This is a genomic window from Acinetobacter sp. XS-4 (assembly GCF_023920705.1).
Lineage (GTDB): Bacteria > Pseudomonadota > Gammaproteobacteria > Pseudomonadales > Moraxellaceae > Acinetobacter.
Genome location: NZ_CP094657.1, coordinates 1,383,683 through 1,441,353, shown reverse-complemented (window position 1 = coordinate 1,441,353; position 57,671 = coordinate 1,383,683). Strand labels below are relative to the sequence as shown.

General features: G+C 38.2%; 51 protein-coding genes and 1 pseudogene (2 of these 52 running past the window's edge). 18 read left to right on the top strand and 34 right to left on the bottom strand.

All coding sequences use genetic code 11. The features are described from left to right. The 3 genes in view from miaA to tsaE are tightly spaced (at most 6 nt apart) and all read right to left on the bottom strand, a layout consistent with a single transcriptional unit that may run on beyond the window. Positions 1-35 carry the beginning of a tRNA (adenosine(37)-N6)-dimethylallyltransferase MiaA gene (gene miaA, locus MMY79_RS06705; protein ID WP_252612627.1) on the bottom strand. It extends 910 nt beyond the left edge of the window, so the window shows 35 of its 945 coding nt (coding positions 1-35); its start codon is at positions 33-35; its stop codon lies beyond the left edge, outside the window. A 6-nt stretch (positions 36-41) separates the two neighbouring features. Next, complete coding sequence (gene mutL / locus MMY79_RS06700) at positions 42-1,991, bottom strand: DNA mismatch repair endonuclease MutL (protein ID WP_252612626.1); 1,950 nt, start codon at positions 1,989-1,991, stop codon at positions 42-44. Beyond that, positions 1,984-2,457, bottom strand: coding sequence for a tRNA (adenosine(37)-N6)-threonylcarbamoyltransferase complex ATPase subunit type 1 TsaE (gene tsaE, locus MMY79_RS06695; protein WP_049836984.1), 474 nt, complete (start codon positions 2,455-2,457; stop codon positions 1,984-1,986). The genes mutL and tsaE overlap by 8 nt, the downstream gene beginning before the upstream one ends. 120 nt (positions 2,458-2,577) lie before the next feature. On the opposite strand from tsaE, the gene MMY79_RS06690 reads away from it, so the two are divergent. The 3 genes from MMY79_RS06690 to MMY79_RS06680 all read left to right on the top strand — a co-directional run bounded on the left by MMY79_RS06690 (position 2,578) and on the right by MMY79_RS06680 (position 4,447). Next, the gene (locus MMY79_RS06690) at positions 2,578-3,486 is read left to right on the top strand and encodes a pseudouridine synthase (protein ID WP_252612625.1); all 909 of its coding nucleotides are present in this window, start codon (positions 2,578-2,580) and stop codon (positions 3,484-3,486) included. 110 nt (positions 3,487-3,596) lie between these two features. Continuing rightward, positions 3,597-3,905 carry a type II toxin-antitoxin system RelB/DinJ family antitoxin gene (locus tag MMY79_RS06685; RefSeq protein ID WP_016137742.1) on the top strand — a complete coding sequence of 103 codons (309 nt, stop codon included), beginning with the start codon at positions 3,597-3,599 and terminating at the stop codon, positions 3,903-3,905. A gap of 98 nt (positions 3,906-4,003) precedes the next feature. Further along, entirely contained in the window at positions 4,004-4,447 is a 444-nt protein-coding gene (locus MMY79_RS06680; protein ID WP_252612624.1) for a GNAT family N-acetyltransferase, read from the top strand. Here MMY79_RS06680 and MMY79_RS06675 read toward each other — a convergent pair. Beyond that, complete coding sequence (locus tag MMY79_RS06675; RefSeq protein ID WP_252612623.1) at positions 4,440-5,144, bottom strand: 16S rRNA pseudouridine(516) synthase; 705 nt, start codon at positions 5,142-5,144, stop codon at positions 4,440-4,442. The two genes, MMY79_RS06680 and MMY79_RS06675, sit on opposite strands and share 8 nt — an antisense overlap. A 103-nt stretch (positions 5,145-5,247) precedes the next feature. Continuing rightward, on the bottom strand, positions 5,248-5,466 hold the full coding sequence (locus tag MMY79_RS06670) for a hypothetical protein (RefSeq protein ID WP_252612622.1): 219 nt from the start codon (positions 5,464-5,466) through the stop codon (positions 5,248-5,250). A gap of 250 nt (positions 5,467-5,716) precedes the next feature. Here MMY79_RS06670 and MMY79_RS06665 point away from each other — a divergent pair, with 250 nt between their 5' ends. Then, positions 5,717-6,169: a DUF441 domain-containing protein gene (locus MMY79_RS06665; protein WP_252612621.1), complete on the top strand. Its 453-nt coding sequence runs from the start codon at positions 5,717-5,719 to the stop codon at positions 6,167-6,169. A 62-nt stretch (positions 6,170-6,231) separates the two neighbouring features. Here the strand turns inward: MMY79_RS06665 and MMY79_RS06660 are convergent, their stop codons facing one another. The 3 genes from MMY79_RS06660 to MMY79_RS06650 all read right to left on the bottom strand — a co-directional run bounded on the left by MMY79_RS06660 (position 6,232) and on the right by MMY79_RS06650 (position 8,810). Beyond that, positions 6,232-7,152 carry a LysR family transcriptional regulator gene (locus tag MMY79_RS06660; protein WP_005306625.1) on the bottom strand — a complete coding sequence of 307 codons (921 nt, stop codon included), beginning with the start codon at positions 7,150-7,152 and terminating at the stop codon, positions 6,232-6,234. Between the two features lie 279 nt (positions 7,153-7,431). Further along, entirely contained in the window at positions 7,432-8,229 is a 798-nt protein-coding gene (locus tag MMY79_RS06655) for a DUF4198 domain-containing protein (RefSeq protein ID WP_252612620.1), read from the bottom strand. A gap of 152 nt (positions 8,230-8,381) precedes the next feature. Then, the gene (locus MMY79_RS06650) at positions 8,382-8,810 is read right to left on the bottom strand and encodes a hypothetical protein (protein ID WP_252612619.1); all 429 of its coding nucleotides are present in this window, start codon (positions 8,808-8,810) and stop codon (positions 8,382-8,384) included. Between the two features lie 226 nt (positions 8,811-9,036). Between MMY79_RS06650 and MMY79_RS06645 the strand changes: the two genes are divergently transcribed. Further along, positions 9,037-10,230, top strand: coding sequence for an MFS transporter (locus tag MMY79_RS06645; protein ID WP_252612618.1), 1,194 nt, complete (start codon positions 9,037-9,039; stop codon positions 10,228-10,230). Positions 10,231-10,262: 32 nt separating this feature from the next. Here the strand turns inward: MMY79_RS06645 and MMY79_RS06640 are convergent, their stop codons facing one another. Both MMY79_RS06640 and MMY79_RS06635 read right to left on the bottom strand, forming a co-directional pair. Further along, positions 10,263-11,246: an ion transporter gene (locus tag MMY79_RS06640; RefSeq protein ID WP_252612617.1), complete on the bottom strand. Its 984-nt coding sequence runs from the start codon at positions 11,244-11,246 to the stop codon at positions 10,263-10,265. A 120-nt stretch (positions 11,247-11,366) separates the two neighbouring features. After that, a complete protein-coding gene (locus MMY79_RS06635; RefSeq protein ID WP_252612616.1) occupies positions 11,367-11,801 on the bottom strand; it encodes a hypothetical protein in 435 nt (144 codons plus the stop codon). Between the two features lie 670 nt (positions 11,802-12,471). Between MMY79_RS06635 and MMY79_RS06630 the strand changes: the two genes are divergently transcribed. After that, the gene (locus MMY79_RS06630; RefSeq protein WP_252612615.1) at positions 12,472-13,929 is read left to right on the top strand and encodes a DASS family sodium-coupled anion symporter; all 1,458 of its coding nucleotides are present in this window, start codon (positions 12,472-12,474) and stop codon (positions 13,927-13,929) included. A gap of 104 nt (positions 13,930-14,033) precedes the next feature. Here the strand turns inward: MMY79_RS06630 and MMY79_RS06625 are convergent, their stop codons facing one another. From MMY79_RS06625 to MMY79_RS06600, 6 genes are all read right to left on the bottom strand, one after another. Further along, positions 14,034-14,255, bottom strand: a complete 222-nt coding sequence (locus MMY79_RS06625; RefSeq protein WP_252612614.1) for a hypothetical protein — start codon at positions 14,253-14,255, stop codon at positions 14,034-14,036. 286 nt (positions 14,256-14,541) lie between these two features. After that, entirely contained in the window at positions 14,542-17,181 is a 2,640-nt protein-coding gene (locus MMY79_RS06620; RefSeq protein WP_252612613.1) for a bifunctional aconitate hydratase 2/2-methylisocitrate dehydratase, read from the bottom strand. 250 nt (positions 17,182-17,431) lie between these two features. Further along, positions 17,432-17,794 (bottom strand): hypothetical protein, encoded by a 363-nt coding sequence (locus tag MMY79_RS06615; protein WP_252612612.1) that lies wholly within the window; start codon positions 17,792-17,794, stop codon positions 17,432-17,434. 134 nt (positions 17,795-17,928) lie between these two features. Further along, positions 17,929-19,164 carry a lactonase family protein gene (locus MMY79_RS06610; protein ID WP_252612611.1) on the bottom strand — a complete coding sequence of 412 codons (1,236 nt, stop codon included), beginning with the start codon at positions 19,162-19,164 and terminating at the stop codon, positions 17,929-17,931. Positions 19,165-19,483: 319 nt separating this feature from the next. Next, positions 19,484-23,989 carry a translocation/assembly module TamB domain-containing protein gene (locus MMY79_RS06605; RefSeq protein ID WP_252612610.1) on the bottom strand — a complete coding sequence of 1,502 codons (4,506 nt, stop codon included), beginning with the start codon at positions 23,987-23,989 and terminating at the stop codon, positions 19,484-19,486. A gap of 26 nt (positions 23,990-24,015) precedes the next feature. Next, positions 24,016-26,748 (bottom strand): autotransporter assembly complex family protein, encoded by a 2,733-nt coding sequence (locus MMY79_RS06600; protein ID WP_252612609.1) that lies wholly within the window; start codon positions 26,746-26,748, stop codon positions 24,016-24,018. 166 nt (positions 26,749-26,914) lie between these two features. Here MMY79_RS06600 and MMY79_RS06595 point away from each other — a divergent pair, with 166 nt between their 5' ends. Together MMY79_RS06595 and coq7 are read left to right on the top strand one after the other, a co-directional pair. Next, entirely contained in the window at positions 26,915-28,237 is a 1,323-nt protein-coding gene (locus MMY79_RS06595; RefSeq protein WP_252612608.1) for an MFS transporter, read from the top strand. A gap of 3 nt (positions 28,238-28,240) precedes the next feature. After that, positions 28,241-28,876, top strand: coding sequence for a 2-polyprenyl-3-methyl-6-methoxy-1,4-benzoquinone monooxygenase (gene coq7 / locus MMY79_RS06590; protein WP_252612607.1), 636 nt, complete (start codon positions 28,241-28,243; stop codon positions 28,874-28,876). A gap of 45 nt (positions 28,877-28,921) precedes the next feature. On the opposite strand, the gene MMY79_RS06585 is transcribed toward coq7, so the two are convergent. Beyond that, positions 28,922-29,470 (bottom strand): DUF2799 domain-containing protein, encoded by a 549-nt coding sequence (locus MMY79_RS06585; protein WP_132069234.1) that lies wholly within the window; start codon positions 29,468-29,470, stop codon positions 28,922-28,924. A 405-nt stretch (positions 29,471-29,875) separates the two neighbouring features. Here MMY79_RS06585 and MMY79_RS06580 point away from each other — a divergent pair, with 405 nt between their 5' ends. After that, positions 29,876-31,300 carry a glutamine synthetase family protein gene (locus MMY79_RS06580; RefSeq protein ID WP_252612606.1) on the top strand — a complete coding sequence of 475 codons (1,425 nt, stop codon included), beginning with the start codon at positions 29,876-29,878 and terminating at the stop codon, positions 31,298-31,300. Positions 31,301-31,375: 75 nt separating this feature from the next. On the opposite strand, the gene MMY79_RS06575 is transcribed toward MMY79_RS06580, so the two are convergent. From MMY79_RS06575 to MMY79_RS06535, 9 genes are all read right to left on the bottom strand, one after another. Continuing rightward, positions 31,376-32,092, bottom strand: coding sequence for a response regulator transcription factor (locus MMY79_RS06575; protein WP_192454074.1), 717 nt, complete (start codon positions 32,090-32,092; stop codon positions 31,376-31,378). Between the two features lie 11 nt (positions 32,093-32,103). Further along, positions 32,104-34,758, bottom strand: a complete 2,655-nt coding sequence (locus MMY79_RS06570) for a sensor histidine kinase KdpD (RefSeq protein WP_252612605.1) — start codon at positions 34,756-34,758, stop codon at positions 32,104-32,106. A gap of 38 nt (positions 34,759-34,796) precedes the next feature. After that, positions 34,797-35,402 (bottom strand): potassium-transporting ATPase subunit KdpC, encoded by a 606-nt coding sequence (gene kdpC / locus MMY79_RS06565; RefSeq protein WP_252612604.1) that lies wholly within the window; start codon positions 35,400-35,402, stop codon positions 34,797-34,799. Positions 35,403-35,415: 13 nt separating this feature from the next. Next, positions 35,416-37,455 carry a potassium-transporting ATPase subunit KdpB gene (kdpB, locus tag MMY79_RS06560; RefSeq protein WP_252612603.1) on the bottom strand — a complete coding sequence of 680 codons (2,040 nt, stop codon included), beginning with the start codon at positions 37,453-37,455 and terminating at the stop codon, positions 35,416-35,418. A gap of 8 nt (positions 37,456-37,463) precedes the next feature. Further along, positions 37,464-39,173 carry a potassium-transporting ATPase subunit KdpA gene (gene kdpA, locus MMY79_RS06555; protein WP_252612602.1) on the bottom strand — a complete coding sequence of 570 codons (1,710 nt, stop codon included), beginning with the start codon at positions 39,171-39,173 and terminating at the stop codon, positions 37,464-37,466. 258 nt (positions 39,174-39,431) lie between these two features. After that, entirely contained in the window at positions 39,432-39,869 is a 438-nt protein-coding gene (locus tag MMY79_RS06550) for a 2-amino-4-hydroxy-6-hydroxymethyldihydropteridine diphosphokinase (RefSeq protein WP_252612601.1), read from the bottom strand. Continuing rightward, entirely contained in the window at positions 39,826-40,206 is a 381-nt protein-coding gene (folB, locus tag MMY79_RS06545) for a dihydroneopterin aldolase (protein WP_252612600.1), read from the bottom strand. Before folB ends, MMY79_RS06550 begins: the two co-directional genes overlap by 44 nt. Before the next feature lie 15 nt (positions 40,207-40,221). Further along, positions 40,222-41,520 (bottom strand): AarF/UbiB family protein, encoded by a 1,299-nt coding sequence (locus tag MMY79_RS06540; protein WP_005306693.1) that lies wholly within the window; start codon positions 41,518-41,520, stop codon positions 40,222-40,224. Positions 41,521-41,578: 58 nt separating this feature from the next. Beyond that, positions 41,579-42,355, bottom strand: coding sequence for a HesA/MoeB/ThiF family protein (locus MMY79_RS06535; RefSeq protein ID WP_252612599.1), 777 nt, complete (start codon positions 42,353-42,355; stop codon positions 41,579-41,581). 173 nt (positions 42,356-42,528) lie between these two features. On the opposite strand from MMY79_RS06535, the gene MMY79_RS06530 reads away from it, so the two are divergent. Further along, positions 42,529-43,107, top strand: coding sequence for a flavin reductase family protein (locus MMY79_RS06530; protein ID WP_252612598.1), 579 nt, complete (start codon positions 42,529-42,531; stop codon positions 43,105-43,107). A gap of 138 nt (positions 43,108-43,245) precedes the next feature. Here MMY79_RS06530 and MMY79_RS06525 read toward each other — a convergent pair whose 3' ends face one another. Together MMY79_RS06525 and MMY79_RS06520 are read right to left on the bottom strand one after the other, a co-directional pair. Further along, on the bottom strand, positions 43,246-44,382 hold the full coding sequence (locus MMY79_RS06525; protein ID WP_252612597.1) for an acyl-CoA dehydrogenase family protein: 1,137 nt from the start codon (positions 44,380-44,382) through the stop codon (positions 43,246-43,248). A 19-nt stretch (positions 44,383-44,401) separates the two neighbouring features. Then, on the bottom strand, positions 44,402-45,172 hold the full coding sequence (locus MMY79_RS06520) for a 3-hydroxyacyl-CoA dehydrogenase (protein ID WP_252612596.1): 771 nt from the start codon (positions 45,170-45,172) through the stop codon (positions 44,402-44,404). A 169-nt stretch (positions 45,173-45,341) separates the two neighbouring features. On the opposite strand from MMY79_RS06520, the gene MMY79_RS06515 reads away from it, so the two are divergent. The 3 genes from MMY79_RS06515 to MMY79_RS06505 all read left to right on the top strand — a co-directional run bounded on the left by MMY79_RS06515 (position 45,342) and on the right by MMY79_RS06505 (position 48,429). After that, the gene (locus MMY79_RS06515) at positions 45,342-46,370 is read left to right on the top strand and encodes an AraC family transcriptional regulator (RefSeq protein ID WP_252612595.1); all 1,029 of its coding nucleotides are present in this window, start codon (positions 45,342-45,344) and stop codon (positions 46,368-46,370) included. Between the two features lie 241 nt (positions 46,371-46,611). Further along, the gene (locus MMY79_RS06510) at positions 46,612-47,586 is read left to right on the top strand and encodes an aliphatic sulfonate ABC transporter substrate-binding protein (protein ID WP_252612594.1); all 975 of its coding nucleotides are present in this window, start codon (positions 46,612-46,614) and stop codon (positions 47,584-47,586) included. Positions 47,587-47,589: 3 nt separating this feature from the next. Next, entirely contained in the window at positions 47,590-48,429 is an 840-nt protein-coding gene (locus tag MMY79_RS06505) for an ABC transporter permease (protein ID WP_252612593.1), read from the top strand. Positions 48,430-48,431: 2 nt separating this feature from the next. Here the strand turns inward: MMY79_RS06505 and prmC are convergent, their stop codons facing one another. Then, positions 48,432-49,247, bottom strand: coding sequence for a peptide chain release factor N(5)-glutamine methyltransferase (gene prmC, locus MMY79_RS06500; RefSeq protein ID WP_252612592.1), 816 nt, complete (start codon positions 49,245-49,247; stop codon positions 48,432-48,434). Beyond that, positions 49,247-50,335 carry a peptide chain release factor 1 gene (prfA, locus tag MMY79_RS06495; protein WP_005039633.1) on the bottom strand — a complete coding sequence of 363 codons (1,089 nt, stop codon included), beginning with the start codon at positions 50,333-50,335 and terminating at the stop codon, positions 49,247-49,249. Before prfA ends, prmC begins: the two co-directional genes overlap by 1 nt. Before the next feature lie 186 nt (positions 50,336-50,521). Here prfA and MMY79_RS19445 point away from each other — a divergent pair. From MMY79_RS19445 to MMY79_RS06475, 5 genes and pseudogenes are all read left to right on the top strand, one after another. Beyond that, a pseudogene (locus MMY79_RS19445) lies at positions 50,522-50,623 on the top strand (LysR family transcriptional regulator); the annotation flags it as partial. Between the two features lie 196 nt (positions 50,624-50,819). Further along, positions 50,820-51,239 (top strand): hypothetical protein, encoded by a 420-nt coding sequence (locus MMY79_RS06490; RefSeq protein WP_003652459.1) that lies wholly within the window; start codon positions 50,820-50,822, stop codon positions 51,237-51,239. A 238-nt stretch (positions 51,240-51,477) separates the two neighbouring features. Continuing rightward, positions 51,478-51,990, top strand: a complete 513-nt coding sequence (locus MMY79_RS06485) for a hypothetical protein (RefSeq protein WP_252612591.1) — start codon at positions 51,478-51,480, stop codon at positions 51,988-51,990. Positions 51,991-52,123: 133 nt separating this feature from the next. Then, the gene (locus MMY79_RS06480; protein WP_252612590.1) at positions 52,124-53,128 is read left to right on the top strand and encodes an LLM class flavin-dependent oxidoreductase; all 1,005 of its coding nucleotides are present in this window, start codon (positions 52,124-52,126) and stop codon (positions 53,126-53,128) included. 147 nt (positions 53,129-53,275) lie between these two features. Then, positions 53,276-53,839, top strand: a complete 564-nt coding sequence (locus MMY79_RS06475) for a flavoprotein (protein WP_252612589.1) — start codon at positions 53,276-53,278, stop codon at positions 53,837-53,839. Positions 53,840-53,878: 39 nt separating this feature from the next. On the opposite strand, the gene pgaD is transcribed toward MMY79_RS06475, so the two are convergent. The 4 genes in view from pgaD to pgaA are tightly spaced (each overlapping or abutting the next) and all read right to left on the bottom strand, a layout consistent with a single transcriptional unit that may run on beyond the window. Further along, on the bottom strand, positions 53,879-54,337 hold the full coding sequence (gene pgaD, locus MMY79_RS06470) for a poly-beta-1,6-N-acetyl-D-glucosamine biosynthesis protein PgaD (RefSeq protein ID WP_252612588.1): 459 nt from the start codon (positions 54,335-54,337) through the stop codon (positions 53,879-53,881). Next, a complete protein-coding gene (gene pgaC, locus MMY79_RS06465; RefSeq protein WP_005306734.1) occupies positions 54,334-55,581 on the bottom strand; it encodes a poly-beta-1,6-N-acetyl-D-glucosamine synthase in 1,248 nt (415 codons plus the stop codon). Before pgaC ends, pgaD begins: the two co-directional genes overlap by 4 nt. Beyond that, positions 55,581-57,407: a poly-beta-1,6-N-acetyl-D-glucosamine N-deacetylase PgaB gene (gene pgaB / locus MMY79_RS06460; protein WP_252612587.1), complete on the bottom strand. Its 1,827-nt coding sequence runs from the start codon at positions 57,405-57,407 to the stop codon at positions 55,581-55,583. Before pgaB ends, pgaC begins: the two co-directional genes overlap by 1 nt. Beyond that, on the bottom strand, positions 57,407-57,671 hold the final stretch of the coding sequence (pgaA, locus tag MMY79_RS06455) for a poly-beta-1,6 N-acetyl-D-glucosamine export porin PgaA (RefSeq protein ID WP_252612586.1). The gene runs 2,174 nt beyond the window's last position; only the last 265 of its 2,439 coding nucleotides appear in the window; the start codon falls outside the window, past its right edge — the gene reads right to left on this strand; its stop codon occupies positions 57,407-57,409. The genes pgaB and pgaA overlap by 1 nt, the downstream gene beginning before the upstream one ends.

Here is a 57,671-nt window from a genome sequence, read left to right as displayed (position 1 = left end):
CCCATTAAATTGATGACGGGCAATTGATTTGACATGTAAAACTACTCTCCTCGAGCAAATAATTTATCTAATTGAGATAATGGAAATGCGCGCCAAGTTGGCCTTCCATGGTTACATTGGCTCGCAAATTCGGTTTGTTCCATTTGACGAAGTAAAGCATTCATTTCAGAAAGACTGAGTTGTCGATGCGCACGCACTGCCCCATGACACGCCATTCCAGCTAATAACTCATCTCTTTTTTGAAGTAGCCCTTGTGCTTCATCATTTGGATCTAAATCATTTAAAAGTTCAGGAATAAGATTTTCAAAGTCAGCTTTTTGTAATATGGCTGGCACTCCCCGAATAATAATTTGTTCATCACCATACAAATCAATTTCAAGTCCTAAACGCTCCAGTTGAAGTTTTAATTCTTCTACCCTCACAGCTTGCATTCGACTAATAGAAATAACTTTAGGTATAAGCAACTGCTGAGATGTCCAAAATTCTGGCTTATCCCAAGCATTTTTCATTTGCTGTAATAAAATACGCTCATGCGCTGCATGCATATCAACAATAATTAGACCTTCAGTATTTTGCGATAAAATATAAATTCCATGAAGTTGAGCAATTGCGATACCTAATGGAAATTCATCGACTTTTGTTACTGGTTCAATATCTTCATTTACTGAAAAACTAGCAGTCTGGTCACGCAGTGGTGCTAAATATGTCTTTAACGCATTATTTAACTGAGGTGAACCATTATATTTTGGTGTTTGATCTGCATAGTGAATAGCTTGCGGACGACTAGCGTTAAAATCAGTTAATAATTCTGTTGGTGCGTGCTGAGACTGTACTTCACTGTCTGGATTTAAAGCTTCATTTGTCCGATGCAGCGTAAATTGTTCCTGATATTTAGGCTGTGGCTGTACTGAATAATCAGAATGTTCATCCACTTTCATCGCTTGAGCTAAATCAGCGCTCGCTGTCTGAAATTGTGCCAGAGTTTCTTTTGCATAATGTCTTACAAACTCATGCACTTCTCTCTGATTTAAAAAACGGATTTCATGTTTTGTAGGGTGAACATTGACATCAATATTTTCAGGATCGACTTCTAAGAAAAGTAGATAAGATGAATGTTGATGGCCATGTAAAATACCGTCATATGCCATGCGTAATGCATGCGAAATTGTTTTATCTTTGACAATACGCCCATTTACATAGACATATTGCATATCAGCCTGCGCACGTGCATCTGAAGGATGACCAAGCCAACCCGATAAACGCATGCTAATACTTTCGGCATCCATCCAATATGCATTTTGTACAAATTGCGAACCTAATAATTGCTGTACTCGCTGAAAACGGAGCTCTCCGCTATCAGCTATAGGTAAATTAATTCTAATATTATCATTATGCTCAAGCACAAAACGTATATCAAAATGTGTTAAAGCCAGACGACGAACAATCTCTTCGATATGACCAAATTCAGTGGTTGGCTTTTTTAAAAATTTACGGCGGGCAGGAACATTAAAAAATAAGTCCTGAACACGGATATGTGTTCCCTTTTGAGCAGCAACAGCTTGTACTTCTTGATGGTCAAAGGCCGTACCATTAACTTCAACCTGATGGCCGATCCCACTTTCATCTTGGCTACTAGTTAATGTCAACCTTGAAACAGCGGCAATCGAAGCAAGCGCCTCCCCGCGAAATCCTAGACTTACAATAGCGTGTAAATCTTCTGCCGTTTTAATTTTACTTGTGGCATGACGCATAACGGCCAGTGCCAAATCTTCAGAATGAATGCCATGACCATTATCAATAATTTCGATTAGGGTCGAACCACCTTGAGCAATCCGCACAATGAGTTCAGTTGCACCCGCATCGATAGAGTTTTCTAATAATTCTTTAACAACAGATGAAGGACGCTCAATCACCTCACCAGCAGCAATCTGGTTGGCTAACGCTGCGTCTAATGTATGGATACGACGTTGTGTTAGCTTTTCATCAGTCATGAAGCTGTTCCTGCAAAGTCTGATACAAATGTTCTGTGGGTAAAGTTAAAGTTACTAAACGGCTCAACTCATCATCTGACTTTTGAATATCAATAATGATATCGGCCTCTGGAATTTCATCGCCACCTTTTGATGGCCATTCAAATAAAAATAATGCGTCTGTGATATCTAAATAATCACGGATTCCCATTAATTCAAGTTCGTAGGGGTCATTCAAACGGTATAAGTCAAAATGAAAAATTTCTTTGTCATTGATTTTATACGGCTCAACGAGTGTATAGGTTGGGCTTTTAACAGAACCTTTATGACCTAATGCCTGTAAGAAATAGCGTGTAAGTGTGGTTTTACCCGCACCTAAATCTCCAATTAAATAAATCACACCCGACTGAACATGTTGCGCCAACGCTTGAGCTAGACGCTCAGTATCTTCTTCATGATTTAAGACCAATTTCAATGAATACGACATAGCACACATAACATGATTCGAAATAATCGATATGATAACATTGCCCTGCCTTAAAAGCCTACTTAAGCCCTAGAAGTTGGCTTTTTTTATATCAATTTTCTTACATATTTACACTTTTTTATGTCTAGTCCGAACGATTTTTTGCCACCTATGATTGATGGTGTGAGCGCAAGCCAAGTCTATCTTCCTGCACACACAAATACTCAAACTATTTATGAGCATCTATGCCAACATTTCCAACATATTAAAGTGCAAGAGTGGCAACAACGCTTTCAAGATGGACTTATTTATGGGGCAAATGGACAAAAACTAACATTAGACAGTCCCTATCAAAGTAATACCCATATTTTTTATTATCGATTTCTTGCTTATGAAGCCCACGTTCCATTTGAACATCGGATTTTATTTGAAAATGATGACTTACTAGTGGTCGATAAACCACATTTTTTAACGATTAGCCCGACTGGACAATATGTTCAAGAAACGCTTTTAGTCCGACTAAAAAAACAAACAGGCAATGAATATTTAACGCCCATACATCGATTAGACCGGGAAACTGCTGGGGTTGTTCTATTTTGCAAACGGGTTGAATCTCGTGGTGCTTACCAACAATTATTTGCAGAGCGTCAAGTCAATAAAATTTACCATGCCGTTGCACCTTATAAAAAAGAATTAAAACTTCCCCAAACATTACATTTGCATTTAGACAAAGGTACTCCTTTTTATACCATGCAAGTTGTGGCAAATGCTAAAGCAAATACCCAGACTTATATTGAGCTTATCGAACATAACCAAATTTGGGCAAAATATCGCTTAACACCAACAACGGGCAAACAGCATCAACTTCGCGTGCATCTTAATTACTTAGAAATTCCGATTAAAAATGACCCATTTTATCCAGTAGTTCAACACAAGGCTGAAGATGATTTCTCTGAACCATTACAGCTGCTGGCTAAGCATATTTCATTTATAGACCCCCTCACAAAAGAGGGAATGTCTTTTAATTCTGAGTTTGAATTGACATTGTAATGTAACCGTAATTACAAAAAGATTATTTTTTATGCCAAAAAGCATTGAAATTACATTGCGATGGTTTAAAATAAATTCCTAAAAATTAAAATCATTTGGTTTTGTTATTCATGCGAAAAACAGAAGTTTATCAGGTTCGACTTGACTCCCAAGAGAAAAAACAGGCTTTTGCTGTTTTTAAACAATTGGGAATTACCCCTGCCCAAGCGGTACGACTTTTTTTTAAACAGGTCGTATTAACTAAATCTATTCCATTTGCAATCGAAAATCAGACGATCAATATGGAACAATTATTAAAACTGAGAAAAGCAAAAGCATCTTCATTAAACCAAAATCCATCAACTTTAGCTGAAGATGATGACCATGAAGATTTGTTTGAAGAACTAAATGCTCTTCTTGGTGAAAGCGACAAAATTTAACACTGTTGCATTTATAAACAAGTTTTAACGTCAAAAAGCTTTTTTTTTCGTTATGCTCTCTTTGTAAAAACATAATGATAAATTACAAGGAGCGCCAAATGATCGTTAGACGAGCGACTTTTGAAGATTTAGAGCAACTCGCCGTTTTATTTGATGAATACCGCCAATTTTATGGGGCCTCTTCTAATTTTAATGAATCACTTCACTTTCTCAAACAGCGTTTTGAGAATAGAGAAAGTGTGTTCTTCATTCATATTAAAGACGACAAAATCACGGGTTTTATTTTACTCTATTTAGGTTTTTCTTCAGTTGCTTGCTCAACTTACTATATTTTAGATGATGTATATGTTACGCCTATTTTCCGTCGTCAAGGTTCAGCTAAACAGCTAATCGATACAGCAATCTTATTTGCAAAACAAGAGAATGCTTTGCGGATTAGTTTGGAAACTCAAGGTAACAACCATGAATCTCATCGCTTATATGAACAAATGGGATTCATTCGAGATAGTGAGTTCCAAACTTTCCATTGTTTTCTCAAATAATATTTTGAGCGAGCTGTTTCTGCTCTTCAGATAAATAAATCCACTCACCATCTTCAAGCTCAGGTAAAACCAATTGCCCTATTTGATGGCGATGCAAGGCTTCTACTTTATTTCCTACAGCTGCAATCATTCGTTTAACTTGATGATAAACGCCTTGATGAATCGTCATGGTTAATTGATGAGTTTCTAATATCTCTACATCCGTTGCAGCAAAGACACCTTTTTCTTGATGCAAGCTCACACCTAGACTCAACATTTCAATTTGGTCAGCTGTAACTGGATCTATAGTCGTAACATGATAAACCTTGGGAACATGTTTACGAGGATGGGTTAAAGCTTGAAGATATTTACCATCATCGGTGAGTAAAAGTAAGCCCGTTGTATCTTGATCTAAACGGCCAATAGCTTGCACACCACGTTGAATCATGATTTCAGGTAAAAGACTAAAAACACTTTGATGATGCTGAGGCTGATGTGAACATTCAAAACCTTTTGGCTTTTTTAAAGCAATATAAACTTTTTCTCGATATTGATAGGCCTGCCCAAAAAGAGAAAACTCTAAATTTTCAGGAGAGAATTGCTTCTTGAGATCATCTGCAATTTCTCCATCAATACTTACAGATCCGTTTTTTATTAACTGCTGACAATATTTACGTGAACCAAACCCTTGTGATTGTAAAATTTTTTCCAGCAGCATGAAGTTTTCTCATTAGAACTAAGCAGTTATTTTAACGCAGTTTCCACCTTTTACTAAACCCTACGAGCAGCTCTTTGCATTTACTTAGTTCAACTCGCGCACTCTACTCTTCAACTACTCGATAAATATTCTCGTTCTTTCCACTTTCAAATAATAATTCGGTAGTAGGCAAAATAATTTCATTATCAACAATAATATGCTCAATACGTTGGCTCAGCTTTAACGATTCATTCTCATGTTCAACTAAATTTTTCTTTAGTTGCGCTTTTGCATCATGAATCTGGTCAAACTGATCTTTTATTTTGATATCTATAATGTCCATAAAATATCCTGCATTCATAAGTAATGACTATTTTTATATCACAATTTTAAAAAACTAAAATTTTTAACTTGTTAATTTATATAACATTGTTTCCACGCGTAACCAAAAATTAAAACTCTTTAGGATTGAGAGATATACAAGCATTTATTCTTAAAAATAAGATCTGAAATCGGCTGTATCTTTTTAAGCTTTCACATTACAACTCTTAAATATTATACAATTCCATTTATTTACTTTCTCTGCACTCCCCATGCTTGCCCAATTTGATGTTAATTTAGTTGTTTTACTCGTCCTGCTTGTCTGCGGTTTATTAAGTCAAAATGCAGCTGTAACCATTGCAGCGGGGGTGCTCATTGTCGTTAAAATCACCCCTTTAAGTGAGTTCTTTCCTTACATTCAAGCACACGGTCTTAATTTAGGGATTCTCATTTTAACAATTGGCGTACTCACCCCAATTGCCAGCGGGAAGCTCAGTGGAGAGAGTATTTTAAAGTCATTTGTTAGTTTTAAATCGCTTGTAGCTATCGCAATTGGCCTATTAGTCGCATGGTTGGGTGGTCGCGGAGTAAAATTAATGTCGAGCCAACCTGATGTTGTTGCAGGCTTACTTATTGGTACGGTTGCTGGTGTCGCTTTACTCCGTGGTGTACCAGTCGGGCCTCTTATTGCAGCTGGCTTACTGTCTTTATTTATTGGTAAATAAGAAGTCGATATAAAAAAGGTGCAATTAAGCACCTTTTTTACACTTAGGCTAAATTATTTGTTTTAGCCAGAATAATAAGCGTTTCGCTTTAAAGAGAATTTTTCTAACTGCTTTAAAAATCCTTCAAAATAACTTTTCTCTTTTTCTTCAGTTCGATAGCCCGCATATAAAGTTCGTCTTAAACCTGTAGAGGAAACACAATCTAAACGGCGGCTTGTGACCCAACCCTTTTGTTCATATTCATTTACCACCCAATCAGGTAAAGCAGCAATACCTCTTCCACTTGCTACAAGCTGAATAAGCATTTGAGTTAAATCAGTTGTTCGTATTTGTTTAGGCTGAATATTCGCAGGAATGAAAAGTTTCGACATAATATCTAAACGGTGCTTATCAACCGGATAAGTAATTAAAACTTCCTCGGCCAATTCTTGAACTGTAATATTTTCAGCCCGCACCAAAGGATGAGTATTTGATAAGACTAAGCGTGATTCATATTCAAAAATTGGAAAATACTCAATTCCTTTTAACGCAATCGGATCGGCTGTAATCAGTAAATCAAATTCTGCATTTTGTAAAAGTTCATGCGGATTAGCCTCAAAACCTGATGCAAAGTCTAAATCTACATCTGGATATTGCTGACGATACTGATTTAATAAAGGCATTAACCAGTCAAAACAACTGTGACATTCCGATGAAAAAATAATTCTGCCTGTCTGTCCATGCACAATACGCGTGATATCACTGTGGGTAATCTGAATTTGTGGCAAAACATCATCGGCTAACTTGAGTAAGCGCTGCCCGACATTAGAGAAACTCACAGGTCTACTACGACGATTAACAACCTCCACCCCATACCAATGGTCTAATTCTTTTAACTGATGAGAAATAGCCGAAGGTGTTAAGCAAAGATCATTTGCTGCCGAAACCAATGAACCGTGTTCACGTAAGGCAACTAAGGTTTTAAGGTGACGAATTTCTAACATGGGTCCACGCTTGAAAAGTAGATTTATCTATAAATGTTTTAGCTCATCTTTGTTTTTCAAAAATCGAGCAACTTTAGATAAATTCTTGCTAATGAATACTATTCATCTTATCACAAAATTAGTTAGCTAACTTCAACATGAATTTTATTTTACTATTTTTTTTTGAGATGAATTTTTATAATTTTAAAATTGAAATAGCGCATTCTGATATTGAACATTTTTTGAATGCTTACATAAAATTAGACCCGACACGGATTTAATTTTATGTAAGGTAAAAATTTACTGTGCCAATACATTTAAACTAATAATTGTATAGCTTTGATTTTTAGGTTTTAACTTCAAATTTAGTGGTGCAGTTACTTCTACTAAGTATTCGCCAGCTTTTGAAAATTTGAGCTCAACTTGCCCTTGATTATCTGCCTTAAATGGTTGTACTTGTTTATCAGTTGCACCTTTTTCTCTCAAATTAACTTCAGCATAAGCTAAAGGTTGCCCTTTTTCAGTTATGGCTAATTGAATAGGTTGAGCAGCTTTAATCTGGTTTGGGTGCACAGAGAAACTAACTTTAATCGGCGTATTGGGAAATTGAATATCTGAAACTTTCCCTTTAGAAAGATAACTTTGTAATGTCCATTCTCGTGTTACTTGCTCTGTTTTAATTGTTTTTGTTTTAAGGTCAGCCGAAATCAAATATTCGCGTTCGGCTTTCGGTGGAGCTTTATCAGCTGGCATATCAAAAAATAGATGCCATGCTTTTTGGTCATATACATATTTTAAAGGATAACTTGCCTGAGTTTGAATAATGTATGTACCTTCCTCCGGCAAATCTACATCAAAAACAGTTACTGACTTATGTAGAGCTTCGGAGTTGAAAGTTTTAAGCTCATTTTTAGGTGTAATTACGGTAAGCTTAGCATCCTTTAAAGCATATTCACTGTTTAATGCTTCTTCAGCATAACCAGCAAATACAGGTACTTGAGTCTGTTCAGTTTTATAAGCTACAGGTGCCACATAAGGTTCATGAGCAACGCTATAACTAGATGCTAATGCAAGAGAAAGCACTAAAAATTTATTCATTATTACAAAATCCTGTTGTACACAAATGCGAAAGTTTTCAGACAAAATATAAGAAAATACAGTATACACAAATAAAAATAATTCTTATTATCATTAATGAATTTAATTTTGATTCAAATAAAAAAAGACCCGAAGGCCTTTTTTATTTGAGTTTATTGCTGCTTTATATTTGGAAATGCCTGCTCAAAATCAATTAGCTTATAACTTTTCACCAAATCATCTGGCCCGTAAGATACTTCGTAAGATGTTTCTTTACCGTTAAAATATGCTTCTGTCGGAGTGCCAAATACTTCCCAAAGACCGATTGAAGCAACATCTGCCACACCATGACCAAAAGCTCTACTGACTTTCACCCACTTTGGATAACCTTGTTGAAAAGTATAGATCTCAACCCGTGTTCCATCACGGTATTCTGAAAGTACGGGTGCTCCAAATTCGGCAATCACATAATTACGAGAACTACCTGGATTTAGAACATTTACATTTTTTTTACTTGGTTGATTACCCGCCATAAATACTGAGCAACCAGACATAGATAAAATAGCCATACCCATAAGGCAGGTAATAAATAATTTTTTCACGTTTTAACATCTCTATTTTTAGATATTTATACAACTTGTTGTAATGCTTAAAGTATTACGCGCCAATCATATATAATTTTTAAAAGTTTTTCGATGAATTATTCCATATAAAAATTTAAATTTACTTCATTTGAATATGTAAGCCTTATCTCAATATTTTAGTTTTTTATTATTTTGTTCTCTTTTCCCTTATACTTCCCTTTTTTGAGTTTCCCCTTAACTTATTATGGCGTCCCCGCAATCTCCTCTTTCTACACATCAACACTATTCACTCTTTTTAGCAATTTTTTCACTCGCTGTAGGTGGTTTTTGTATTGGAACCACTGAATTCGTCGCAATGGGACTGATTCAAGAAATTGCAAATAACTTAAATATTACTGTACCTGAAGCTGGTCACTTTATTAGTGCTTACGCATTAGGCGTAGTTATTGGCGCTCCTATCATTGCAATTCTTGGAGCCAAAGTTCCAAGAAAAACTTTATTACTTGGCTTAATGCTTTTTTATGGTGTAGCTAATGCCTTTACCGCTTTAGCTCATACCCCCGAAACTGTTTTAATCTCACGTTTCATTGCAGGTTTACCACACGGAGCATATTTTGGAGTTGGTGCATTAGTTGCAGCAGAACTCGCTGGCCCATCAAGAAGAGCTTCTGCAGTTGCCCAAATGATGATGGGTCTTACAGTCGCAACTGTAATTGGCGTTCCTCTCGCGACGTGGTTAGGTCAAAATTTTGGCTGGAGAGCTGGTTTTGAGTTTTCAGCAACCTTTGCTTTCGTCACTTTAATTGCTGTTGGCTTTTTTGTACCCAATATTCCAGTCCAAGCTACTGCGAGTATAAAAACAGAGTTAGCCGGTCTTAAAAATATCAACATGTGGCTAACACTAGCGGTAGGCGCTATCGGTTTTGGAGGCATGTTTTCTGTTTATAGCTATGTTTCACCAATTTTGACTGAATATACAAAAGTTAATATCCAAATTGTCCCTATCGCTTTAGCTATCTGGGGTATCGGTATGGTTATTGGTGGCTTAGCAGCAGGATGGCTTGCAGATAAAAACCTAAACAAAACGATTGTAGGTGTATTAATTAGTTCAGCTATCGCTTTTGTTGTTGCCAGTTTCTTAATGAGTAATATCTATAGTGCTATTGCTTCATTATTTTTGATTGGTCTCACTGTAATGGGATTAGGCGGAGCTTTGCAAACCCGTCTAATGGATGTTGCAGGCGATGCTCAAACACTAGCAGCGTCACTCAACCACTCTGCCTTTAATATGGCCAATGCATTAGGTGCATTTTTAGGTGGATGGGTACTCAGTCACCAAATGGGTTGGATCGCGCCAATCTGGGTGGGTTTTGTTCTGAGTCTAGGTGGTCTTATCATTTTACTTATTGCATTTGCTGTTGAAAAAGCCAGTAAGTAAATTTAATCACAGAAAACGCTAACTTATTATTTCTAATCAGTTAGCTTTCCTCCACAGTGTGGGCAATAACATTTTTTCTCTCTAACTGACTCTTCTTGCTCTAATACTTTTTCCCGCATAATTTGAATAATCAGGTTATGCGCCTGCTCTTTTGGTAGACCTACTTTTTGACGGATTCGCTCTATTTCAACTTCATCATGTAAAATATCAATACCTCGTACTTGAAGTAATTCACGAAATTCTTGCTCTAGCCTTTGATTACGCTGGTTAAGTTCATTTGCAAGCCCAGATGCCAAAATACCAGCTGGTAAAGCCGCAATACCAACACCCAAAATTGTAATGAGTGCCCCCAATAACTTTCCTAAACTGGTCACTGGCGTTACATCGCCATAACCCACTGTGGTTAAAGTCACTACAGCCCACCACATAGATTTAGGTATTGAACTAAAAGCTTCTGGCTGAGCCTTGTTTTCAACCACATAAATTCCAGAAGCAGTCATAATAATCATAATGATTAAAATAAAGATAACTGCCTGAAAAGAACCCTTCTCACGTTTAATCACGCATAACAATATCTGAAGTGAGATGAAATAGCGTGTTAATTTTAATAGTCGAAGTAAACGTAAGATTCTAAGCATACGAAGATCAATTCGTACAAAGAAATTGAGATAAGCAGGTAAAATTGCCATCAAATCAATAATTGCTTCCCCGCTTTTCATCCAGTTCAAGCGGATTTTCCACGCAGATTGTGTCGTATCTCGATCTGCAACACTCCACAATCTTAATAAATATTCAATACTAAAAATTGCAATTGAAATAACTTCAAAATAGTCGAACCAAATACGATAACTTGTATACAGATCATTTACTGTTTCTAATAAAACGGCAGCGACGTTGCCAACAATTAAAACAACTAAAAAATAATTAATACATCTACTTACCGTAGTTTCATAGTCATGATTATGAAGATTATTATAGAAAAACTTACGCAATCCCTTCAAAACTGAATTTTGCATATTGATCTGACCACTTGATATTGAAGATATAGTAAGCTCTTGCCCTCTATTCACCAATATAGTCTTTAATAAATTTTCCTTAACTCACTTCGATACTTTAAATTTTCTATTTTTTGGACTTCAACTCGCCACTACACATCGGAATTCATTTTCTTTCCACCACAACACATCATAGATTCCTGGATGTGATTTTAAGATAATATTTATATAGTTTTGCAGCACCATAATATGGTGGGTAATATCGATTTTTTTAAATAAAAACTTTCTTAAAATAGGTGTATTGGGTGAAATGAAAATTGCGAATCCATTGCTATATTCTTCATAAACACTTATTCCAAGATACATCGTTATTTCAGGCAATGGAATCTCAATTTGCCACCCCCAGTTTTCACTGTATAGCTCCACATTTAAATGATATCTATTTCTCAATATACTAAAAATATATTGCGCGATATCTTCAGTTTTTTGAACTAAAATCCCTCCTTCATTGGAGTGCATTTTTTGCTCATACAGTTGATAATCATCAAATTTAAATTCAACTATCGTCTTTAGCATTCTCAAATTCCCTATATAAAATACCCATATTTTTTTTAATTATTTTTAAGTTCGTTTAATTATTTTAAAACAAAAAACCAGTTAATTTCTACTACTATATTTAATTTTATATATAACAAATTAAAAAATGATTTATTTATTGTTTTTAAATAAACTCATGACTCACTTCACACTTTCAATAAAAACAATAACTCACAAAGCCTATTTTTTATCCAATATTATATACAAGTTATTTTATTTAATAATTTTTTACGCTATTTATATCTTAACCTTGCTATATAATTTATTTTTTAATCTTTAATATTTTCTAAAAATTAGTATTAGAATATATTAATTTAATTAGCTATCTTTATAGATTCTTCTAAAATCACCCATTCTAAGTACTATTTATTAGGCTGATATCCATCCAGAGAATTTATAATTTTTGGCATCAATTTCAACGCCAGATTTTAGAAAAACTTAATAATTTATATTTAAATTAAGAAATGTTTAACTTAAAAGAATGGCCTATTTCATTGAAATGAAAGCTAGTACTTATCGCTTGTTATTTTTCGTTTTTTTGAATTTTCGAATCATTTAATCGATAATAGAACTTTAATACTTATTTCTTTAGCGATTTACTCTTAAAGAACTTTATTTTTTTAATCATATGAAAACAAGGGGAAATTACATGGGATTTAAAGCCCTCCCTACACTTATTTCTTTATTTATTACATTGTTAATCTGGTTCGTAATTCCTGTACCTACTGGCGTTGATCCTGATGCATGGCATTTATTAGCAATGTTTGTCGGTGTAATTGCCGCAATTATCGGTAAAGCTATGCCAATTGGTGCTATTGCCATTATTGCAATAACTTTAGTCGCTATCACTGGCGTGACTAACACAAGCCCAAGCGGTGCAATTCAAGATGCCCTTAGTAGCTTTGCTAACCCATTAATCTGGTTGATTGGTATTTCTATCATGATCTCTAAAGGTTTGCAAAAAACTGGATTGGGCGCACGGTTAGGCTATTTATTTATCGCAGTTTGGGGCAAAAAAACCATTGGCATTGGCTATAGCATAGTACTTTCAGAACTCATTCTCGCCCCTGTAACGCCAAGTAATACTGCACGTGGTGGCGGAATTATTCATCCAATTGTACTGGCAATTTCTACTAGTTATGATTCTGATCCTGCTAAAGGCACCGAAGGTCGGATGGGAAAATATCTTTCATTGGTTAACTACCAAGCCAACCCGATTACCTCTGCAATGTTTATTACTGCAACCGCCCCTAACCCATTAGTAGTTGATTTAGTGGCAAAGGCGACCAATAGTGAAATTTCATTAAGTTGGAGTACTTGGGCACTGGCGATGTTATTGCCTGGTTTGATTGCATTAATTATTATGCCTTTGATTATGTATTGGATGTATCCACCCGAAGTCAAAGAAACGCCTAATGCAGCTCAGTTTGCTAAAACTAAATTAAAAGAAATGGGTCCAGTCAGTAAAAATGAAATCATCATGCTTGGTGTATTCGGTATTTTATTGATGCTATGGGCAGGTATTCCCGCCATGATTTTTGGCTCCGATTGGGCTGTTGACCCAACGACGACAGCTTTTATTGGTTTAGGGTTATTGCTACTTACAGGTGTTTTAACTTGGGATGATATTCTGACGCAAAAGAACGCGTGGGATACGATTACTTGGTTCGCAGCATTAGTCATGATGGCAACTTATTTAAATAAGCTTGGCTTAATCACGTGGTTCTCGAGTGTTTTAGAAACCAGTATTGGTCATTTAGGTCTAAGCTGGATGCCGGCTTGTTTATTATTAATGCTCGCCTATTTGTATGCACATTATATGTTTGCTAGCACAACGGCACATATTACCGCAATGTTTGCTGCTTTTTATACGGTAGGACTTGCACTCGGTGCACCGCCAATGCTCTTTGCTTTAATGATGGCAGCGGCTTCAAGTATTATGATGACCTTAACCCATTATGCGACTGGCACTTCCCCTGTAGTCTTCGGTTCGGGTTACACCACACTCGGTGAATGGTGGAAAGCTGGTTTTGTCATGAGTGTTGTTAATATCATTATTTTTGTAGTGATTGGCGGACTGTGGTGGAAAGTGTTGGGTTATTGGTAGAATTGTTTTAGTTTATAAAAAGCCCCTTTCAAAGGGGCTTTTCCATGTAGGCATTTAAAAAATACTAAATTGCCTATTCACCGAATAAAATGATATCAAGTAAATTAATCGGGCTTAATATCATAAACCCAATTTCGTGCCTGTTGATCTGTTGTAGTTTCGCAGACGTAGTAATCTTGATCCCATGAGTCTGGATGGAAAATTTCCTTTTTATGATAGGCTACTTGTTTGTTATTTTCGACACAGATAAAACTATCACCTTGATCTTTAACAGCAGAACCGTTAAGAAATCCACCAATACATAAGAAGCGGGACTGTTTCGCCATTTAGTTAAATCAACTTTTTAAATCACTCATTTTCAATAATTAAATGATGGATTGATTGAATTGTAAAGCCAAAATTACTGGACCATATTAATTAAAATTATTAGATAGGCATAGCACAGAACTTACTACAATTTTTTTGATTTAAAATTTAGATTAATTAGAAATTATTTCAAAAAAAAAATAAGGGCTGATTAATCAGCCCTTATTCTAGCTTTTTGCTCAAACAAATCATAGATTTGCTCTTGCGCTAGGGAAAAGCCTTTCGGCCTTTCTTCATCCTAGCTCATTAAGTCAATTGAGCAGCTTGGATTTTCTTAGTATCAACTTGATCAGCTTCTTTAGTATATTCACTCATCTTGTCGAAGTTTAAGTATTTGTAGATGTCAGCAGAAGCGCTGTCGATTTGCGACGCGTACTGTTGATATTCTTCTGGGCTTGGTAATTTACCAAGAACCGCAGCTACAGATGCAAGCTCAGCAGATGCTAAGTAAACATTTGCACCTTGACCTAAACGGTTCGGAAAGTTACGAGTAGAAGTCGATACACATGTTGTGTTCGGCGCTACGCGTGCTTGGTTACCCATACATAATGAACAGCCAGGCATCTCTGTACGCGCACCAGCACGACCATAGATGTTATACAAGCCTTCTTCCATTAATTGGTGCTCGTCCATACGAGTTGGTGGAGCCAACCATAAACGAGTAGACAATGAACCACCAGGTACTTTATCAAGTAACTGACCAGCTGCACGGAAGTGACCGATGTTAGTCATACAAGAACCGATGAATACTTCATCAATTTTGTCGCCTTGAACATCAGAAAGAAGTTTCGCATCATCTGGATCGTTCGGGCAGCAAAGAATTGGTTCTTTGATGTCAGCAAGATCGATTTCGTAAACTTTTAAGTATTCTGCATCAGCATCAGCTTTTAACAAGCTTGGATTGTCTAACCACTTCTGCATGTTTTCAGCACGACGCGCCATAGTACGAGCATCGCCATAACCTTCTGAGATCATCCACTTCAACATGGTGATGTTAGAACGTAAATATTCAGCAACTTTCTCTTCAGAAAGTGTGATTGAACAGCCAGCCGCAGAACGTTCAGCAGATGCATCAGAAAGTTCAAATGCTTGCTCAACAGTCAAGTCATTTTCCATTTCTGACAAATCAATCTCAAGGATACGACCAGAGAAGATGTTTTTCTTACCTTTCTTCTCTACAGTTAAGTCACCCGCTTGAATTGCATAGTAAGGAATTGCATGTACAAGGTCACGTAAAGTGATACCAGGTTGCATTTTACCTTTGAACTTAACAAGTACAGACTCTGGCATGTCAAGTGGCATAACACCAGTTGCAGCTGCGAATGCAACAAGACCAGAACCCGCTGGGAATGAAATACCGATTGGGAAACGAGTATGTGAGTCACCACCAGTACCTACTGTATCTGGAAGTAACATACGGTTTAACCAAGAGTGGATAATACCGTCACCTGGACGTAAAGATACACCACCACGATTCATGATGAAGTCAGGTAATGTATGGTGAGTAGTTACGTCAACTGGTTTTGGATACGCAGCAGTGTGACAGAAAGACTGCATTACTAAGTCAGCAGAGAAGCCCAAGCAAGCTAAGTCTTTTAACTCGTCACGAGTCATAGGACCAGTTGTATCTTGAGAACCAACTGTAGTCATCTTAGGTTCACAGTAAGTACCCGGACGGATACCTTGACCTTCAGCTAAACCACATGCACGACCAACCATCTTCTGAGCTTGGGTGAAGCCTTTGCCAGTGTCAGCAGGTTGTACAGGTGTACGGAACAATGTAGAAGGTGCAAGACCTAATTCTTCACGTGCTTTAGTTGTCAAACCACGACCAATGATCAAGTTAATACGACCACCAGCGCGTACTTCGTCTAGAAGTACTGGAGTTTTAAGTTCTGCTTCTGAAATTTGAACGCCATCTTTAAAAGCAGTAACTTTTGCAGCAGCATGGTCAATTTTCAATACTACTTCGTCGCCCATGTTCATGTTAGCAACGTCGATTTCTACAGGTAATGCACCTGCATCTTCCATTGTATTAAAGAAAATTGGAGCGATTTTAGTACCTAAGCACACACCGCCATCTTTTTTGTTTGGAATGTGTGGAAGTTCGTCACCGAAGAACCAAAGTACAGAGTTAGTTGCAGATTTACGGCTTGAACCTGTACCAACAACGTCGCCTACGTAAGCAACTTGATTGCCTTTCGCAATAAGTTCTTTAATTTGGTTTAACGGACCAACTTCACCTGGTTTTTCAGGGTTGATACCATCACGCTCGTTTTTCAACATTGCATTTGCGTGTAATGGGATATCTGGACGGCTCCAAGCATCTTGCGCTGGAGATAAGTCATCAGTATTTGTTTCACCAGTTACTTTGAACACAGTGATTTTAATTTCTTCTGGAACGTCAGGACGGCTTGTGAACCATTCTGCATCTGCCCAAGATTGTAGAACAGCTTTAGCATTGGCATTACCCGCTTTTGCTTTATCTGCTACGTCATGGAATGCATCAAATACAAGAAGTGTTTTCTTTAACGCTTCAGCAGCTAAGCTTGCAAGTTCAGCATTATCAAGAAGCTCAACAAGTGGTGCTACGTTATAACCACCAAGCATCGTGCCAAGTAAGTAAACTGCACGTTCTTTAGAAACGAGTGGTGAAGTTGCTTCGCCTTTTGCAATCGCTGCCAAGAACGCTGCCTTTACATAAGCTGCTTGGTCAACACCTGCAGGAACACGGTTTTCAAGCAAATCAACCAAGAACGCTTCTTCGCCTGCTGGTGGATTTTTTAATAGTTCAACAAGCTGAGCTGTTTGAGCATCATCAAGTGGCTTCGGTGGGACTCCGAGTGCGGCACGTTCTTCAACGTGTTGGCGGTAAGCTTCTAGCACGGTGTTCATTCCTCTTTTTTTGAAAAATTACTTGCAAATTCCAGCTTTCGTAAAAGCTTCACAAGTAATATGGACTATAAAAGTTTACTAGAGTTCAAGGTAAAAGTTAATGAAAACGGGGTGTTTCTCCGTGATGCCCATTATTTTGTATCTAAATACCCATGTGCAAATAATGAGCGAATTAGCCAAATCTGGGCTATTTTTAAGCAAAAAAGCCCGAGATGAGAGAAAACTCAATAACCTTACCCAATTAGAACGATTTATATTTTGGCATTTTGTCATGAGGCGTTGCCAAACACTCATCCATCGCTTGCTTTCTAACTTTTTCTTGGAGTGCTTGAGAATCTTTCGTCAGTTCTTCTTTTGGAATCGCATAAACTTTTTCAATAATATTAAGAATGAATTTTTTCGTAATGTCATCTTCAATTTTATTTGCATGCTCAACGGCCTGAGCTTTTTCAATTGCTTGCTGACGATCAAAAACAATACTTCTAGCTGCATTTCCTACGCTAGTACAAAAGCCATGCCACTGCTCTTCTGGTGTTAATGGTTTCTTTTCTGAACAACCGACAAAGAACAAACTCACTGCAATCAATAAAATCTTTTTCATCATTTCACTACACTAATTATTGCTGCTCATATCATACGGAAAATCATCATTTTTGCAAAAACAGTCATAAAAAACCGAGATAGCAAAATCTCGGTCTTTTATATCAAATACCAGAAATACCAAGTTTTTAATTCGGATCAATTAAAAAATTTGATATGAGTCGGCGTCGATATTTTTGCTGCATCGCCAGCGGGTTTTAATGTGCCATTTTTTGCATCGAAGCGGAACAAGCTAATGTTATTAGTAAAAACATTGGTTACATATAGATATTTACCTGACGCATCGAATGAGAAAGCACGTGGTTCAATACCATTAGCTTTATAAACTGCTGGTTTACCTAGCAATCCATTCTGTTGAATTTTAAATACTAAAAGTTTGTTGTCTGCACCACGGTTAGCAGCAATCACATATTTGCCATTTGGACTGAGGATAATTCCACTCGCGCTCTTAAATTCAGGTGTTTTATCTTCGTGAATTAGTTTTAGCTCCGCCACTTTTTTCAAATGACCATCTTGCACATTAAATGTCACAATTTCACTTCGCATTTCTGCGGTAACATACGCATGTTTGCCATTTGGTGAAAAGACCATATGACGCGGGCCAGAACCATGTGTAAAAGTCACATCTCGGCTGTTGTCCGCTTCGAGTGGTTGAGGCTTATTTGGGTTATAACGAAAGGTATAGACTTTGTCATTTCCAAGATCGCTCGCATATAAATACTTACCGTCTGGGCTAAATGTAGTTGAATGTGCATGACCACTGTCCTGACGACCTTTGACGTGACCAGAACCCTCGCTAAAAACAATATTTTGTACTTTTTCACCTAAATGGCCGTTTGGCAAAATTGGGAAAACAGCTACCCCACCACGACCTTTATCAAATGCAGAATAGTTCGACACAAATAGAAATTTACCATCTAAACTGATTGATGCATGTGTTGGATGTCCACCATGACTATCCACTGTGTTCAACACGTCCACCTTTCCATTTTGAATTGATAGTGCGGTCACCGCCCCTTCATTTTCTTCATTAGTGGTATAGGCAAAATGGCCATCTTTCGATTTTACAATCCAAGAAGGACTTTTCATTTTCAAGACTTTAACAGGAGTTAAGGTTCCATCGTGATTCACTTTAAGCTGGTATAAACCTTCACTGGCTTGTTTTGGTTTTTGCGCAAGTGGTGCATTAGGAATCGATGTCCATGTTCCCACTAAAGCAATTTGTTGTTGTGCAGCATTTACGGTAGAGCCCCATCCAAATGACAAAAGCGTCAATGACAATGTTGCTGTTAACTTTTGAATTAGCCCACGATATTTAATATTGGTACCGTTTTCCTTGTCATATTTAATTTCAACAGAAGTATCTATTTTCACTGGTATATCCTTGGAAAAAACCACCTTATTTGCACTTATCAACAAGGTATTATCAATTTAGTTTCATTTAATGATTCTGAAAACTAATTTATAAAATAGTAATTTTCAAGTGAGTTTTCTTTAATTAAAAGCCTGTTCAAGCTTTGGTTCCCTTTAAGAGAATCGATGTTTTATATAATAAATATTCAACTTTTTTAAATTCTATAGAAGTGCTTAAAATAAAAGCCCACTAAGAAGTGAGCTTTTATTCCGTTATTACTTGAGACTAATCAAATCATTATAGGTACTAGCATACTTTCTAATGTTTAATTTCCGTCTACTAGAAACGCCAATTGTAGAATAGATCGATCGCTCTTTCTAAAGACTGACTTGCTTCTAGATATAAACGTCGATTCATTTGATAACGTAAAGTCAGCTTGTTCACTGGAGTGAATACGCCAACACCATAACGAATAAATAGATCAGGTGTGATATAGCCCGTTAAGCTCACCTGTGTATCTTCACCCGTACCTTGTGCATCTAAAGCTAGGCCACTCAAACCGAAAGTACGTCCAATCTGGTTCGTTAAAGCACGTGTACCACCCAATCCCATACTAATCCCTGCGGCAGCAATGGTGTTATTTACATCGGACTTAAATCCTTCTGCATTACTTAAACCACTTGAACCTTCATTAATACGCCCCGTAACAAGTGCATTCAATGCTTCTTGCTCAGATAGTCCGGCATCATTGTAAACCTGAATGTTTGGCGATGTTGCAGTACCTGTAACACGTACTCCAACCATACTGCCCTGAACATTTTTGTTTGCATCGATATCTAAAGTTGGATTTGCCAATGGACCATTAAAACGCGCAATTGCTCGATTCAAATCTAGACTTTGTCCGTAGGCTTCGATTTTCACTTTTTGACTGACACCAATTGCCCCATTAGCTCTCATTGCAGTCTCGTAACCACGTTGACTTAAATTTAAACGACCAACTAACGGAATATTACTGTTAAAGCCTTGGAATATCACTTGGTTTCCAATATTAACAGCAATATCAGCTCGAATATCCCAAGGTTTAGCAGCTCGTAAAATTGCAAGCGGATCTTGGCCTTGTCGAACTATACGGACATCTGATGAAGTGTTAATGACCGGAGCAGTTGTTTCTGGCATTGAAATACGTGCACGAGGAACATCTACCGATCCTTTTAAGCTTAAACGCTTATCGAAAGGATACATATCAAGTGTAAGATTTGGATTAGCAATTGCAGTAATTAATGGAGCCTGACGTACAAGTAAATTATCACCTTTGAGGTTTAATTGAAGACGTGGCGAATCTTTCCATTCAAAACTACCTTTTAAAAGTCCTACACCTTGACCGCTGTTAAACGCGCCATCAATTGTTGCCATGTCCTGACGAATTGATGAGTAAACCTGAACATTCGTTAAATTAACGGGAAGCGAAATCATACTGATTGCGCCATTTTTCAAACGCATTTCACCAGTAAATTGTGGCTGAGTTAATGTACCATTGACTTTACCAGCCAAGGCTAAGGTTCCACTCAGTTTGCGGACATCTTGAATAAATGGTTTTAAGACTTTTAATTGAACATCATTAAATGCAACTTCACCATGCATTGGCATTGATGGCTGGAATGGATTGATAATGACGTTCGCATAACCTGTGCCAATATCAGGTGTTTTCACATCAACACGGAATAACAGCCCTTCAGATACACTTTTTGCAATAATACCTAACTCATCATAAGCCAGAGTAGTTGCAGGGTCTTGTGGATCTTCAGCAGCTAAACCAATTTCACCTTTGCGTGTAATTAAACGTGCATCAAGTTTTGGATTACCTCCATTAATCCACGCAGCCTTAGCATAACCGTTTAATTGCCCAGTCATCGCTAAGCCTTCTGGCATAAATGCCGCGAAGTCACTTAAATCCATGTTTTGAGTTACAAACGAAATATTACCGCGAGCCTTACTTACCCGTACTGGCTGATCAAAACAGAGCTGGCTATTCGCACTTTGCCAACAATGTTGGCCCACATATAGCTCAGATTTTGCAGAAGAATAAATCACTGGGGCATTTTGATTTTGGGCCAGACGAATACGTCTTGAATCAAAACTTCCTTTTTGAATTTGGCCTAACCAATCATTATTCTGGTTAAACCCACCTGCTAACTGAACATAGAACTTAGAAATACTATTATTGCCAAGTACTTTCAATAAATGCGCTTTTCTTGTTCCTGTTAAATTCACTTCAGCAGACTGAATTTGTCTATTTCCACTACGCAGATTATTTAATTTTGCGGTTAATTGAGTTGGTGTCGTTTCCGACGTTGGAAGTTCACCCTGAATACTCAACCTTTTCACGCTTACTAAAGTATTAAAAGCAAAATCATCTACGGCGATATTTGCAGTTGCTTTTAAACGTGGCTGTGATTGTACATTTAGATCACCGTAAGCTCGACCACGTAGCCCTGGATATAACTCGTAAAGTGCTGGTGCATTGAGCTTGATTTTTAGATTCTGTGCATTACCTGTCGCTTGTAGCTGATTCTGCCCATAGACTAAAAATAAATTATTTGCTTCAAACTGCTGAGGTAAAAAGCCTTTTTGATTAGAGTCCATCAATAAAGATAGATTACCCTTACCTCGAACAGGTTTATTATTTATAAAGCCAGCAAGGTTCAATTGCTGAATATTAATTCGTTTTAAATGGTCTGCCCAAACCCCTTGGGTTTTCAGATTACCTGAAATTTCGCCTTTTACCGCTGAGGTAAAATATTGAGGTTTAAAGCGTACTAATGAACTATTAATATCCCATGCAATCCGATCTTTTAGGTTTACAGAACCTGTCGCATAGATTTTTCCAGCGACGCCATCATGCTGTAACTGATTAATTCGAATAAAATCTGGTGTACCCGCTATAGAGAACTTCAATAAACCATTTGCCTGTTTTAGGGCTTTTAAAGACCCATCATAATTAACTGCAAAGCCTTTAAAGCCGCCACCAGCTTTTACATCATGGAATAATAATGCTGCGGTACTTTTCCCACCCAAACTTACAGTCTCTTGACCCGCTTGAGCTAATCGACCTGTTAAATCAATTTTCTCAAATTGAATAATTTGCTGGTTTGGTTTAGCAAAACCATTCGCTTTAATCGAACCATTTAAAAGATTAACAGGTGCTGCTGCATGAATACTTTGTGGATTAAAATCTTTTGCATTTAACAAAGCATTCCAAACCAACTGACGTTTTTCAGTCGGAAGCAACACTTTAGCCTGACCAGTTAAGCTACCTTTTTCAGCAGCAAAACTAAAATTGGGAACATTTAAAATATTATCTTTAACATTCAGATTAGCTAGATATTGCCCTGCTGGTAATAACGTTTTTTCATGCTGATATACTTTTGTAGCAACTTTAATATCTTGCTGACCATCACGTAACGTTAAATCGACCTGACCATTGTCACTGCTCAACCACCCAATATAAGGCATTGCGCGGTCTATTTTCGTCCAAGCTACATTCATAAACATTGGTTGAGGTTTATTATTTTTTTCAGGAGCCTGATTAAACTTAAGCTTCCAAGACTCGTAACGGTCAAAATCAACATTGGCAAATAATTCAGTACCTTTTTCCAAAGAACCAGTGGAAGCAACAGCAGCATCCAAACTTGGTGGTAAAAAGTCTTGTACAACTTGAGGAATAGCTTTGTCTTTAGGGTTAATATGGTCTAAACGGCCTTTGATATCCCAAGTCACATGATCTTTCCAGCTGACTAAACCTTTCAGGTTAACAGCGCCTTTCATAACTTGGCCATTAAAATCAGTGATATTCAACTGATGAACCAAGTCAGTATTCATTAAAGCGTTGTATTGACCTTCAGGTAAATTCTCACCCTTTAAATCTGTATCAACTGCCAAGTTAAGTTGTTTAATATCACCTTGAAATTTGATTACACCATTTTTTGCAAATAATTTTTGTTCAACCAATAAAGGTAAGTGATAATTTTTTAGTAATAACTCACCTTGCATTGGAACTTCATCACGAACAGGATGCAATACCGCCCAACCCGTTAACAAATCGGGAGTTGTTGTTGCAACACCAGCTTTTAAAGTATCTAAACTTCCGCGTGCTACAACTTTAATATTTTGAATATTTAAACTTTTTAAAGATGGGATTCTTAAATCTGCTGTAGCATCTAATGGATATTTACCACTGAAATCCATTTTTCCTGTGGCATTGTGGACTGAAAGATAGCCCATATCCATACTGGATTTTTCAAATTCCAGTTTAGTTTCTGACCAAAGTGCATCTTGCAAATGGACGTCATGAAAACTTACATCTGAGGTTGCTAGCTTAATTTCTAAATGATCAACATCGGCTTCATCAATACGTAGAAAAAATGGCAACTTAATAGGCTTAAATTCGAAGGCTTTACCAGACGGCGGAGTTTTATTAATAATACGTAAATTACGCACATCTGCATGGCTTAAATGTACTTCTTTTTCTAATAATAAAGAGCGCCAACCTAAGCCTACGTCAGCTCTGTCTAATGAAACGTCAACTTCCGTTAATTGCACCAAAACATTCTTAAGAATAATTCCGCGCAGTAAGTTTCCGCCTTCGTATTCATATTTAATTATTTTCTGAGCTTCTAAAACCCGATCTAATAAAAAACGGCTTCCGCGATCTGTTGACATCATGATCACTAACGAAGACGCTAATAATAAAAATATGATCAATATCGTCAGCACGAAACTACGCAAAATGCGCCGCTTCTTAGGTGAACGAGGTGCCGAAGTTGGCTGCTGTTCTACATCCGCCATAAAATAAACCTAATAAAATTTTATTTTTAAAGTTGTGGGCCTATAAAGAAATGTAAACGAATCGGATGGTTTTCATCTGAAATACCCGAAGCGACATCTAAACGGATTGGACCGATTGGAGACTTCCAGCGAATTCCCACCCCAACGCTATAAGCTGCTGGATTACTAAAGTCTTTATCATAGGCATTACCAAAGTCAGAGAAAACAGCAGCTCGCCAACCGTCCTTAAACTGATAGTTATATTCTAAAGAACCTACAGCCAAAGCTTGTCCACCAATTTTATATCCATCTACTTCCGGAGAAAGACTCTTATAGTCAAAGCCACGAATTGTTTGGTCACCACCGGTAAAGAATCTAAGATTGTACGGAACTTTGTCAAAATCATCGGTAAAAATGTAGCTAAGGTCAGATCTTCCAACGAATTGATGATCATCATTTTCACCCAGAGAATAAATAAATCTCCAACCCGCACTTGCAATTGCCATATTGGCATCGGACAGTAAACTCTCGCTACCTAATTCTACCTTATAGGTTTGTTTAAAAGCTTTCGTTGGGTTTAAACGTGTATTACTTGAGGTTTTAGAGGTCTCATAACTAAATAATAGTGCTTCTTGCTCTGATGCTGCAGTTTTAAAAGCATCTGGTAACTCAGAAATATCAACATTACCCTGTTGGGTCAAACGGTCTAAACGATAACGGACACCAAAAGTATGTTGCCAGTTACCTAACGGACGTTTAATGATTCGTTCACCACCAACAACAGCGGATTCAGTAAGCAAACTTACATCTGGACCAATATCATCACGCGTTTCACGCTCATAACCGCCCACAATGTTAAAGTAGTCATTCAACGGGTGTTTGTAGGGAATACTATATCGGCCATCAATAGATTGACGAATTTGCGAGACTTCCAAGTTAGCATCGAAAGAATGACCATATTTATTCACAATAGAGCGGCGATACTGACTACGTAAACGTGCACCTGTATCGGTCCCATAACCAATACCCGTTTCTAAACTATTTAGCCTATCTGCGTTTAAAGTCACAATGACTGGAATTCTTTTCGTTTCACGTGCTTGAGCTTGTAAACGATCTTGTTCAGTTTCTTGTTCCGCCTGCTGAACTGACGCACTTTGCAACATTGCTGTTTGAGGTTCTGCTTCTTTTGTTTTTTGTGTTCCTGCAAACTGTTTTTCATCTGCTACGTTTTGCGTAACTTCTTTATTAGATGTAGCGAATTGACGTGCTTTAGCAAGTTGTCTTTCTTCGGGTGAAAGTAAATTAGACTCATCCACATCGATATTTTGCTCATCGACTAAAGCCTGCAAATCTGGCGGTAGCTCAAGTGGTTTTTCAATTGGATCGGGTTTGATGCTATCAACTAAGGTGTAGTTAAAATAACGCGAGTTAGTTAGGTTATTTGCTAAAGTATTTACACGCCAAAATGCATAGTCATCACCTTCTTTCCAAGGGGCCATACTTTCTAAAATATTTTGGTTCAAAGGCAAGGGTTTCGATGGATCGCTCATGCGAAACTCAACCTTATCTAATTTGTAGCGCTCACCTGTTTCATAGCGCAAATTGATATCAGCCTTGTTTTCTGGCTGACTCACTTTCACATCATGCAGTCGCCAAAAAGCATCAAAATAACCGTTATCAGTGGCTGCATTAACGATTCGGGTTTTCGTGGTTTCATATAAACCATGGTTAAAGATATCACCCACATCTTGATCAGGAATTAAGCGAATAACCTGAAACTGAGCTTGTTTTTCACCAGCACCAGTAAATTCGATATTTTGCTCATTAATTCGTACAGGTTCATTTGGTGTAACCTTAACGCGAACTCGGCTCGGACTTAATTTTTCAAATTTAAACTCAGCATTATAATAACCCACTGCTTGCGCAGCCTGATTACTTAGCGTTCTGAGCTGAGGTAAAGCGGCATTAAAATCTTCAAATGATTCTTGGGTAAATGTTGATAACTTACCTTTAATATTTTTAGCCAGCACATCTGAAGCACCGTCCACATCCGCACTAATACGTGGCACTTGTTCCATCGGAATTGCACGTGGTGGACGTACTTTATTTAAAATACGTTTAAAGAAACCAGCTTGCTCAGGTGGCTGTTCAGCCTCCGGAGTTAATTCAGGTAAAGTTTTTCCAGTTTCATTGGCTTCGACTACAATCTGGCTATCAGATTTAATCTCTTGCATAAGCTGATCAATATTTACAGGTGCTTGATTAATCTGATTAAGTTCAGACTGAGTTGCATCATTGACTGTAACTTCGGGTAGTCTTTGAGTACCATTTTGGAAGTTTTGTGCTTCACTTTTAGCTTCTTCAGCGACTTTATAAATTTCATTTGCCATGTTTTGGTCAACAGGCAAGTCAGGCAAATCCTCAAGATTATCAAGTGCGATTGGCTTAAATTCGTCAATTTGATTTGGAAATTGTTCTTGTTGTTGCAATATAGCCAAGCTATCTTGTTGCTGCTGCGCTTGAGTCACAAGTGTAGCAATATCTGTTATGGGAGCAGTTGTTTGCTGACTCACTGGAACTAATTGTTCAGTTGATGCATCAGGCACGGTCTGATTTAAAGTTGAAGAGTTACTCTCAACAGAGGTTTGAGCAAAGCTTGGCGTTACACAAACCGTTAACAACAAGCTGCTACAAATAAGTTTAGGAATCCCCTGCATTTTTAAAATTAAATGCATAGAATGAGAGAGAGTTGACTGTTTAAACTTAATTTTAGAAGGCATAGAAAACTCTAGACTTATTTTTTAATAAAACGCACCAAGGTAAGTGTAAAACTCACTCAAAACCATTGATTTTTCATTTAATCAAGCGTTAAAAATATCATACATGGTTTTAGATGCAAATTAACACTCGGTCACATTTTTTTATAAAACACAATGAAGTTTGCACATGATGAAACAAGATGAGCACCTGATGACATCACGTCGGTTCGTACCGATGTTTTTTACCCAGTTTTTTGGCGCATTAAATGATAACGTTTTTAAGCAAGCTTTATTATTAGTGATTACTTATGGCTTGATTCAGCAGCAATCTGCTCCTGTAAGTACCCTTAATAATTTGGCAGCTCTCTTGTTTATTTTGCCCTATTTCTTTTTTTCGGCAACTGCCGGACAAATTGCAGATAAATATGAGCGCTCACAACTCGTCCGCGGCATAAAAATTTTAGAAATTATTATTATGCTCATTGGATCTGCCGGTTTTTTATTGGGGCACTTATGGTTGCTTCTTCTTGCTTTATTCTTAATGGGAACACATTCAACATTCTTTGGCCCCATCAAATACGCTATTTTGCCTGAAATTTTAAAACCGCAAGAATTAATGTCTGGTAATGCTCTGTTTCAGTCAGGCACTTCAATGGCAATTTTATTCGGGATGATTTTAGGTGGCGCTGTAATTGCATCCTCACATGGGAACTTATTGTGGATTAGTCTTACTGTTGTAATTATTGCTTGCATTGGCTATTTATGTAGCCGCTTCATTTTGCCACAGAAAGTTGCTGCTCCCGATTTAAAGATTGACTGGAATTTCATTCGTACAAGTTTTCAAACGATTAAATATGCCAAAAGCTTACCTTTAGTATTCACCATTTTGTTAGGTAACTCGTGGTACTGGTTTTATGGTGCTACTTATTTAACGCAAATTCCACAGCTCACCCAACAAAATCTGCATGCATCAGAAAATGTGGTTAGCCTTTTGCTTACTTTCTTTTCAGTCGGTATTGGGGTCGGGTCTCTTCTTTGCCGTAAAATTGGCGGCTCAGAAATTAATATTAAAATGGTACCAATTGGTGCGATTGGCCTTACCCTTTTTGCGCTTTACCTTGCCGCGAGTTTAGCTTTTGTACCCGAAAGAACTGGTGCATTACTCACGTTAAAAGATATTTTTACTCAAGGCTGGGTTTACTATCATGTCATGTTAGCGGTGACTTTACTGGGGATTAGCGGCGGTTTTTATATTGTTCCTTTATATGCCATGATGCAGGCTTATTCACCACGTTCACATCGCGCTCGTGTTGTAGCAGCAAACAACATTTTAAATGCCGTTTTTATGGTTTCATCTGCAATTTTTTCAATCTTAATCTTAAGTGTTTTAAAAATTGATATTAAAATACTATTTATTATTACAGCTGTACTTAGTGCAATCTTTAGTATTTGGCTTCTAGCACGTCTAAAACCAATGCTTGCCACAGCACATCTTTCTTTGGAGGACTAATTTATGCGCCACTATACTGGAATTGATCAGCTTATTAACTCTTTTGATCAAGCATTACGTAGTCTTGTTCCGGGTGCAACCGCAGCACAGCGCCAAAATCCGGCCGAATCGGTTGAAGCAAAACTAGGAGTAGAAGATGCTCGCCATGTCGCAGGCTTAATGCGTGTTAACCATAGTGGTGAAGTATGCGCACAAGCCCTTTATCATGGACAAGCATTAACGGCGAAATTGCCAAATGTACGCCAAGAAATGCAACAAGCTGCAATTGAAGAACAAGATCATTTAGCGTGGTGTGAAGTTCGTTTAAAAGAGCTAAATAGTCATACTAGTTTATTAAACCCAATTTGGTATGGGCTTTCATATGGTATGGGTGCTCTTGCCGGCATTGCAGGTGACAAATATAGCTTAGGTTTTGTTGCAGAAACTGAACGTCAGGTCAGCCTTCATTTACAAGATCATTTAAACCAGTTACCTGCTCAAGATGATCGTTCTCGTAAAATTTTAGAGCAAATGAATGAAGATGAATTACATCATCGCCATACAGCGCTTGAAGCAGGCGGTGTTGAATTACCATATGCTGTAAAAATTACGATGACTGCTATTTCAAAGTTAATGACAAAAACTAGTTATTATCTTTAAGATAAAAAAGGATTGATCTAATTCGGATCAATCCTTTTTTAAATATTATTTTAAGCCATGATCATATTTGAAACGTTCAATATCTCGAATTGAGTTCCAATAGTTTCGATTAATACGGTCACGATCAATTTGTAATTCTTTTAAAAGTTTACGATAACGTTCACGCTCTTCTGGCTTTAACTTTTCGTTATAAGCACTGTCAGAATATTGCTTAAACTTTTCGTCATAACGGTCATATTCATTTTTTGCATTATAGTAATCAGAAGCTGCCTGATAATAAGGTCTTAAACGATTGCGCTGCTCGACTGGGCACACATTGATATTGCCACTACCCTCTAAAGCACTATAAAAAATATTTGTTGGCTGGCAATAATACCCTAAACCTTCTTTATACCCGCGTTCGTATGACTTTTGATCTGGAACAATATTGGCTTTTCCACACGCTTTGTAATATTGATCTAAACGTGGCGACGAACCTTTTGAACCATCTTTCTCACCCACTAATGACCAATTCGCAGTCTTACATTCTTCTACGCTCATTGCAGCACAACCTGAAAGGCTGATTGCTAAAATGGCTAAACCAATATTTTTCATATTAAGATAACTCAAAAATAAAATTCAAAACCGCAAAAATAAAATTCCAGTAAATACTCTAAAAGGTCTTGCTCTATTCAAGACTTCAAAAATAAGTGTCTCACTGGATAAGCCTTTAAGTTTAAATCAGTTTGATCATCTCACCAACTTGAAAGGTCATAATTCCTAATATTGTTTAATTTAAAAAATCAAATTCGAAGAAATTTGCTCACTCTTAGACTGCCCTTAGACATTAATTTTACTTAATTTTTTCACTATAAAAACCTAAACTAACTACATAATTTTTAATATAAATAATTAAAAAATCCCAAAAATTAATCTTTAATCATTTTACCCTTTTTTTACGCGATTAACTTCACAGGCTACGGTAGGATTTTAGCTAAATAGCCACCAAGGTTTTTTATAATGAGTACTCATATTTACCCAAGTTTAAACTTACAAAATCCTCACTTTAAACCTTTTAAAATCTCGGATGATTTTATTCCATCGATACAAGCTCACATTTTCGACTCAGAACTTTTTTTAAAAGAGGTGGATGAATATTTAAATTTATATCCAAATACCCAACACATTGATATTTGTCTGCACGACTTAAACGGACATATTCGTGGTAAACGGATTGATGTTAAAAGTTTAAAGAATCTCTCTAATGGGTGCTATTTTCCACTTTCTGTGTACGCTATGAGCCTAGATGGAAAAGTGATTGAAGAGACAGGTTTAGGAAAATATATTGGTGAACCAGACAGACTTTGCCTACCCATTTTAGGCAGCTTGCAACCCAGTGCATTATCTCCTGAATTGAATGCCCAGCTTTACCTATCCATGCAAGAAGAAAATGGTTCAGATTGTCATTATGAACCACGCAATATATTAAAAAAATTATTAAATCAGTTACAGGCTACCAATTATTTTCCTGTTATGGCTGCCGAACTAGAGTTTTATCTTTTCTCACCTCAGCATCCGTCTGAAACCAGCATAGAAAACCAATGTTTCGATATAGATGCACCGAATAACTATCAGCAAGTCCTAGATGAAGTTGAGAAAGCAGCCCTACTACAATCTATTGAAATTACCGCTATTGTTGCAGAGTCATCTCCTGGACAATATGAATTAAACCTCCAACATAGCCATGATATTTTAAAGCTCTGCGATCAAATTAATGCTTTAAAAAGAATTGTAAAGCAAGTTGCAAGAAAGCATGACTTAACTGCTTGTTTCATGGCGAAACCGAACTTGGCAAAAGCCGGAAGTGGCATGCATTTTCATATGAGTCTACTTAATCAATACCATGAAAATATATTTAGTTCAGCAGAAGCAAAAGATGAGCTGTCAGTCAAATTACTAAACGCGATTAGCGGACTCATTGAGTTAATGCCTGCATCTATGGCGATTTTAGCGCCTAATATTAATTCTTATAGACGTTTTAAAATTGGTCATCATGTGCCACTAGAAGCAAATTGGGATACCAATAATCGTAATGTCGCAATTCGCATTCCATGCTCAGATCTACAAAATCAACGTTTAGAATATCGGGTTGCTGGAGCCGACTGTAACCCCTATCTGGTTGCAGCGACTATTTTAGCTGGTGTGTCTTACGGCTTATCTCATAAATTACCGCTACCAAAACCTGCACATCTTTTAAAATTTCCAGACGAACACATTTTATTAGCTAACAACCAACCAGAAGCCTTAAAAATATTTAAAGGAAGTCTTATTTTAAAAGGATATTTAGGAGCTGACTTTGTAGAGCATTGGTACACAGTGAAACAGGCTGAATATCAAAATATTTACAGCCAAATGACTGAAGCAGAACAACATTGGGATATTTAAATAAAAAAAGCTAAAAGATATAAACCACTTTGCAATCCCTTAGGGAGACATTCCCTAAGGTTTTTTTATACCTCATTAATGATTTTTCTGTTGTGCTAAAAAACGTAATCCAACACCAGGTTCAGTAGCAATATAGCGTGGTTGAATCGCGTTATCTCCCAATTTACTACGTAGTTTACCCACCAAAATACGTAAATAGTGAGTATCTTCCTGATGGGTTGGCCCCCAAAGTTCTTTTAAAAGCTGTGGCTGTGTTAAAAGCTGTCCTTGATAGCGCATTAATAGTGTCAAAAGTTGAAATTCTTTTCGAGTTAAAGTAATTGGCTGTTGCTCAACCCAAACTAAACGTTGCGTGACATCAACTTTAAGATAGCCATCGTCATACACATGAGCTTCTTGCTGAATCGGTTGGTTCCTTAGAATGACACGTATGCGCGCCAAAAGCTCTTGCACACTAAAAGGCTTGGTCATGTAATCATTTGCGCCAGCATCGAGCAGAGCAACTTTTTCATATTCATCAGCCCGTACAGATAACACAATAACAGGCACATTCGACCAGCTACGTAACTCTTGAAGCACTTCTTTCCCGTCTAAATCGGGTAGGCCTAGATCTAGAATAACCAAGTCAGCACCTTGGGTTGCCAAAGCTTCCAGACCTTTGTATCCAGTCTCACAGAGCGTGGTCTTATATTTTTGTGTTCTTAAGGCAATATCTAAAAATTTACGGATTTGAGGCTCATCATCAATAATCACAATACGTGTTTCTACAGGCGATGTTTCTGAAGTTATCATGACTTTACAACTTATTCTTTTACGGGATGAATGGGTAATCTGATTTGAATTAAAGTACCTTTATTTTGGCGTCCTGAAAATGCTTCAATTGTACCCATATGAGCACCAATAATTGCCTTAACAATCGTTAGCCCTAAACCTGTACCAAATTTTCCACGGTCTCCGCGCTCCATGGTGTAAAACATATCAAAAATACGGTTTCTTTCATCTTCAGGAATTCCTGCACCTCTATCTTCAATTTCTATTTTCACTTCATCTTCAGACAACAGAGAAGCTCGAATCATGACTGATTCATCTGGAGGTGAAAAGTTTGCCGCATTTTCTAAAACATTAAAAATGGCTTGCTCTACCAGTGCTGGGTGTACATATAAACTAATCGTTTGTTCAGGTAACTCAACCGACACTTGAGTATCTGGTTTATAGCGCTTTAAACGGCGGGTTGCAGAACCAATTAATTCATCCACACCAATCCAGTCTCTTTTTAAAGATAGACCTTCATGCCCTAAACGTGTCATATCAAGTAGGTTTTGAATATAACGGTCTAAGCGTTCGCCCTCTAAATGAATGGTTTCGAGTAAATCCTGTTGATCTTGTTCTGACATATCAGCTTTAAAATGGGCAAGTGTGTCTGCTGCGCCAATAATAGAAGCAAGTGGCGAGCGTAAATCATGTGATACTGAAGATAATAAAGCCGAACGTAATCGCTCTGTTTCACTGGTGACTTTTGCTTGTTCAAGCTCATTGACCAATTGGGTGCGAAGTGCCGCTTGTGCAATATACTCAATTACACTTTCCGTCAGTTTCTTTTGCTCAAAATTTAGAGAAACCACTTCATCTTTAAAGTAAATTCCCACAATACCTAAGCTATTTTTCTGCTCTAAAAGAGGTAAAAACCACCAGTTTGACTGACTGAGTGTATCGGTAAAACGTCCACATGGTTGTTGATGTTTTAAGCACCAATCTGCTGCGACTTTTTCTTTATCGTTTAGCTCTATATCAGATGAAATGACTCTATCTTGAATAGAAATCCACACCTTAGTTTGAAGTTGGGTTTCTAAAGTCATTCGTCCCGTTTGCATAACTTCTTCAAGATTTACTGCACTAGAAAGTTTACGTGCTAAGTCTTGCATTACCGTAGTGTAAGCATTTGCTGCTTTTAAGGATAAAACCTGCTGACGTAATTGAGAGGCCAAACGTCCAGCAATTAAAGCTGCCGCAAAAAAAGCAACAACAGTGACCACGCCTTGGTGTGCTGAAATTTGTAAGGTAAAACGTGGGGCAATAAAGAAAAAATTATAGGCTAAGAAACAGATTAAGGCTGCGACTACAGCAGCGAGCATTCGAGTTTTGGTTGCTACAATTAAAACTGAAATAATGAAAATGACAGAAAAATCTTCAATACCTAAGAGAACTTCGGCAAAGTGAGCTATAAAAATACTTGCACATGTAACCGCTAGAACAAAAATACTTTCTTTTAATGATAAAAATGATGGCTTTTCAATCTGATTGATCTTTTTAGTACCCTGTTCTGGATGCAAAATAGTTAAAGCAATCGAGTTTTGTTGATTTAATAATTGTTGAGCTAAATTTTTCTTAAATAACTTTAGCCACCACGGTGAAATACTTTTGCCAATAACTAGATTGGAAATTCCCCGATCAACCGCGACATCCATTAAAACAGATGCAATTCGATGCCCATATAAAACTTCTGTTCGACCACCGAGTTGCCGAGCCAGCTCAAACGCCCGATCAATCTCGATATATTCTTTTTTATATGAATTTACTAAACTCTGACCAAGATCCAAGCTTTTAGCAACATTCACTACCGTCCACGTAGCTCCATTACGTTCTGCTAAACGACAACCTGCTCGTACTAAATACTCAGAAGAACCTTGTCCGTCTATCGCAATCATTAATTCATTTTGCAGTGATATAGATTTCAAACCTTTAGAGGCATAACTCTCTTTTAAATCTGAATCGACATGCTCAGCAACGCATTGCATTGCGAGTTCACGTAATGCTGTTAAATTTGAAATGCTAAAAAAGCCTTGTAATGCCAGATTGGCTTGCTCTGGTACATAGACTTTTCCCTGATGAAGCCTTTCAATGAGTTCACTGACGGGTAAATCAATTAAGCGAATGTCTCGAATACGATCAAACACACGATCTGGTACCGTTTCATTTACTCGAATCCCCGTAATCTGATAGACCACATCATTTAGGCTTTCTAAATGCTGGATATTAATGGTGGTAAATACATCAATACCTGCATCGAGCAACTCATTAACATCTTGCCATCGTCGTTCATGACGACTATTTGGGACGTTACGATGAGCTAACTCATCAACCAACACAATTTCTGGATGCCTTAGCAAAATAGCATCTAGATCCATTTCGTCTAAAGTATGCCCCTGATATTGCATTTCCTTTCTAGCAATTTCAGGTAATCCTTCCAAGATTTTTAGGGTTTCTATTCTTCCGTGGGTTTCAACAATACCAACAACAACATCTGTTCCCTGTTGAAATAACTCTTTGGCGCGTGCGAGCATGGCATAGGTTTTTCCAACACCCGGCGCCGCCCCTAAAAAGACCGTTAGTCGACCGGCTTGATATCTGTTGACATGATTTAATAAGGCCTCAGCCTGATTTTCGCGATTGCTATGCACTTGATATCATCCGGTAAACTAACAATTTTATTTTTAAGTTAATGTGTAGATTGTAATTGATCTAAAGCAATATTGAGTTCTAATACATTAACACGAGCTTGCCCCAATACACCAAACTGCATCGATTCAATATGCTTTTGCAAAAGCTCTTCCACAACCTTCGGGTCTAAATGACGAGCTTGAGCCACTCGAGTAACCTGTAACTGAGCAGATTCAGGACTAATATGCGGATCTATACCACTCCCAGATTTAGTCACCAAATCACTTGGAATAGGTGTATTCCCTGTATGATCCTGTTTTTTTACCGCGAGAATCTGAGCATCGATTTGTTTTTTTAGCTCAGGATTAGTACGCGCTAAGTTTGTACCTGCCATAGCCATCGGGTCATAAGCAACTGCTGAAGGGCGTGGATGAAAATAAGCCTCTCCAACAAATGGCTGAGCGACTAATTTTGACCCTAAAGTTTTATGGTCTATTTCAATCAAACTACCATTGGCCTGATTATTAAATAAAACTTGTCCAGCACCTGTAGCGATAGCACTATAAACAGCACCACAACCCACCAGAGTAAAAATTAATAATCCTAAAGATGCTCTTAAGGTCTGACCCCAATTTGCTTCTGAATTTTGTACATAAGTTTTCATTTCAAACTCCAGATTACAAACCAAATAATTGAACAATCACTACATCAATCGCTTTAATGGCAATAAATGGTAGAACCACACCACCCACACCATAAATCAACATATTTCGACGTAGTAACTGAGTTGCCGTTGAGGGTTTAAATTTCACGCCTCGTAGTGCGATTGGAATTAATAACGGGATAATAATCGCGTTAAAAATTAATGCAGATAAAATCGCGCTGCTTGGACTTGCTAAGTGCATTACATTCAATACTTGCATTTGTGGAATCGCAGCAGCGAACAATGCAGGCAAGATGGCAAAGTATTTAGAGACGTCGTTTGCTAACGAAAATGTTGTTAAAGCACCACGCGTGATCAGCTGCTGCTTCCCAATCTCAACCACAGCGAGTAGTTTGGTTGGGTCAGAGTCTAAATCAACCATGTTGCCGGCTTCTTTTGCAGCCTGTGTACCCGAGTTCATGGCTAAACCGATATCGGCTTGTGCTAATGCTGGTGCATCGTTGGTGCCATCACCAACCATCGCAACTAAACGACCTTGTTGTTGTTCGGTTCGAATACAAGCCAATTTGTCTTCTGGTTTCGCTTCGGCAATATAGTCATCTACACCAGCTTCAGCAGCAATCGCAGCAGCAGTTAATGGGTTATCGCCTGTGACCATGACAGTTTTGATACCCATTTCTCTTAAACGTGCAAAACGTTCTTTAATGCCGTGTTTAATTACATCTGAGAGTTCGATGACACCCAATACATGATGTTGATTTGCGACAACCAATGGTGTTGCCCCTTTTTTAGCAACTTGTTCAACACGTGCTTTTAACTCTAAATCTTGAGAATAATCTTCATCTACAAACTTCAAGATCGCATCTAAAGCGCCTTTACGAATTTGGTCACCATTCGGTAAATTCACACCAGAAATTCGAGTCGAAGCACTAAAAGAGATAAATTCGGCTTGCTCAGGTTCTTGCTGTTTTAAACCTTGCTCTTTTGCTAATTTAACAATCGATTTCCCTTCCGGTGTTGGGTCGGCAAGTGAACTTACCCAAGCAGCTGCTCTTAATTCAGACTCGGTTACCGAAGTTAAAGGATAAAAAGAAGTCGCTTGGCGGTCACCATAAGTAATGGTTCCTGTTTTATCCAGTAACAGCACATCAATGTCACCCGCAACTTCTACAGCTTTACCTGATTTCGCCAGAACATTGGCTTTGAGTGCACGGTTCATACCCGCAATCCCAATCGCAGGTAATAAGCCACCAATCGTTGTTGGAATCAAACAGACCAATAACGCCACGAGCACAACTGGATCAAGTTCAATATGCAAATACTTGGCAATAAATGGCAGGCTAATCACGACAATTAAAAACGTGATTGTCATCACCATTAATAAGAAACCAAGCGCAATCTCATTCGGAGTTTTCTGGCGATTTGAGCCTTCAACCAAAGCAATCATACGATCTAAGAAACTTTGACCAGATTCAGCAGTCACTTGCACAACAATACGATCTGTAAGTACTTTGGTTCCACCAATAACACCTGAACGGTCTGTTCCAGCTTCACGTAGCACAGGTGCTGACTCACCTGTAACAGCCGACTCATTAATAGTGGCAAAGCCTTCTACAATCTCACCATCGGCTGGAACAAGCTCACCTGCATGTACTTCAATAAAATCATTTAAATGAAGTTCAGTAGCTGCAACTTGAGTCGCTTGACGGTCTGTCAAAGAGTTGAGTCTTCGAGCCGTTAAATTTTCTCTTGCTGCACGTAATGAAGATGCCTGCCCGCGACCTCTGGCTTCTGCAACCGCTTCAGCATAGTTGGCAAATAAAATGGTAATAAACAGAATTACTGTAACCGCGAAACCAAATAACAGCGTGGTGTAACCCAAGACTGTACTCATTGCAGTAACGACTGTTCCAAGCCATACGATTGCCATTACTGGGTTTTTAATTGCATGCTGCGGTAGCAGTTTCACAAATGCATTTTTCCAAACTTCAAAATTTGGCACTGCCATGGTTTGTTTATGACTATTTACATGAGTTTGTGTATTCATTTTCACTCGCCTCCTTAGCCTTTAACCAACAAAAGTTGATCGGCAATTGGCCCAAGGACAAGAACTGGCATAAATTGTAATAAGGTAAGCAACACAACAATCGTAATCAACGTTAAAGCAAAGGTTGGAGTTTCAACTTGAAGACTACCTGCTGTTTCGGGTGCTTTTCTTTTTGCTGCTAAACGTGTCGCAATCATTAATGGCAAAATTAAAGTCGGGAAACGTCCTAACAATAGAGCAATACTACAAGTGACATTCCACCATACAGTGTTGTCTCCAAGACCTTCAAAACCTGAACCATTGTTGGCAAATGCAGAGACATATTCGTAAAACACTTGGCTAATACCATGTGGCCCCGGATTACTAATTCCAGATATGCCTGGAACGCTGAGGCTTAATGCGGTAAATGCAAGAATGACTAAAGGTTGAATCAAGATAATAATCGCGAGCAACTTAATTTCTGCTGCTTCAATCTTGCGCCCAAACAATTCAGGGGTACGACCTGTCATTAAACCTGCAATAAATACTGCAAGTAACAGATAAATCATAAACTGTTGCAGGCCACAGCCCACACCACCCCAAATTGCATTAATCAACATGTTGATGAGTTCAACCAGCCCAGTAAGCGGCGCAGAAGAATCATGCATCATATTGACCGAACCATTATTCACCTGTGTAGTGATCGCTGCCCAAACTGCTGATGCGGCTGGTCCAAAACGTTGTTCTTTACCTTCCATTACAGCAAGTTGAGATGCTGTCGATGACATACTCTCAGACCAGACAGCCGCTGCACCTGAAATAATCGACATGAAAAGCATGCTACCAAACACAAAGTAGGCAAACTTTTTACGCTGGGTAAAATGTCCCACCATAAAAATCACGGTAAGTGGAATGAGTAATATTGCAATCATTTCTAATAAATTAGAAAGCGGTGTTGGATTTTCTAAAGGCACACTACTATTTGGACCATACCAACCACCACCATTACTACCCAATTGCTTAATCGCTACCATTGGAGCAACTGGCCCTAAAGGAATTTTTTGAGTTTGAACTGTATTGGCTTTATCAATCAGCTGTACTTCTGGCCCGCCTTGGAAAGTCGCTGGTACGCCTTGACTATTGAGCAATAAAGACCAGACAAAACAGAGAGGAAGCAAGAATCGGACTGTAGGGCGAATTACATCTGCCCAATAATTACCAATTAAAATTTGATCTGGCTGCTCGGCAACATCGGCTGCAATATGGCTTGGGCGCTGATAAAAGAAAGCTCTTAAGGTCGCGACAACTAAAGCCAGCCCCATCATTGGAGTAATGACTTGCAAACCTACAATACCTGTCATTTGCGACAAATAAGATAACTGAGCTTGGCCAGAATAATGCTGTTGATTGGTATTAGTTAAAAATGAAATAACCGTGTGTAATGCTAAATCCCAACTCATATTTGGCGCATGATTTGGATTTAATGGTAGCCAAGCTTGCGTCATAAAAATAGCAAAAACGGCCACAGCTAGAAAAACACAGCTAACAACAAATGCTAGAGAATATTGTTTCCAGTTCATTTGTTGTTGTGGAGATATACCTAACAAGCGATAAACAGGATTTTCAATCCAGCGAAATAATCCATCACCCACCATTGGCTGATTTGTCATCACTTTGGATAGATATTTACCGAGGCACCATGCTAAAAAAATAGCAATAAATAAAACAAGTATAAGTTCTAACATGGCTATTCTCCTCTATACCCCTTGGCTTGATTTGCCAAACGGGAAATAAGGAGAGATGAAGAAATATCATTTATTTTAAGTCCGCATAAGACAATGCCAGACTGATGCAAGATGCGCATTTGAGAATTTATAAGCATCTTTATTGTCCTGAAATAACACTAATTTAGTGAATTTCAGTATGGATAAAATGCCCGTAAATTCTCTATTGAGGAAATTAAAGCCTGCGTAAAGTTTGCGTAAAATTTAGATTAAAAATCTCTAAACTTTAAAATTGACGACTGGATAAAGCGTGCTATCAGCCTTTAAGGTTTCACAATGCCAAAGCTCATATAAGGGAATTTTTACATCAAGTGCCAAAGGTAATTTTTTAGAATTAAATTGCATATGGTCCAGATCACTTCCCCATGCAATCAAATCTACATCTAAAGAAATATGATGCGATGGACGAACACGTCCAGAATCTGATTCGAGTTGCTTTAAAAAAGATTCAATTTGGTCACACGATAAAGTGCTTTTTAATAGACATGCTGAATTCCAATAATCATCTCCAATACCGTCTCGGCATGGAATTTGATAAACAGATGAAAACTGCACTTTCCCCAAAGTTGCTAATTGCGTATAAGCAAAAGTAAAGTGCTGATCTGCGTCTAAATTACTCGCTAGGGCGAGCGCAAAAATTGTTTCTGGTGCGTTCAAGACGAATTCCTACAGCATTAGCTTCTGCAATGATGGCGGGCTTACGGATGGTTATGGTAATTTTTTCAATTGTTGGAAAGGTTTCAAACAAACATTTCAAAACAAGATGTGCTGCATGTTCAATTAATTCAGGTTTGGCTTGTTGAATGATTTGACCCGATAACTCACAAATCTGGGCATAGTTGAGTGTGTCCTCAAGTTTGTCAGACTGCGCTGCTCGGCTCAAATCATTATGGATGGTTAAATCCAACATTAAAGGTTGAATAATTTGTCTTTCCCAGTTGAAACAGCCAATCACTGTCTCAACCTTCAAGCCTTCAATAATAATGGCATCCATAAATTTAAACTGACCTTAGTGCTTTAACAACGAAGCAGGTTCCATATTTTGAACCATTTTCAAACGTTGGTCTGCATAAATATCAGTATATGGTGCGAGTACGCGCATAAAACGATCGAAATAAAGCATTTGCTTAAATAACAAGGCAAAATCACGTGGGAATTTAATACCGTGGCGCTCACCAACCCCTACCATATCCATCATAATGTCGTTTAAATCGGCTGGATTTGAAGCGAGAATTTGTTGAGGGTCAGACATTAATACGCCGTTAAACAAGCGCTCTAAATCTTGTGCCAATACATCAACATCAACTTTGTTATGAGTCATACCCATTTTCAGCATATTTTCAGCCATTGCCTGATAATCAGTTTTTTGCAATGCATCCATAAAGGCCATACATGCTGTCCAAACTTCAGGCTTTAACTGGCCGACAATACCAAAGTCAATAAAACCAATTCGACCATCTTCAAGCAACATTAGGTTTCCAGCATGTAAATCCGCATGGAAACTCTTACATAGCATGAGGCTACCGAACCATGTATTCATGGCAGTAATCAGTACTTGCGATGGATCTTTAGCATATTGTTTTACAACACTAAAGTCTGTCAAAGACACACCGTATAGACGTTGCATAGTTAAGACACGGCGCGTAGAAAACTGATGATAAACTTTAGGTGCAGTCGCAGCTTTGTTTTGTGAAATATTCAGATATTCAATAAAGTCATCTAAGTTTTGTGCTTCTTCAATGAAATCGACTTCACGAACCATACGGCTTTTAATTTCATCAACAATTTCGGAAAGAGCAGCAAATTTGATTTTTGGTACTGCACGTTCAAGTAGCTTGGCAGCCCAATGCACCACACTTAAGTCTGTATATAAAATGGTTTCAACGCCAGGCTTTTGTACTTTAATAACAACATCTTCACCTGTGGTCAGCTTAGCTGCATGAACCTGAGCAATTGAAGCAGAAGCTAATGGTTTTTCATCGATATAGCTAAAAATTTGGCTTAAATCACGCCCTTCAAATTCAGATGCAAGCACACCTTGAATATAGCTAAATGGCAGAGTTGGTGTCTGGTCTAGACAACCTTGAAATTCTTCTACATATTCTCGCGGGAAAAGCGATGGTGTACTCGCAATAAACTGACCAAGCTTAATATAAGTTGAGCCAAGCGACTCAAAAGTCTCTCGCATGAGTTTGGCATTACTTGGTTTTTCAGTTGCGTATTTAATTCCAGCTTTGGCCGCAACCACTGCTGTTTCACCAATGCGGGCGACGGAACGTAACCCATCAAACAAAATATTTTTTTTCATATTTCTTCAAAACCAAATCATTCAGGTTGAGTGTAGCAAATTTTGTTTCATTTACTGATTAGCTTGCCTGACAAAGTGGGCAATTTACATCTTTATCAAAACTAACAATACGTTGTGTCATATTTAAACCATCCCACAATAATAGTTTCTGCTTTAAAGGTGTACGATTCAACCCTAAATACAGCAATGTGTGATGTGCTTGTAATGACGCTATCATTACAGGAGTAGTTGCAAGTACCCCTGACTCTGCACAGCGAAGGCCTTCATTACTATGTTGTTCTTTTGGAAAAAGACATTCATAGCAAGCTGAATCTCCTTCAACCATAAACATTTGTGCCTGAAAACCAATTGCTGAAGCACTAATTAAAGCGACCTGATGCTTCTTACAAGCTACATTTACTAAATAGCGGGTTGTAAAATTATCACATCCATCTAAAATCACATCTTGGTGTTCAACCAGTCTATCAATGTTATGTTCGTCTAACCGTTCGTTATAGTATTCAACACAGATATAAGGGTTAATTTTCTGTAAACGTTTAGCCAAAATTTCTGCTTTATAACGTCCGATATCTTCATGACCAAATGCAATTTGACGCTGTAAATTACTTATCTCGATCGTATCTGCATCAATCAGTGTAATTTTTCCAACCCCTGCTCGCGCTAATAGCTCTGCACTGCTACAGCCTATTCCACCAGCACCTACAATCAGCACATTAGCAAGTTTGAGTTTCTCCTGAGCTTCAATATCCCATCCATCAAGTAAAATCTGGCGGCTATAGAGATGCATTTCTTCATCACTTAACTCTACAAAATCGATATCTTGAAGCTCGGTCACACGTTAATCCTTTCACTTAGAAGCGAAATGATTTTATGACTAAGTTCGTTATTATGAAAGCTATAAAATAGAAACAACTTTTTTATTCTAATAAAGCTTATTTACTAACATTGCATCTATCAAGCTTTCTGCAACAATAGAAATATCCATTTTCTTTATTACTTAGGCTAAATATGACGCAATCATATATTGCACCTGTAGAGTTAGAAAAAGCTTATCGTTTATTAAATCATGGCCCAACTGTGCTTGTTTCTGCACAACATGGTGATGACCGCAATGTGATGGCTGCCGCTTGGGCATGTGCCTTAGAGTTCAAACCAGCCAAAGTGTCCGTGGTTCTTGATAAAAGTACTAAAACCCGACAGCTCGTTGAGCAAAGTGGCTATTTCACACTACAAGTTCCCTGCTATGCACAGCTCGATCTTACTCATCAACTTGGAACCATTAGTAAGTTGGATGATCCACAAAAACTTGAGCATTGTGGTGTTGAACTATTTTATCAAGAAGATCTTACTAGCCCGCTTGTATCAGGTTGCATTGCATGGCTTGTCTGTAAACTTATTCCAGAACCTCATAATCAGTCGGCTCATGATCTATTTATTGGTTCTGTTGTTGGTGCATGGGCAGATAGCCGTGTTTTTAGAGATGGGCACTGGCACTTTCAAGATGCACCGAAAGAACTTCGAAGCCTGCATTATATTGCTGGAGGAACCTTTTATTTAATTGGTGAAGAAGTCAAAGCACAGCTTTAATCAAAAAAAACTGGCTTTACTTAAATTTCTGAATTTCATCGAATCGAATTCAACCTAGAAAATTTCTGCTTAATGGCAAAAGACCGCATAACAATTGCGGTCTTTTGCAGTCAGTGACTATTTTTTAAAATTTCATATTTAAACTTGAGCAACCTCACGAGCAATCACCAAACGTTGAATATCCGAAGCCCCTTCATAAATCTGGCTTACACGAACATCACGATAAATTCTCTCTACAGGGAAATCACTGACGTAGCCATAACCACCATGAATCTGGATCGCATCCGAACACACCCGTTCAGCCATAGTAGATGCAAACAGCTTTGCCATTGAGGCTTCTTTTAAACAAGGTAATCCCGCATCCTTTAAAGTTGCAGCATGTAAAACCAACTGATGTGCAGCTTCAATCTGGGTTGCCATATCGGCTAAGCGAAAACCAACCGCCTGATGCTGAACCAGCTCTACACCGAAGGCCTTACGTTCATTTGCGTATTGGACAGCCGCATCAAAAGCAGCTCTTGCCATTCCAACAGATTGAGCAGCAATCCCAATACGCCCAGCTGCTAAATTAGAAAGTGCAATTTTATAACCTTCACCTTCTTGACCCACCAAATTTTCTAAAGGAATCCGGCAGTTTTCGAGAGTAATGGTTGCGGTGTCCGAAGCATGTTGACCCATTTTGTCTTCAATACGAGTCACTAAATAACCTTGTGTATTGGTCGGTACAAGAAAGCACGAAATGCCTTTTTTGCCAGCCTGTTTATCTGTAACCGCAAATACCAAAGCCACTTGGGCATTTTTGCCACTGGTAATAAATTGTTTTACGCCATTTAAAACCCAATGGTCGCCATCTCGCTCGGCTTTACATAGAATTGCGCTCGCATCGGAACCGACATGAGGCTCAGTTAAACAAAAACATCCTAGCCATTCACCAGATGCAAATTTTGGCAAATAGGTTTGTTTTTGCTGCTCTGAACCGTATGCCAGTGTAATACCGCAAATCAATGAATTTTGAACACTTACGATAGTCGAAATAGCACCATCACCTGCGGCAATTTCTTCAATTGCAAGCACCAAAGATACATAGTCCATTCCCGCACCGCCCCATTCATTCGGAACGGTCATGCCCATAGCACCCAATGCCCCTAAATCTTTTAATTCCTGAGCAGGAAACTCATGGGTTTTATCACGATGTGCGGCTGTTGGTTTTAACTGATTCTGCGAGTAGTTACGCACCATCTCCTGAACCATACTTTGTTCAGCATTTAGAATCATTCAAATCCCCTTATTTTTATTATTTTGCTGCCATACGAATTGCACCATCTAGACGGATGACTTCACCATTTAAATATGAGTTTTCAGCAATATGTGCCACCAAACGAGCAAATTCTTCGGGTTTTCCTAAACGAGATGGATATGGTACCATTTGTCCCAAAGCATCTTGCACATTTTGTGGCATTCCTTTAAGCATTGGGGTTTCCATAATTCCTGGCGCAATGGTCATAATGCGAATGCCATGGCGCGCAAGCTCACGAGCAATTGGCAATGTCATCGCAACAATAGCGCCTTTAGATGCTGAATAAGCTGCTTGTCCAATTTGACCATCAAATGCTGCAACAGAAGCGGTGTTAACAATGATTCCACGGTCCTCTTCACCTGCTTCAACCGTGTTTTTACTCATTGCATCTGCTGCAAAACGCAGCATGTTAAACGTACCCGTGACATTAATTTGCAGCGTTTTTGAAAATAATCCCAAATCATGTACACCTTCACGGCCAACTACTTTTGCAGAAGGGCCAATACCCGCACAGTTTACTAAGCCATGCAAACGGCCATGTTTTACTAACATATCTTTAAAGAACTGTTCAGCAGCAGCTTCATCGGTTACATCAAGTTTTACGAAGTCAGCTTTTGACCCTAATTGTTTTACTTGCTGTTCGCCTGCTTCTACATTCATGTCGACCAATGTGACTGAAGCACCTTGCTTTACCAAATACTCAGCTGTAGCAGCACCTAAACCAGAGCCACCACCTGTAATCACGAAATGTTTCCCTTGAATTTTCATTATTTACGATCCTATAGAAATGTTCTTTAACTTTAGTTGTGAGAGTAAAAGTTGTTGTTTTCCGATACAATTTCAAAAAACCTCAAAATGCTTGCAGCTTTTGATCAATCCAAATTTTAAATATGAAATATTTCACTTGAAATATATGAAGAAAATATGAGTCTTTGACATGGTTGTCCAATCTTCTTTAAGTAAAGGCACAATTTCGATTGCACTAGTACATGAAGCACTGAGTGCGGCTTATGCCAAAGGCCTAAATACACAAATAATTCTAAATAAAGCAGGCATTCCCGCTGAATTACTGATGTCTCCAAAGGCTCGTGTGCCTGTTACGACATATGCACAATTATGGATAGAACTTGCCAACGCCATGAACGATGAGTTTTTTGGTATGGATAGTCATCCCATGCGTCGTGGCAGTTATAAATTATTGACTAAACTTGTCAGTACGGCCGAAACTTTAGAAAAAGCGCTCTACGATATTTTGAAGTTTTTTAACTTTGTGCTTGATGACATGTGTGGAGAATTAATACGAGATCAAGAAAAAGCTTATTTGGTGATTCATGATCGTGAACAACCTAAACGCATGTTTACCTATGCAACCTTTTTAATATTAGTACACGGACTTATGTGCTGGTTAGTAGACCAACGAATTGGCTTAAATAGTATTAAAGTACGTTGTCCTAAACCGAGCGATATTCAGGATTATCTCGTACGTTTCGGTGAAGATATTCAATTTAATGCCGAGATAAATCGAGTTGAATTCGATGCCCACTATTTAGATATTAAAATTAAAAAAGATAAAAAAGCGCTTTATGATTTTTTAGAACAAACTCCACAAAATCTTTTAGTTCGCTTTAAAAATGAAAATGCCTTGAGTGTTCTTATTCGTCGTCATTTATTGAAACTCCACCCCGCCCAATGGCCCGAACTCAAAGATGTTGCAAAACAACTCAATATTTCAGAAGCCACCATTCAACGCCGTCTGAAACATGAAGGAGTCAGTTATCAACAAATTAAAAATGAAATCCGCTGTGATATTGCAGTTGAACGTTTAAGTAAAACGAATGATTCAATTCAAGATATTAGTGAAAATTTAAGCTTCCAAGACCCTAGCGCTTTTCACCGTGCCTTTAAAAAATGGACTGGCGTCAGTCCAGGTGCGTATCGAGATAATTTAACTGCACACAAGCAATAAAATACACACTCAACAAAGCTTGAGGCATAAAAGCTTAAGCTTATGATATTTATGTCTTTTAAATTCAATATTTCAGATAAGTGTATTACTCAAAACTTAATAATCACTATAAAACATCAACTTATAATTTTATCTAAACTTTTATCTTTCAATCTGATTTATAAATCAAAATAACTAAGTTTGTAAGCCATCAAACACGTGAAAGGATAATCTCCTATTTCATTTCGGTTCTATTTTTATCATGTCTTTAAAATCAAAATTTTCTTTATCAAAGACTTTGTTGGCATCAACATTGGGGTTTGTATTTGCTTCATCTGCTTTTGCAGCAATTCCGACTACACTTAAACTTGATTACGCTTACTATGCACCAACCAGTTTAGTCGTCAAAGATCAAAAACTTCTTGAGAAAGCACTTCCAAATACTCAAATTAAATGGGTTTTCAGTCAAGGTAGCAATCGTTCATTAGAATATCTCAACAGTAACAGCATCGATTTTGCTTCTACCGCTGGATTAGCTGCTGTATTAAGTCGAGCGAATGGTAGTCCAATTAAAACGGTTTATGTACAAAGCCAACCGGAATGGACCGCGCTTGTTGTCGCAAAAAACTCACCCATTAAAAGCCTAAAAGATTTAAAAGGTAAGAAAATTGCAGCTACCAAGGGAACAGATCCTTTCTTATTTACACTACAAGCGCTAGACACTGTAGGCTTAAGTAAACGCGATGTACAGCTGGTTCATTTACAACACCCAGATGGAAAAACTGCATTAGAACGCAGTCAAGTAGATGCTTGGGCTGGACTTGATCCTTTAATGGCTTCAGCTCAAATTCAATCGGGTGCTAAATTGCTTTATCGCAACGTTGGATTTAATAGCTATAGTGTACTGAGTGTTAAAGAGGATTTTGCAAAACAAAACCCTGAAGCGGTAGAAGCAGTTATTAAAGCCTACGAACAAGCTAGAAAATGGGCAAAAGCCAATCCAGATAAAGTGGCAGCACTTCTAGCTCAAGAATCAAAACTCCCTCTACCTGTGGCCAAACTACAACTGAGCCGAACCAACTTTGATCAAAACATTCCATCGGCAACTCAAGCACAAGCACTAAAACGTTCTGGGAAAATTTTGACAGAAGAAGACTTAGTTAGAAAAGGCACCAATGTCAATCAAGTGGTTGATCAATTGTTAGACCCTCGTTTTGCTCAAAAAGTAGTGAAATAGTATATGAGTGATTCATTTAACAAAGCTGAGCTAAATCATTTCTTAGCTCAGCAGGCTTTAAAATCGCAGAAAAAGCATTTAAACAATAAATTTACACGTTGGTTTAAAGCGCTACTCATTCCACTCATCTTTTTGGGGGCTTGTGAATTTTTAGTCAGAAATGGCTATATCGATGCTTATCTACTCCCCGCACCTTCTAGTTTATGGCAATCTTTTTTAGATTTAGCGCATAGTGACCTATTTGCCCATATTTATATTAGTACATGGCGAGTTCTATTCGGCTTTATTATAGGAAGCGGTTTAGGTTTAATTTTTGCAATTTGGGTTGGATTAAGTAAAGAAGCAGAAGCTTATTTAGAACCGACCTTTTCAGCAATTAAGTCGATCCCAAGTCTTGCATGGATCCCTCTGCTATTACTTTGGTTAGGAATTGACGAAGGTTCGAAAATTACATTGATTGCAATTGGAGCATTTTTTCCAACCTATACCAATACAGTTGCAGCAATTCATAATGTAGATAGAAAGCTCATTGAAGTTGGAAAAGTTTATCGGCTTAATGCTTTTCAGCGGATTATATCTATTATTTTACCGGCAGCATCTCCGGGCATTTTAACGGGTTTACGTAACAGTTTAAGTTTATCTTGGATGTTCATGATTGCAGCTGAACTGATTGCAGCCACTCAAGGGATTGGCTATTTACTCAGTGATGGTCGAGAAACGTCTCGACCAGATATTGTTATCATTGCAATTATTTTATTAGCCCTATTGGGTAAAGTAACTGATACCTTAATGAAACTTATAGAAAACTGGTTATTACGTTGGCGTGATACACTACAAAAGTAATTTTAAATCCAGCATGCCAAAGTGACTCGATCATTTTGGCCATAGTCTTGAATGGTTTTAATCTGGCTAAAACTATGCTCAGCAAATATATTTCGAACAGATTGCCCCTGATCATAGCCATGCTCTAGTGCAATCCAGCCTTGGGGTTTTAACCAGTTCTTACCTTGAGCAATAATAATTTCAATATCAGCCAGTCCCTGATGATCTGCAACCAATGCACGGCGTGGCTCTGTTGCCAAAGCTTGCATGTGTTCATCATCAGGGTCAATGTACGGCGGATTTGAAACAATTAAATCGAATTTTTGCGGCTCTAGTGCTTCAAACCAAGCGCCGCAAGCGAATTTTACACGTTGCAAATTATGAGTTAGTGCATTTTCTTTTGCGACATCTAAAGTAGGCGCATAAATATCAGTTGCTGTGACGAACCAATCTGGACGTTCACTCGCTAACGCAAGCGCAATTGCACCTGTCCCCGTTCCCAAATCAACAATATTTGCAGTATTTGGCAAATTTAGATTTAAAACGGTTTCAACCAAAACTTCAGTATCAGGTCGTGGCACTAAAGTATCAGATGTTACTTTTAAATCGAGTGTCCAAAATGGCTGTGAACCCGTTACATAAGCTAAAGGTTCACCCTTTTGAATACGTTCAAGACCAGCTACATAGTCTTGCTCTTGTTGGGCTGTTAACTCTTGCTCAAGTCTAAACTTTAATTCAAGTGAATTGATTTTTAGAAAATGCTCAAGTAACCAAGCATTTTCTTGTCGTTCATAACTGTCAGGCTCACCACGAATTGCAAGCGCTTGAGCAATATTCATTAGCCGCCATTTTCCTGTGCAAGCATTGCAAGCTGATCTGCCTGATATTCGCGATGTAAGCTATCAAGCAATTCAGTTAAATCGCCTTCCATAATCGCATCTAACTTATATAAAGTTAGGTTAATACGATGATCAGTCATACGACCTTGTGGGTAGTTATAAGTACGGATACGTTCAGAACGGTCACCAGAACCCACTAAATCACGACGCATTTCAGACGTTGCTGCATCAGCCGCTGCACGTTTCGCATTTTCTAAACGCGATACCAAAAGAGCCATCGCTTTAGCTTTGTTTTTATGCTGTGAACGTTCTTCTTGGCACTCAACTACTGTACCTGTTGGAATATGGGTAATACGCACTGCCGAATCAGTTTTGTTAATGTGCTGACCACCTGCACCAGATGCACGGTAAGTATCAATACGTAAATCTGCCGGATTAATTTCGACATTTGTATCAACATCAATTTCAGGCAGAATCGCAACTGTACAAGCTGAAGTATGAACACGGCCTTGTGATTCAGTCGCTGGAACGCGTTGCACACGATGCGCACCACTTTCAAATTTTAAGCGGCCATAAACGCCATCACCATCTACACGGCAAATGACCTCTTTAAAGCCACCATGCTCACCTTCATTTTCAGAAAGTACTTCAATACGCCAATTTTGTGTCTCGGCATATTTACTGTACATGCGGAATAAGTCACCAGAGAAAATTGCAGCCTCATCACCACCTGTTCCGGCGCGAATTTCTAAATAAGCTGCATTAGAGTCATTTGGATCTTTTGGAATCATCAAAATATTGAGCTGGCTTTCTAATTCTCCAAGCAACTCTTTATTCGCTTGAATTTCTTCTTCTGCCATATCTTTAAAGTCAGGATCAGACTTCATCATTTCAGCAGTTTCAATATCTTCTTCTGCTTGACGGTATTTGCCCCAAACTTCGGTAATTTCAGATAAATCACTATGTTCGCGAGACAATTTACGGAAACGTTTGTTATCGGAGATGACTTCCACATCTGCAAGCAACGCGGTAAGTTCTTCATGTCGATCACAGAGTTGATCAAGTCGTAAACGGAGTGACGCTTTCATAAGAGGAAATATCTCAAAAGTCCAAAAAGCTTATCGAATGCTATATAAATAGAAGATAAGCAAAATCGTAAAAATAGCGCATAGTTTACAGATTATGTCGTTTAAATGACATATATAATCAGCCAATTCATCAACTTTCACAGTAAGTAACGACTTATAAATATAGTGATTTCAGATGAGATTTGTGCAGGGCACTCACATCCCTTCTCTTTAGTGGATGCACAACATAAATATATGTCTTTTGCCATTAGAGCTTTAATCAATTTTCCATGTTCAGATCGGGAGTAATCAACTCATTAAAATTAAATGAGACTCATGTTTATTTATATGGGTATTAAATATTCTATTTTAATAGAAAACATACAAACCAGACACTAAACTACAATAATGAATTGATGGTTCTCCATATTTTGAGAAACGTGTTTTGTTACATTTGCCGTAACAAAAGATATAGCGTCCTGCTGCTAAGGACACGGAGTAGAAAATGAAATTAAATGCTTGGTTATGTAGTGCTGTTTTAGCAACTTCTATGGTTACTGTAGCGCATGCTGACAACACAACACATGTAGCAGCTGCTTCTGCTTTAGGTAGTGTCGCTGGTACTGCAATTGGTAAAAGCATGGGCGGTACATCTGGCGCAACAATTGGTGCTGCTTTAGGTGGTGCTGGTGGTGCAGCAGTTGCAAGTGACCGTCGTCACCGTACAGAATCTGCAATTGGTGGTGGTTTAGGTGGTGGTGCTGGTTATACCGTTGGTAAAAGTATGGGTGGTACAAATGGCGGTTACGTTGGTGCTGCTTTAGGTGCTGCGGGTGGTTCTGCTTTAGGTAATAAAATTTCTAAAGACCGCGATGCTGACAGATCTTCTAAGCACTGGAAGAAAAAACACCGTCGTCATCACTAATCAAATTTGATGAAACGTCTCTAAGCACCTTCGGGTGCTTTTTTATTAAGATCAACAAATATTCACCACCTCTCCTTTGCTCATGATTTATTCACAGATTAATAGAAACAATACAAACAGACACAAAACTAGCGTATCTCCTTTGGGGTTCTCCATAATTATCACGAAATTTTTTATTACATTTATCTCAAGATAAAAATACTGTCCTTCTCAGTAAATAAGGACATGGAGCTGCAAGATGAAAATGAATATTTGGTTAGCTAGTGCATTAATTGCAACATCGTCTATGGTGACAGTTGCACATGCAGATAATGGTACTCGTGTTGCGGCAACCTCTGCGTTAGGTAGTGTTGTTGGTACAGCAATTGGTAAAAGCATGGGCGGCACAACAGGTGCAACAATTGGTGCTGCTTTAGGTGGTGCTGGTGGTGCAGCAGCAGCGAGTGACCGTCGCAATCGTACCGAAGCTGCCATTGGTGGTGCTTTAGGTGGTGGCGCTGGTTATACAGTTGGTAAAAATATGGGTGGTACCAACGGTGGTTACATCGGTGCTGCGGTAGGTGCTGCGGGTGGTTCAGCGCTAGGTCGTAAAGTTTCTGAAGATCGTAATTACGATGATCACTATGATCGTGGTAGTCGCTATGATCGAGATGATCGTAGATATGACGATGGTGACCGTCGTTATTATAGTAAAGGTGGCCATCGCCGTCATGACAATGGTTTGCACCGCGGCTGGTACAAAAACCGCTAATTCACATATAAATCAAAAGAGCACCTTCGGGTGCTTTTTTATTGAGAGGTAAAATTTAATATCGAAAAAAAACGATATACATTATCCCTCATATATCGTAGTATTTCGATATACCCTTATTCGAGAATATCGCATGCGATCACTTCAAGATACCAAGTTTTCAATTTTGGAACTTGCTCCTATTCGTAATGATAAAACCATCGAATTTTCGTTACGCCACGCATTAGAGCTAGCTCAACATGCAGAGAAACTAGGTTTTGAACGTTTCTGGCTTGCAGAACATCACAACATGGATGGAATTGCGAGCTCTGCTACAGCAGTCTTACTTGGTTTTATTGCAGCACATACACAGCATATTCGTTTAGGTTCAGGCGGCATTATGCTTCCTAACCATGCTCCTTTAGTTGTCGCAGAACAATTTGGAACACTTGCTACCCTTTATCCAAATCGTATTGAACTTGGGTTAGGCCGCGCTCCAGGTACAGATCAATTAACCATGCGAGCTTTACGCCGTGGGCATCAAGAAACAGAAGATCAATTTCCAAAAGATGTTGTCGAAATTCTAAAATATTTTGGTGCCCCTCAAATCGGACAAAAGATTATTGCAACGCCGGGGCAAAATACCCATGTTCCTGTTTGGTTACTTGGGTCTAGCCTTTTTAGTGCTCAACTGGCGGCAAAACTTGGACTTCCCTACTCATTTGCATCTCATTTTGCACCACGTATGTTAGGTCAAGCGATTCAACTCTATCGCGAGAACTTTGAGCCTTCTGAATATTTAGATAAACCTTATGTTTCTATGGGCGTGCCTGTTGTTGTGGCAGATACAGATGAAGAAGCACAATTTTTAGCAACGAGTGCGTACCAACGCGTATTGGGCTTAATTCGTGGTGAGAGCTTAAAGCTTAAACCGCCTGTTGAATCAATGCAGGGATTATGGAATACAGCAGAACAGTTATCTGTTGAAAACTTCTATGGCATGGCACAAATTGGTTCTGTAGATACAGTTCGCTCTGGTTTACAAAAGCTTTTAGCGAAATATGATGTTGATGAGTTTATTTTTACATGTGATGTGTACGATACAGCTAAACGTTTAGAAAGCTTTACGCAACTAATGAATGTAAAAACAGAGCACTAAACTCCGCTTCACTTTCCCATACTTGAATTGATTTCGAGTATGGGATGACCATCTATCTGAAAAGACTTTACCCCAACTTCCTGCTTGGTTATTTATATTAAAACGATAAAAACATCATGATTTAAAAACCAAAAGGACTTTTGGAAAATGAGTATTAATATTAAAAATAACGCTTCAAAATCAGTAGTTTTCCAAAATACGACTCAAGATTTTGAAGACTTTACTGGTCAAGTGATTCCGTCAATCTTAATTAAAGAATTTGATTTTTCACATTCATCTGTCGCGATTATTGGTACAAATCAAGATACCGTTACCCATCTTGAAAAAATCTGCCAACAAGCAAAATTTGTCACTGTATTCCAAATCACACCTCACTTTATTTTGCCTCATAGTCAAATGGGCACAAATAAGTTAATTACCCATCCACTCATTATCAAAAACCGGCGATTATTTAACAATCGAGTAAAAAGTCTTTTAGCCTTACGTTTTCTTGACACCCAGATTAGTGAAACGTGGCTTAAGCGCCTTTTAACACCCAATATTGCAACCACTAAAAAAGTATTTTTTAAATCTGATAGTTATTATGCCGCACTCCAAAAATCCAACTGTAAATTGCAAACTTGGCCCATCGTTAAAGTTACCAATAGATCAATTCACAGCATGGATGGTGTAGAACAACCTATCGACATTATTATTAGAACAACCGCATAAAAATAAAAAAAGCATGGTTTTAGGCCATGCTTTTTTTATTTACTCATATTTTTGCAAATTGCCATGATCATCGTAATGCAAAATAACACGTTGTTTCTTTTGCAATTCACTTAACATTTCGGAACTAACCGAAAATTGGGCTGCTAACAGTTCAACAGAACTATTTGGTGCTTTCGTCCGTCGATCCTCACCACTGAATCTAATCCAGTTATAACTCGCCCACAAAATTAAAATGAGCGCGCTAATTCCAATGAGTAATGCTAAATGAAGTAAGGTCTTAACTTCTGATATATGGTCAACCCAGACATAATCATAAATTAAGTGTCCTTCAAAAACCCATAAAAACAGAGAAACCAATGGAAACAACAACCACATTAAACAAAACCAACCAATGGTTTGTAATGTGTAGTTTGCCGTTTTATTTTTGACGTATTCTGGCTGGTCAATGTATTCAGGGATATCTAAAATCTCGATATCCTTATTTTCCTCAGGTTTCATGGGTTATCTCCACGGAAGCCTCGGTCTGGGCTCACCCAGCGGGCACGTTTTTTAGTGTTAAATAAAGTTTTTGGAACCGCAACGACACTTGTAAACAAAGTCAGTAACCAGAAAAACAACGGGTACCAAATAACCCAGAAATAATTTCTGAAGAAGCGGCTACGGTCATAGCGCTGATCAATCCACAAACTCACCAAAAACTGGATTAAACACGTTCCGCCTAATATTACGCCGTACCACTGTGGCATAAGCGTTTTGATCTGCCATTGCAGAGGCAGTTCAATAAACAATCCCACAAAAAATAGCGTAAAGATCAGAATCATGACATAAGACCAGATAATACTGACTAGCGCCTCAATCATGACTGGCCACATTCTGCGAACACGTAGCTTAAACATTTGTGGAATATATTCGATAAGAACCTCTACCCCACCTTGTGCCCAACGAAGACGCTGTTTCCATAGACCTTTAAATGTCTCAGGCATATAGATATAACAAAGCGCTTGCGGAATATACTGAATATCCCAGTGGTCGAGCTGTAACTTCCATGAAATATCAATATCTTCGGTAATTTTATCGTCTGACCAAAAACCGACTCGAACGAGAGCTGTTTTACGGAATGCCGCAATCACACCCGACACTGTAAAAATACGACCATATGTACGCTGCGCACGCTTGATCAAACCAATAATCGAAGAGAATTCACCAACCTGTAATTTTCCTAAAATACTAGATCGGTTTAAAATTCGTGGATTACCTGTTACAGCCCCAATTCGCGGAAAGTTAATAAATGGCTGCATTAACCAAAGTACGGCATGTGGATGTAACAACGCATCACCATCGATACAAACAAGATATTCGTATTTACTAACTAATACTCCTGATCTTAACGCTACGGCTTTACCCTGATTTTCTGCTAGATGTACAACCCGAAGTCGTGAATCTTGCGCTGACAATTCATCAAGAATTTCGGCTGTTCTGTCACTACTTCCATCATTGACGGCAATCACTTCAAAATTAGGGTATTTGGTTTGCAGCGCATAACGGATTGTTTGGCGTACTTGAGCTTCTTCGTTGAAACACGGAATAATGATACTGCATCCTTCGCTCGTTGGTTCAGGAAGCGCTTGTTCACGGTACTCTCTTTTAAAGAAGAACCAAAGTCCTCCTACCATCCATGTCCAAGCCATCAGTAAGGGATATAAAAAGGCAAAAGCAAATAGAATATCGAGTAATACTCTCATTACTTTTTCCCCTCTACCAATCCAGCAAATGGCTGATACATAACAGGGCTAGCATTCAGACTAATCGGATTATATAAATATTGATGGACATCTTTTGATTTTTCAAAGTCATAGCCATCGATACCGAATTTCTGAATCCCTATCCGCTGAATCGAAAAAAGCCCTTGCTGGACTTCTTCCCAAGCAGTTTTTTGCGAGTTTTCTGGTAATACTAAAGTCAGCATTATTCTTTGCTTATCATTATCATCAAGTGTACTTAAAAGCTTTAACAACTGGTTAAATTGCTTTTTCTTGCCAATTACATTCAACTTCAAATTGACTAAATCATGTTGCAATAAAAGCGTTTTGCTAAGCTCAGGTAGATTTTCTACATGCTCTAAATCAGGTGTAAGCAATAAGCTAAACTGCGCCTGATTACTCATATTTAAATAAGGTTTGACCGCTTTTTTAGTCAGCTGGGTAAGCTGTGCTAGCTGTTTTGATTGTTCAATACAACTGCTTTCTTGCACTGTTATTCTTTGCATTGCGCAATTTAAAGCTGTTCCCGCATTAAGCTGAACACCGCTTAAATTACTGTTAAATCGTGCGATATCTTTAGCCAAATCTACTGTTAAAAATGGCTTATCTTTTTGAGGATAAGCTGGCAACTCTAATATTACCGATTGACCTGCCCGAGTTTGAGCCTGCCATAAACTACGGTTTAAAATATCTTGTTGAACTGGCATTTTATTTGTAGGGAAATAAGCAACATCGTATTGCCCATCTCCGTTTTTATCTTCCAAAGGCTTTAAGATGAGAGCATTGTTTTTTAGGCTATATAGTTTTGATAACAACTGCCCTAGTTTTTCATCGGTCTGAGCATTTTGTTGAGCTGCTAATTGCTTTAAATCCATACTTACAAAATGACGAGGTTGCTTAAATAAATCTGACTCTTCAAAGTTCAAAATATTTAACATGCCTTCGGTGAGCTGTTCAGCTGTAGGGTTACCTATAACCAAGCTACGCTTGAAAGTTGAATCACTCACACGATTCATACCATCACGACCCAAACTGAAAGAAAATTCAAAGCCTGCTTGCTGTGCTATTTTTTCCAGTTGCTCATTCACAGCGCCATAAGGCCAAATAATTGCTTTCGGATTAACACCAACTTCTTTTTTCAAAACGGCGTAGGATTTTTTCAAATCCTGCAAAATACGTTGTTGATATTCTGCATCTGTTTCATAACGTGATTGCGATTTTAAATAGGCATAAGAAGTTGCAGCTGGTTGCTCATTGCCTTGAGGGTTGGCCAATACACCATGATGTAAATCATCACTATGACTTGCAAATTCGGCTAACCCAGATGCTTGCATTTCACAAACTTGAGCCCAGTTCACCAAGTGACCTTGACCATAAGCTTCATAACCAGCCTGCGTATTACCATTTAACCAACTGGTTGGAAGCGCAAAAACTGCCGGAATATCATATTGCTTAAGTAATGGAAATACTCGGCTATAACTACTCAATGCACCATCATCAAAAGTAAGCAGAATAGAGTTATGCGGTAATTCCTTACCTTGTCTACGGGCTTCCTCAATGTCTTTTAAACGAATCGGCTTCCAATCAGATTGACTAAGCCAATCGAAGAATTGCGCCAAATTATTGGTCTGAATCGCATAGACATCCCGGTCGCCTTCCTTTAGTACATCATCTCGCACATCATGAAAAGTTAAAGAAACCGTATGATTTTTTGGTAGTTCAGTTTCAATGCGGGCATGAGAAAATTGTACAGGTAATAATGTTGAAGCAACCACACAACTCAACATTTTTGACATCATATTATTCATTAAAAACGCCCTTCAAATCCGAAAATACCGTAGGTATGTTGTTCATCATGACCATCATATGGATGGTATTGCCAACCAATTCCATAATTGAGCTGCCAAGTCCGTGAGAGTTGCCATTGATGTTGATATTGCAGAGAGTATGTTGGTCTAGCTGAGTAATCTGCTTGTTTATAGAGTCCGACTCCAGCCTCGAAATGCTGCTTAAATGAGCGTTCATATTCTCGCCAAGTGACCCAGTCATGGCTTAAATTCAACTCAGCACTG

Coding starts and splice junctions, on each gene's coding strand:
- mutL (WP_252612626.1), bottom strand. CDS start 1,991: ATGACTGATGAAAAGCTAACACAACGTCGTATCCATACATTAGACGCA.
- tsaE (WP_049836984.1), bottom strand. CDS start 2,457: ATGTCGTATTCATTGAAATTGGTCTTAAATCATGAAGAAGATACTGAG.
- MMY79_RS06690 (WP_252612625.1), top strand. CDS start 2,578: ATGTCTAGTCCGAACGATTTTTTGCCACCTATGATTGATGGTGTGAGC.
- MMY79_RS06685 (WP_016137742.1), top strand. CDS start 3,597: ATGCGAAAAACAGAAGTTTATCAGGTTCGACTTGACTCCCAAGAGAAA.
- MMY79_RS06680 (WP_252612624.1), top strand. CDS start 4,004: ATGATCGTTAGACGAGCGACTTTTGAAGATTTAGAGCAACTCGCCGTT.
- MMY79_RS06675 (WP_252612623.1), bottom strand. CDS start 5,144: ATGCTGCTGGAAAAAATTTTACAATCACAAGGGTTTGGTTCACGTAAA.
- MMY79_RS06670 (WP_252612622.1), bottom strand. CDS start 5,466: ATGGACATTATAGATATCAAAATAAAAGATCAGTTTGACCAGATTCAT.
- MMY79_RS06665 (WP_252612621.1), top strand. CDS start 5,717: ATGCTTGCCCAATTTGATGTTAATTTAGTTGTTTTACTCGTCCTGCTT.
- MMY79_RS06660 (WP_005306625.1), bottom strand. CDS start 7,152: ATGTTAGAAATTCGTCACCTTAAAACCTTAGTTGCCTTACGTGAACAC.
- MMY79_RS06655 (WP_252612620.1), bottom strand. CDS start 8,229: ATGAATAAATTTTTAGTGCTTTCTCTTGCATTAGCATCTAGTTATAGC.
- MMY79_RS06645 (WP_252612618.1), top strand. CDS start 9,037: ATGGCGTCCCCGCAATCTCCTCTTTCTACACATCAACACTATTCACTC.
- MMY79_RS06640 (WP_252612617.1), bottom strand. CDS start 11,246: ATGCAAAATTCAGTTTTGAAGGGATTGCGTAAGTTTTTCTATAATAAT.
- MMY79_RS06635 (WP_252612616.1), bottom strand. CDS start 11,801: ATGCTAAAGACGATAGTTGAATTTAAATTTGATGATTATCAACTGTAT.
- MMY79_RS06630 (WP_252612615.1), top strand. CDS start 12,472: ATGGGATTTAAAGCCCTCCCTACACTTATTTCTTTATTTATTACATTG.
- MMY79_RS06625 (WP_252612614.1), bottom strand. CDS start 14,255: ATGGCGAAACAGTCCCGCTTCTTATGTATTGGTGGATTTCTTAACGGT.
- MMY79_RS06615 (WP_252612612.1), bottom strand. CDS start 17,794: ATGATGAAAAAGATTTTATTGATTGCAGTGAGTTTGTTCTTTGTCGGT.
- MMY79_RS06605 (WP_252612610.1), bottom strand. CDS start 23,989: ATGGCGGATGTAGAACAGCAGCCAACTTCGGCACCTCGTTCACCTAAG.
- MMY79_RS06600 (WP_252612609.1), bottom strand. CDS start 26,748: ATGCCTTCTAAAATTAAGTTTAAACAGTCAACTCTCTCTCATTCTATG.
- MMY79_RS06595 (WP_252612608.1), top strand. CDS start 26,915: ATGATGAAACAAGATGAGCACCTGATGACATCACGTCGGTTCGTACCG.
- coq7 (WP_252612607.1), top strand. CDS start 28,241: ATGCGCCACTATACTGGAATTGATCAGCTTATTAACTCTTTTGATCAA.
- MMY79_RS06585 (WP_132069234.1), bottom strand. CDS start 29,470: ATGAAAAATATTGGTTTAGCCATTTTAGCAATCAGCCTTTCAGGTTGT.
- MMY79_RS06580 (WP_252612606.1), top strand. CDS start 29,876: ATGAGTACTCATATTTACCCAAGTTTAAACTTACAAAATCCTCACTTT.
- MMY79_RS06575 (WP_192454074.1), bottom strand. CDS start 32,092: ATGATAACTTCAGAAACATCGCCTGTAGAAACACGTATTGTGATTATT.
- kdpC (WP_252612604.1), bottom strand. CDS start 35,402: ATGAAAACTTATGTACAAAATTCAGAAGCAAATTGGGGTCAGACCTTA.
- kdpA (WP_252612602.1), bottom strand. CDS start 39,173: ATGTTAGAACTTATACTTGTTTTATTTATTGCTATTTTTTTAGCATGG.
- folB (WP_252612600.1), bottom strand. CDS start 40,206: ATGGATGCCATTATTATTGAAGGCTTGAAGGTTGAGACAGTGATTGGC.
- MMY79_RS06540 (WP_005306693.1), bottom strand. CDS start 41,520: ATGAAAAAAAATATTTTGTTTGATGGGTTACGTTCCGTCGCCCGCATT.
- MMY79_RS06530 (WP_252612598.1), top strand. CDS start 42,529: ATGACGCAATCATATATTGCACCTGTAGAGTTAGAAAAAGCTTATCGT.
- MMY79_RS06525 (WP_252612597.1), bottom strand. CDS start 44,382: ATGATTCTAAATGCTGAACAAAGTATGGTTCAGGAGATGGTGCGTAAC.
- MMY79_RS06520 (WP_252612596.1), bottom strand. CDS start 45,172: ATGAAAATTCAAGGGAAACATTTCGTGATTACAGGTGGTGGCTCTGGT.
- MMY79_RS06515 (WP_252612595.1), top strand. CDS start 45,342: ATGGTTGTCCAATCTTCTTTAAGTAAAGGCACAATTTCGATTGCACTA.
- MMY79_RS06510 (WP_252612594.1), top strand. CDS start 46,612: ATGTCTTTAAAATCAAAATTTTCTTTATCAAAGACTTTGTTGGCATCA.
- MMY79_RS06505 (WP_252612593.1), top strand. CDS start 47,590: ATGAGTGATTCATTTAACAAAGCTGAGCTAAATCATTTCTTAGCTCAG.
- prmC (WP_252612592.1), bottom strand. CDS start 49,247: ATGAATATTGCTCAAGCGCTTGCAATTCGTGGTGAGCCTGACAGTTAT.
- prfA (WP_005039633.1), bottom strand. CDS start 50,335: ATGAAAGCGTCACTCCGTTTACGACTTGATCAACTCTGTGATCGACAT.
- MMY79_RS06490 (WP_003652459.1), top strand. CDS start 50,820: ATGAAATTAAATGCTTGGTTATGTAGTGCTGTTTTAGCAACTTCTATG.
- MMY79_RS06485 (WP_252612591.1), top strand. CDS start 51,478: ATGAAAATGAATATTTGGTTAGCTAGTGCATTAATTGCAACATCGTCT.
- MMY79_RS06480 (WP_252612590.1), top strand. CDS start 52,124: ATGCGATCACTTCAAGATACCAAGTTTTCAATTTTGGAACTTGCTCCT.
- MMY79_RS06475 (WP_252612589.1), top strand. CDS start 53,276: ATGAGTATTAATATTAAAAATAACGCTTCAAAATCAGTAGTTTTCCAA.
- pgaD (WP_252612588.1), bottom strand. CDS start 54,337: ATGAAACCTGAGGAAAATAAGGATATCGAGATTTTAGATATCCCTGAA.
- pgaC (WP_005306734.1), bottom strand. CDS start 55,581: ATGAGAGTATTACTCGATATTCTATTTGCTTTTGCCTTTTTATATCCC.
- pgaB (WP_252612587.1), bottom strand. CDS start 57,407: ATGAATAATATGATGTCAAAAATGTTGAGTTGTGTGGTTGCTTCAACA.